This is a genomic window from Ekhidna sp. ABH4_415, assembly GCF_056161305.1.
The window spans coordinates 519042-576712 of the sequence record NZ_JBSWYW010000001.1 but is presented as its reverse complement, the minus strand read 5'-3'; the positions used below and the strand labels follow the sequence as shown (position 1 = coordinate 576712).

General features: G+C 40.2%; 52 protein-coding genes (2 of these 52 cut by a window edge). 24 read left to right on the top strand and 28 right to left on the bottom strand.

What is annotated here, in order from left to right; all coding sequences use genetic code 11:
- Window positions 1-66 carry the 3' portion of a bestrophin family protein gene (locus ACXAH9_RS02560; RefSeq protein ID WP_474893320.1) on the top strand. The gene continues 954 nt to the left of window position 1, outside the view, so the window shows 66 of its 1020 coding nt (coding positions 955-1020); its start codon lies beyond the left edge, outside the window; it ends in the stop codon at window positions 64-66.
- On the opposite strand, the gene ACXAH9_RS02555 is transcribed toward ACXAH9_RS02560, so the two are convergent.
- The 3 genes from ACXAH9_RS02555 to ACXAH9_RS02545 all read right to left on the bottom strand — a co-directional run bounded on the left by ACXAH9_RS02555 (window position 67) and on the right by ACXAH9_RS02545 (window position 3490).
- Window positions 67-1395: a TolC family protein gene (locus ACXAH9_RS02555; RefSeq protein WP_474893319.1), complete on the bottom strand. Its 1329-nt coding sequence runs from the start codon at window positions 1393-1395 to the stop codon at window positions 67-69.
- Between the two features lie 79 nt (window positions 1396-1474).
- Window positions 1475-2185, bottom strand: a complete 711-nt coding sequence (locus ACXAH9_RS02550) for an ABC transporter ATP-binding protein (RefSeq protein ID WP_474893318.1) — start codon at window positions 2183-2185, stop codon at window positions 1475-1477.
- 57 nt (window positions 2186-2242) lie between these two features.
- Window positions 2243-3490 (bottom strand): efflux RND transporter periplasmic adaptor subunit, encoded by a 1248-nt coding sequence (locus ACXAH9_RS02545; protein WP_474893317.1) that lies wholly within the window; start codon window positions 3488-3490, stop codon window positions 2243-2245.
- Between the two features lie 395 nt (window positions 3491-3885).
- Between ACXAH9_RS02545 and ACXAH9_RS02540 the strand changes: the two genes are divergently transcribed.
- The 9 genes from ACXAH9_RS02540 to ACXAH9_RS02500 all read left to right on the top strand — a co-directional run bounded on the left by ACXAH9_RS02540 (window position 3886) and on the right by ACXAH9_RS02500 (window position 15459).
- On the top strand, window positions 3886-4563 hold the full coding sequence (locus ACXAH9_RS02540) for a TetR/AcrR family transcriptional regulator (protein WP_474893316.1): 678 nt from the start codon (window positions 3886-3888) through the stop codon (window positions 4561-4563).
- A complete protein-coding gene (locus ACXAH9_RS02535; RefSeq protein WP_474893315.1) occupies window positions 4560-6722 on the top strand; it encodes a peptidase domain-containing ABC transporter in 2163 nt (720 codons plus the stop codon). Before ACXAH9_RS02540 ends, ACXAH9_RS02535 begins: the two co-directional genes overlap by 4 nt.
- Window positions 6722-8056, top strand: coding sequence for an HlyD family secretion protein (locus ACXAH9_RS02530; RefSeq protein WP_474893314.1), 1335 nt, complete (start codon window positions 6722-6724; stop codon window positions 8054-8056). Before ACXAH9_RS02535 ends, ACXAH9_RS02530 begins: the two co-directional genes overlap by 1 nt.
- On the top strand, window positions 8053-9513 hold the full coding sequence (locus ACXAH9_RS02525) for a TolC family protein (protein ID WP_474893313.1): 1461 nt from the start codon (window positions 8053-8055) through the stop codon (window positions 9511-9513). The genes ACXAH9_RS02530 and ACXAH9_RS02525 overlap by 4 nt, the downstream gene beginning before the upstream one ends.
- A 180-nt stretch (window positions 9514-9693) precedes the next feature.
- Window positions 9694-11007, top strand: a complete 1314-nt coding sequence (locus tag ACXAH9_RS02520; protein WP_474893357.1) for a sigma-54-dependent transcriptional regulator — start codon at window positions 9694-9696, stop codon at window positions 11005-11007.
- A gap of 49 nt (window positions 11008-11056) precedes the next feature.
- Complete coding sequence (locus ACXAH9_RS02515) at window positions 11057-12361, top strand: sensor histidine kinase (protein ID WP_474893312.1); 1305 nt, start codon at window positions 11057-11059, stop codon at window positions 12359-12361.
- A 13-nt stretch (window positions 12362-12374) separates the two neighbouring features.
- Window positions 12375-13448 (top strand): glycosyltransferase family protein, encoded by a 1074-nt coding sequence (locus tag ACXAH9_RS02510; RefSeq protein WP_474893311.1) that lies wholly within the window; start codon window positions 12375-12377, stop codon window positions 13446-13448.
- Window positions 13448-14407, top strand: coding sequence for a bestrophin family protein (locus ACXAH9_RS02505; protein WP_474893310.1), 960 nt, complete (start codon window positions 13448-13450; stop codon window positions 14405-14407). Before ACXAH9_RS02510 ends, ACXAH9_RS02505 begins: the two co-directional genes overlap by 1 nt.
- Before the next feature lie 8 nt (window positions 14408-14415).
- The gene (locus ACXAH9_RS02500; protein WP_474893309.1) at window positions 14416-15459 is read left to right on the top strand and encodes a hypothetical protein; all 1044 of its coding nucleotides are present in this window, start codon (window positions 14416-14418) and stop codon (window positions 15457-15459) included.
- A 226-nt stretch (window positions 15460-15685) separates the two neighbouring features.
- Here ACXAH9_RS02500 and ACXAH9_RS02495 read toward each other — a convergent pair whose 3' ends face one another.
- The 16 genes from ACXAH9_RS02495 to ACXAH9_RS02420 all read right to left on the bottom strand — a co-directional run bounded on the left by ACXAH9_RS02495 (window position 15686) and on the right by ACXAH9_RS02420 (window position 34081).
- The gene (locus ACXAH9_RS02495) at window positions 15686-16174 is read right to left on the bottom strand and encodes a phosphoribosyltransferase family protein (protein WP_474893308.1); all 489 of its coding nucleotides are present in this window, start codon (window positions 16172-16174) and stop codon (window positions 15686-15688) included.
- Complete coding sequence (locus ACXAH9_RS02490) at window positions 16167-16658, bottom strand: Lrp/AsnC family transcriptional regulator (RefSeq protein ID WP_474893307.1); 492 nt, start codon at window positions 16656-16658, stop codon at window positions 16167-16169. Before ACXAH9_RS02490 ends, ACXAH9_RS02495 begins: the two co-directional genes overlap by 8 nt.
- Before the next feature lie 116 nt (window positions 16659-16774).
- Window positions 16775-20320: a PKD domain-containing protein gene (locus tag ACXAH9_RS02485; protein WP_474893306.1), complete on the bottom strand. Its 3546-nt coding sequence runs from the start codon at window positions 20318-20320 to the stop codon at window positions 16775-16777.
- A complete protein-coding gene (locus ACXAH9_RS02480) occupies window positions 20320-21237 on the bottom strand; it encodes a sulfotransferase domain-containing protein (protein WP_474893305.1) in 918 nt (305 codons plus the stop codon). The genes ACXAH9_RS02485 and ACXAH9_RS02480 overlap by 1 nt, the downstream gene beginning before the upstream one ends.
- Window positions 21238-21348: 111 nt before the next feature.
- A complete protein-coding gene (locus tag ACXAH9_RS02475; RefSeq protein WP_474893304.1) occupies window positions 21349-22539 on the bottom strand; it encodes a glycosyltransferase in 1191 nt (396 codons plus the stop codon).
- Window positions 22536-23348, bottom strand: a complete 813-nt coding sequence (locus ACXAH9_RS02470; RefSeq protein ID WP_474893303.1) for a glycosyltransferase family 2 protein — start codon at window positions 23346-23348, stop codon at window positions 22536-22538. The genes ACXAH9_RS02475 and ACXAH9_RS02470 overlap by 4 nt, the downstream gene beginning before the upstream one ends.
- Window positions 23349-23577: 229 nt before the next feature.
- On the bottom strand, window positions 23578-24660 hold the full coding sequence (locus tag ACXAH9_RS02465; RefSeq protein WP_474893302.1) for a glycosyltransferase family protein: 1083 nt from the start codon (window positions 24658-24660) through the stop codon (window positions 23578-23580).
- Window positions 24661-24665: 5 nt separating this feature from the next.
- The gene (locus ACXAH9_RS02460) at window positions 24666-25892 is read right to left on the bottom strand and encodes a glycosyltransferase (RefSeq protein ID WP_474893301.1); all 1227 of its coding nucleotides are present in this window, start codon (window positions 25890-25892) and stop codon (window positions 24666-24668) included.
- On the bottom strand, window positions 25879-27093 hold the full coding sequence (locus ACXAH9_RS02455) for a glycosyltransferase family protein (protein ID WP_474893300.1): 1215 nt from the start codon (window positions 27091-27093) through the stop codon (window positions 25879-25881). The genes ACXAH9_RS02460 and ACXAH9_RS02455 overlap by 14 nt, the downstream gene beginning before the upstream one ends.
- A complete protein-coding gene (locus ACXAH9_RS02450) occupies window positions 27051-28181 on the bottom strand; it encodes an N-acetyl sugar amidotransferase (protein WP_474893299.1) in 1131 nt (376 codons plus the stop codon). Before ACXAH9_RS02450 ends, ACXAH9_RS02455 begins: the two co-directional genes overlap by 43 nt.
- 20 nt (window positions 28182-28201) lie before the next feature.
- Window positions 28202-28966, bottom strand: coding sequence for an AglZ/HisF2 family acetamidino modification protein (locus ACXAH9_RS02445; protein WP_474893298.1), 765 nt, complete (start codon window positions 28964-28966; stop codon window positions 28202-28204).
- A gap of 1 nt (window position 28967) precedes the next feature.
- The gene (gene hisH, locus ACXAH9_RS02440; RefSeq protein WP_474893297.1) at window positions 28968-29582 is read right to left on the bottom strand and encodes an imidazole glycerol phosphate synthase subunit HisH; all 615 of its coding nucleotides are present in this window, start codon (window positions 29580-29582) and stop codon (window positions 28968-28970) included.
- Window positions 29579-30859: an oligosaccharide flippase family protein gene (locus ACXAH9_RS02435; protein ID WP_474893296.1), complete on the bottom strand. Its 1281-nt coding sequence runs from the start codon at window positions 30857-30859 to the stop codon at window positions 29579-29581. Before ACXAH9_RS02435 ends, hisH begins: the two co-directional genes overlap by 4 nt.
- Before the next feature lie 5 nt (window positions 30860-30864).
- Window positions 30865-31956: a non-hydrolyzing UDP-N-acetylglucosamine 2-epimerase gene (gene wecB / locus ACXAH9_RS02430; protein ID WP_474893295.1), complete on the bottom strand. Its 1092-nt coding sequence runs from the start codon at window positions 31954-31956 to the stop codon at window positions 30865-30867.
- An 11-nt stretch (window positions 31957-31967) separates the two neighbouring features.
- Window positions 31968-33266 (bottom strand): hypothetical protein, encoded by a 1299-nt coding sequence (locus ACXAH9_RS02425; protein WP_474893294.1) that lies wholly within the window; start codon window positions 33264-33266, stop codon window positions 31968-31970.
- Window positions 33267-33268: 2 nt separating this feature from the next.
- The gene (locus ACXAH9_RS02420; protein ID WP_474893293.1) at window positions 33269-34081 is read right to left on the bottom strand and encodes a polysaccharide biosynthesis protein; all 813 of its coding nucleotides are present in this window, start codon (window positions 34079-34081) and stop codon (window positions 33269-33271) included.
- Window positions 34082-34152: 71 nt separating this feature from the next.
- Between ACXAH9_RS02420 and asnB the strand changes: the two genes are divergently transcribed.
- A complete protein-coding gene (gene asnB / locus ACXAH9_RS02415) occupies window positions 34153-36015 on the top strand; it encodes an asparagine synthase (glutamine-hydrolyzing) (protein ID WP_474893292.1) in 1863 nt (620 codons plus the stop codon).
- Window positions 36012-37076 (top strand): glycosyltransferase family 4 protein, encoded by a 1065-nt coding sequence (locus ACXAH9_RS02410; RefSeq protein WP_474893291.1) that lies wholly within the window; start codon window positions 36012-36014, stop codon window positions 37074-37076. Before asnB ends, ACXAH9_RS02410 begins: the two co-directional genes overlap by 4 nt.
- Window positions 37077-37871: 795 nt before the next feature.
- Here ACXAH9_RS02410 and ACXAH9_RS02405 read toward each other — a convergent pair.
- Window positions 37872-39059 carry a tol-pal system protein YbgF gene (locus ACXAH9_RS02405; protein ID WP_474893290.1) on the bottom strand — a complete coding sequence of 396 codons (1188 nt, stop codon included), beginning with the start codon at window positions 39057-39059 and terminating at the stop codon, window positions 37872-37874.
- 16 nt (window positions 39060-39075) lie between these two features.
- Between ACXAH9_RS02405 and ACXAH9_RS02400 the strand changes: the two genes are divergently transcribed.
- Together ACXAH9_RS02400 and ACXAH9_RS02395 are read left to right on the top strand one after the other, a co-directional pair.
- A complete protein-coding gene (locus tag ACXAH9_RS02400) occupies window positions 39076-39723 on the top strand; it encodes a hypothetical protein (protein WP_474893289.1) in 648 nt (215 codons plus the stop codon).
- 419 nt (window positions 39724-40142) lie between these two features.
- Window positions 40143-43103 carry a glycosyltransferase family 117 protein gene (locus ACXAH9_RS02395; protein ID WP_474893288.1) on the top strand — a complete coding sequence of 987 codons (2961 nt, stop codon included), beginning with the start codon at window positions 40143-40145 and terminating at the stop codon, window positions 43101-43103.
- A 75-nt stretch (window positions 43104-43178) separates the two neighbouring features.
- Here ACXAH9_RS02395 and ACXAH9_RS02390 read toward each other — a convergent pair whose 3' ends face one another.
- The 7 genes from ACXAH9_RS02390 to ACXAH9_RS02360 form a co-directional block, all read right to left on the bottom strand.
- The gene (locus ACXAH9_RS02390) at window positions 43179-43511 is read right to left on the bottom strand and encodes a T9SS type A sorting domain-containing protein (RefSeq protein WP_474893287.1); all 333 of its coding nucleotides are present in this window, start codon (window positions 43509-43511) and stop codon (window positions 43179-43181) included.
- A 172-nt stretch (window positions 43512-43683) separates the two neighbouring features.
- Complete coding sequence (locus ACXAH9_RS02385) at window positions 43684-45180, bottom strand: NAD(P)H-hydrate dehydratase (protein WP_474893286.1); 1497 nt, start codon at window positions 45178-45180, stop codon at window positions 43684-43686.
- Window positions 45181-45186: 6 nt separating this feature from the next.
- On the bottom strand, window positions 45187-46401 hold the full coding sequence (locus ACXAH9_RS02380; RefSeq protein ID WP_474893285.1) for an NADH-quinone oxidoreductase subunit D: 1215 nt from the start codon (window positions 46399-46401) through the stop codon (window positions 45187-45189).
- Between the two features lie 99 nt (window positions 46402-46500).
- Entirely contained in the window at window positions 46501-46983 is a 483-nt protein-coding gene (locus ACXAH9_RS02375) for an NADH-quinone oxidoreductase subunit C (RefSeq protein ID WP_474893284.1), read from the bottom strand.
- Window positions 46973-47512: an NADH-quinone oxidoreductase subunit B gene (locus tag ACXAH9_RS02370; RefSeq protein ID WP_474893283.1), complete on the bottom strand. Its 540-nt coding sequence runs from the start codon at window positions 47510-47512 to the stop codon at window positions 46973-46975. Before ACXAH9_RS02370 ends, ACXAH9_RS02375 begins: the two co-directional genes overlap by 11 nt.
- Window positions 47509-47967 (bottom strand): NADH-quinone oxidoreductase subunit A, encoded by a 459-nt coding sequence (locus tag ACXAH9_RS02365; protein ID WP_474893282.1) that lies wholly within the window; start codon window positions 47965-47967, stop codon window positions 47509-47511. The genes ACXAH9_RS02370 and ACXAH9_RS02365 overlap by 4 nt, the downstream gene beginning before the upstream one ends.
- Window positions 47968-48029: 62 nt before the next feature.
- On the bottom strand, window positions 48030-48659 hold the full coding sequence (locus ACXAH9_RS02360; RefSeq protein ID WP_474893281.1) for an LON peptidase substrate-binding domain-containing protein: 630 nt from the start codon (window positions 48657-48659) through the stop codon (window positions 48030-48032).
- Between the two features lie 50 nt (window positions 48660-48709).
- Here ACXAH9_RS02360 and ACXAH9_RS02355 point away from each other — a divergent pair, with 50 nt between their 5' ends.
- Window positions 48710-49186, top strand: coding sequence for a hypothetical protein (locus tag ACXAH9_RS02355; RefSeq protein WP_474893280.1), 477 nt, complete (start codon window positions 48710-48712; stop codon window positions 49184-49186).
- 42 nt (window positions 49187-49228) lie between these two features.
- Window positions 49229-50293, top strand: a complete 1065-nt coding sequence (gene paaE / locus ACXAH9_RS02350) for a 1,2-phenylacetyl-CoA epoxidase subunit PaaE (RefSeq protein ID WP_474893279.1) — start codon at window positions 49229-49231, stop codon at window positions 50291-50293.
- Here paaE and ACXAH9_RS02345 read toward each other — a convergent pair whose 3' ends face one another.
- The gene (locus ACXAH9_RS02345; protein ID WP_474893278.1) at window positions 50294-52048 is read right to left on the bottom strand and encodes a TlpA family protein disulfide reductase; all 1755 of its coding nucleotides are present in this window, start codon (window positions 52046-52048) and stop codon (window positions 50294-50296) included.
- 168 nt (window positions 52049-52216) lie between these two features.
- Between ACXAH9_RS02345 and paaA the strand changes: the two genes are divergently transcribed.
- The 8 genes from paaA to hisC form a co-directional block, all read left to right on the top strand.
- Window positions 52217-53161, top strand: coding sequence for a 1,2-phenylacetyl-CoA epoxidase subunit PaaA (gene paaA, locus ACXAH9_RS02340; protein WP_474893277.1), 945 nt, complete (start codon window positions 52217-52219; stop codon window positions 53159-53161).
- An 86-nt stretch (window positions 53162-53247) separates the two neighbouring features.
- Window positions 53248-53529: a 1,2-phenylacetyl-CoA epoxidase subunit PaaB gene (gene paaB, locus ACXAH9_RS02335; protein ID WP_370089205.1), complete on the top strand. Its 282-nt coding sequence runs from the start codon at window positions 53248-53250 to the stop codon at window positions 53527-53529.
- Window positions 53530-53615: 86 nt separating this feature from the next.
- On the top strand, window positions 53616-54371 hold the full coding sequence (gene paaC / locus ACXAH9_RS02330; RefSeq protein WP_474893276.1) for a 1,2-phenylacetyl-CoA epoxidase subunit PaaC: 756 nt from the start codon (window positions 53616-53618) through the stop codon (window positions 54369-54371).
- A gap of 39 nt (window positions 54372-54410) precedes the next feature.
- Window positions 54411-54899 (top strand): 1,2-phenylacetyl-CoA epoxidase subunit PaaD, encoded by a 489-nt coding sequence (gene paaD, locus ACXAH9_RS02325; protein WP_474893275.1) that lies wholly within the window; start codon window positions 54411-54413, stop codon window positions 54897-54899.
- A gap of 161 nt (window positions 54900-55060) precedes the next feature.
- Complete coding sequence (locus ACXAH9_RS02320; RefSeq protein ID WP_474893274.1) at window positions 55061-55840, top strand: enoyl-CoA hydratase-related protein; 780 nt, start codon at window positions 55061-55063, stop codon at window positions 55838-55840.
- On the top strand, window positions 55840-57018 hold the full coding sequence (locus ACXAH9_RS02315) for a 3-hydroxyacyl-CoA dehydrogenase NAD-binding domain-containing protein (protein WP_474893273.1): 1179 nt from the start codon (window positions 55840-55842) through the stop codon (window positions 57016-57018). Before ACXAH9_RS02320 ends, ACXAH9_RS02315 begins: the two co-directional genes overlap by 1 nt.
- A gap of 72 nt (window positions 57019-57090) precedes the next feature.
- Complete coding sequence (gene paaI / locus ACXAH9_RS02310) at window positions 57091-57504, top strand: hydroxyphenylacetyl-CoA thioesterase PaaI (RefSeq protein ID WP_474893272.1); 414 nt, start codon at window positions 57091-57093, stop codon at window positions 57502-57504.
- A 43-nt stretch (window positions 57505-57547) separates the two neighbouring features.
- Window positions 57548-57671 carry the beginning of a histidinol-phosphate transaminase gene (gene hisC / locus ACXAH9_RS02305; RefSeq protein WP_474893271.1) on the top strand. It continues 968 nt past the right edge of the window, so only the first 124 of its 1092 coding nucleotides appear in the window; its start codon is at window positions 57548-57550; the stop codon falls past the right edge of the window.

Genomic DNA, 57671 nt, shown 5'->3' with positions numbered 1-57671 from the left:
AAAGAAATGTTAGATGATGAAGATTTACCGGAAGTCACCCCTCCGGTAAATAATATTCTGATGTGATTACTTCCCCCTGTACAGGTCGAGGATTCGTTTTCTAAATACAATTGTGTACTTGGCATTAGCTAATTGAGCCTCAGCTGCATTTTTATTATTCAAGCTTTCTTGGTAGATATAAAAATCTGTATTACCTGTTTCAAATCGTTTTTTAATAAATTCAAAAGCGGATTTCTGTGCCTCATAATTCTCGAGTGCAGTTTCATATTGTGTTTGTGCTGAAATCAAATCGAGATAATCGCTTTGAGCTGAATTAGTAATGTTTTGCAAGGCCTGAGTGTAGTCTAATTCTGTATTAAGTAATGCCACTTTTGCCTGATCAATTCGATTCTGTGTGTTGTAACGATTAAAAATAGGAATGGTCAAAGAAGCACTAAGGGATAGACGTCTGGCATCTTGGATCTGATCAAGGTATTCAGATTGAAGCACAGATGAATACTGAGATCCAACGCCTGCATCTAGCTGAACGGATGGATACCTGCTACTTTTTGCTTGTTTGAGAAAATGACTTGAGGCGTCCTGGCTAGATTCTGCACTTTTTAAGCCATAAGAATAATTCAATATTTCATCAAGGATAACATTAAACTCTTCAACACTTGTTAGCTGCTCTAGCTCCTCTAATTCTAAATCCTGAATTTGAATCTCTCGAGTATTTGGTTCATCAAATTGTACCGACTGAAGTAAGGTCAGCAAATCTCTTCTATACGTATTTGCCAGATTTACATTATTAAGCTTTTCACTCGAAACTTGTGATTGCAAACTGTATACATTATCGAGTGCACCTACTCCAACAGACACACGTTTCTTTTCTCTATCCATTTGATTCTCCAACAAATCCAGCCGTTGAGTACTTATTTTCAGGTTTTCCTTGTCTAGCAATACGACTAGATAATTGCGAATCACAGTCGCCCTGATAGCGATTCTAGTATCTTCTAAATTATATTCTGCTGCGCTTCGTTCTGCTTTCCTTCTATTAAGCAAGTGGTGATTGGCAAAAGCATTAAAAATGACCATATTAGTACCTAAGCCCACACTTGAATTCTCAAAAGATGAGGTCAAAAAATTACCTGAATTAGTATCAAAGAAAGCTCCATCAATGAGATTAAAGTTTCCCGAAGCGTTTAGGTTTGGCAAAAAGTTAAGTTGAGCTTGTAGTCTATTTGACTGAGCACCCTTAAGGTTATTCTGTGCTCGTTTTATCGATAAGTTACGACCAAGCGCCATATCAATGCACTCTTCAAGGGTGAGTACTCTTATTGAGTCCTGGGCTGAAGTAACAAAACCTATTGCTAAAAAAATTCCGAAAATAAATTTTCGCATGGTATAAAAGATCATTTCTGGTTTTTAAGAATCACAGTGCACCCATCTACCCGATCGGATAGATGGGGAACTGTTTGTGTAAGTATGAAGAGAATTACACTAAAGCTTCTTTTGCATTGATGTTTTCGGATACGATCTGTCCATCAAATAAGTGTACCACTCGATGAGCATATTCCGCATCTACCGGAGAGTGAGTCACCATGATTACTGTAGTCCCAGCTTCATTCAGCTCAGTAAGTAGGTTCATCACTTCTTGTCCGTTTGCAGAGTCCAGGTTACCAGTCGGCTCATCCGCCAAGATCAGCTTAGGCTTAGCAACTACTGCTCTGGAAATCGCCACACGCTGCTGCTGACCTCCAGAAAGCTGCTGAGGAAAGTGATTTCTTCTGTGCATAATTTTCATATGCTCCATTACCTCCTCCACTCTTTTCTTTCTTTCCGCGGCAGAGTACTTCAAGTAGATCAATGGCAACTCAATGTTTTCAAAAACAGTAAGCTCATCGATCAGGTTAAAGCTCTGGAATACGAATCCAATGTTCGCTTTTCTCAGGTCAGCTCGCTGACGCTCCTTATATCCGGAAATTTCCAGATCAGTAAAATGAAACTCTCCTTCAGATGGGTTGTCCAATAGTCCTATTATGTTGAGTAGTGTCGACTTACCACAACCTGATGGTCCCATGATGGCTACAAATTCGCCTTCTTTGATCGTTAAATTCACACCTGCTAGTGCAGTTGTCTCGATCTCATCGGTGTAGTAAAATTTCTTTAAATCTTTCGTTTTAATTAAAGCTTTAGCGTTTTCCATGATTTTATTGAGTTTAGTCTTTGGGTTCTATTTAAATACTATTCGTTTTCTGTTTGGTTACTTTATGACAAGGATATCCTTATCCTCATATCCCCTGTAAGAAGAGACAACAACTTTCTCCCCAGGTTGCAATCCTTCCACCACTTCGTAATACCGCTGGTTTTGTCTACCCAATCTGATATCTCTCCTCACCGCCTCGGTTTCATCCTCATTCACTACAAAGATCCAGTTTCCGCCAGTGGTCTGATAGAAGCTTCCTCTCGGAATCTGTACAGCCGTAATATTTTCGCTGAGTTGTAATCTGATCTGAAGTGTCTGTCCTCTTCGAATTCCATTTGGAATGGTATCGAAAGCCATATCTACTTCAAACAAGCCGTTGTTGACCTCAGGATATACTTTTGTAATCTCCAGGTCAAAATCATTACCCGCAAATGTGAACGTTCCGTTCAGCCCCGCATATATCCTAGATATATAATGTTCGTCAATAGTTGCACGAACCTTAAATCCATTTAGATCATCTATCTGCCCGATGTTCTGTCCGGGAGCTATTGATTCCCCTACCTCTACATCAACAGTTGACAATCTTCCATCGATAGGAGCTTTGATATAGAGGTTGTTGAGATTTCGTTTGATCATCTCCAGATTTTCCCGTGTCCGTTGCAGTGTGGCCTCTGATTGCCTTATTTGAGTAACAGACGCGATGGAATCAAAACGATTAGATTGAACCTGAATGTCTCTATTAGCAACCAGCCTGTTATACTCTCTTTTCAAATTCAAAAACTCTTGCTCTGATATGATGCTATCTTCATAAAGCTTCTTCCCGCGTTCATAATTATCCTTTGCTGCATCTATTTGATAATCGAGCTGAAGCAGACTTCTTTTTAAATCAAATTGATTCCTTTGAAGTGCAAGCTTGGTGTTTTCTACTTCATTCATTAAACGGAAGGCTTGAGTCTCTTCCCTTACAAAATTTTGAAGTAATGCATTATTAGCGAGTTCTAAAATGGTATCCCCTTTATCAACAAGAATACCTCCGTCATAGTGTTTTTTAGAGACTACCCCTCCTTCGATCGCATCCAGGCGAATGGTTTTGATTGGCAACACATTCCCATCAACAGGGATAAATTCCTGAAAATCTCCCTCGATCACAGTAGCTATATTGATTTTGTTTCTTTCAACATTGAGCCGGGTTCCGCCACCAGATAGGAAAAAATTATATCCAATGAAAACTACGAGAAGTCCCGATGCGCAATAAATCGCAATTTTCTTAGGCGTCCACTTTTTCTTTTTAATCTTTCTGTCCATTGACAATTTGGTCGTTTTAGGTTTCGATCAGCCACAGTGCCAATAAGAATGCCATTAATTATAAATAGCTCTTTAACAGCCACTTACACGCTTTATTATAAACATGTCAGAGATTCGGCTGTACAAAATGGTACAGAAAAGTGTTCGTAATCGATCACTTAATTTGGAGAGTTAGAAAAATCTTGGATTGAATTGGAGGGGAAGCCTTTTGCAAAAGGCATAAAAAAAGGTTCAGGAGGACTAACACCTGAACCCAAAGGTCAAAAACTCAAAATAAAAAGGACTAATGACTTCAATATTAGTAAAAGTTCAATTGAAAAAAAAATGTTAAACCAATTAGAATTTCATTCGTTATGATAGCATTACTATTATATTTGATAGTGAAATACATTTAAATGATAGCAAAACTTCAAATTCAGTTAAATCAGGCCCTCTATTTAAGAGATCCACAAACCACTGAGTTGGGACAAAAAATAGTGAAGGAGAGCATTTTTCTCATTGATGAAATTGGCTTTGAAGCATTCACATTTAAGAAATTATCCATTAGGATTAATTCAACTGAAGCTTCCATTTATCGGTACTTTGAAAACAAACATCGATTACTTGTTTACCTGATAGCGTGGTATTGGAACTATATCGAATACAGAATCACTTTCGAAACGCACAACATATCCTCTCCTGAAGAAAAGCTAAGAATAGCCATTCGCTTTATCACGAGTAAACTTCAGGACGATGACAATTTCCCCGGCATTAGTGAAAGCGTGCTTCAGCATATTGTTATTAGTGAGTCAGATAAAACCTATCTGACAAAAAATGTGGATGAGATCAACAAAGAAGGTTTATTTATAGGTTACAAATCGCTCTGCATGACCATTGCTTCCTACATGAAAGAAATTAATCCCGATTTTGAGTATCCAAGATCTCTTACAAGCACATGCCTGGAAGCAGCGCATCAGCAGATATTTTTTGCCAAACACCTCCCAAGACTCTCTGATATTAAAAAAGACGAAGATATCTATGAGAGAAATTTTGAATTCCTATCAACACTTATTTTCAACTCACTGAAGAAATGAACAATCAGCAAATCATAAGATGCCTTCAAGAATGTGCGACTAAGCTTGATATTGATCTAAACATATCTAAGCTGGAAAGAGTGGATATCATTTCCAGATTTTACGAAGACGATGAACTGTCTGAGTTTCAAAGAGACCTGATAGAGGCTGGAAATGAAAGCGGAATTGTACTTTTTGAAAAGTATATGAAGCGTGATACGCTTTATGAGTTTATTTCAGATACAGCCTCACCCACCATCGTTTTTATTCAGCAGGATGGCTTTCACCCGGCATTTATTAGAAAGAAGAAAAATGATATCATACTGGAATTCATTACACCCGGAGGACAACTAAAAGAGCTACGAACACCTGATTTTCAACAAATAAACTTTTCGACCAACTCACAGGGTGAAATTTTTACTTTGACCAGTTTCGCCTATCAAAGTTTCACCGCAGAGGGTGATGCTTCACTTCTTACACCTGTCAAGCGACTATTTAACCTACTCTCAGCTGACAGGAAAGATATTTTTTATGTGTATGTCTATGCCGCACTAATCGGTTTAGTGAGTTTGACACTCCCGTTAGGAATTCAGGCAGCCGTGGAGTTAATCTCTGGTGGTGTTGTATTTAGTTCCGTTTACTTACTGATCACATTGATAATTCTTGGAGTCCTGGGAACGGGGGTCTTACAAGTACTTCAAATCACGGTAGTGGAATACCTCCAACGAAGAGTCTTCACCAAAGCAGCCTTCGAATTTGCTTTTAGAGTACCACGAATCAAAATGGAATCAGTTCTAAATCTCCATATGCCAGAGCTAATGAACCGATTTTTTGATGTTTTGACACTTCAAAAGGGATTACCTAAACTTCTTATCGACCTTTCCACAGGTGTGATTCAAATCCTTTTTGGGCTGTTATTGCTTTCATTCTATCACCCATTCTTTATCATTTTTGGTTTAGGATTGTTGGGACTGCTCTTTCTCATCTTTTACCTGACTGGTCCTAAAGGATTAAAAAGCTCCATTCAAGAGTCAAAATATAAATACAAAGTGGTTTATTGGCTCGAAGAGATGGCTCGCACACTCTATTCCTTCAAGTTGGCTGGAAATACCATTCTCCCGCTTAAGAAAACAGATTACTATGTAAATAATTACCTAAAAAATAGAAGTGCACACTTTAAGGTCTTAATCTCTCAATATTCTTTTATCCTACTCTTTAAAGCAATCGTAACGGGAGGTTTGTTGATACTAGGTACAATACTGGTTGTACAAAGAGAGATCACGTTGGGTCAATTTGTGGCTTCTGAAGTGATCATCATTCTGGTTTTGGGATCCGTGGAAAAAATCATCATGTATATGGATGTTGTATATGACATGCTTACCGCTGTTGATAAAATATCCCACGTGACTGACCTTCCACTTGAAAGACCTGGAGGTATAGATATCCCTCATTCTCAGATGGCTAATGGACTAGATGTCAAACTGGAGGATGTTTCATACACCTATCCTGAATCAAAAAAACCTTCTCTACGTCACTTAAATGTTGAAATCCCGAAAGGAGGAACCCTTTGCGTGAGCGGTGGAAGTGGTTCAGGCAAAACCACCTTTACCAACATAATAGCTGGTATTCATCAAAACTACGAAGGAATATTGACTTACAACGACCTATCCCTCAGGGACCTGGATTCAACTTACATACGAGATCGGATCGGTAAAAATGTGTCGCAAGAAGACATCTTCGAGGGCTCGGTTTTAGAAAACATACTTGTAGGTAAGCCCACCTCAGATGTCGATCATGCTATTGATGCAATTAAAGAAGTAGGTTTGATGAAAGAAATCAATGCGCTAGAGCATGGATTGCATACTCAAATGCTTAGTGCCGGCAAGGGTTTCTCTTCATCATTTGTAAATAAATTGATATTAGCCAGGTGTTTAGCCAAGAGACCTGCTATGCTCATCCTCAATGATTTTTTCAGCACTTTCACTAAAGCAGAGCGGTTGAAGTTGATCGAAATGCTGACCAGAGAAGACAAAAAATGGACATTGATTGTAGTCTCAAATGACCCATTGGTTATGGCAGCCTGTGATCGGGTACTGTACCTCGAGAATGGAGAAATGAAAGCGCTTGAAGCGTTTGATGAGTTAATCAAGAAAGAAGAAATCATAAAAGAGATCTACTAATGGACCACCTGGATAAACTTTCCGAAACCCACCTGTACTCGCTCAGGACATTAAAAACACCTGGTGTTGGTCGCACTGTAGCCAAGGTATTAATTGTTTTAACTGCTATACTGATTATTGTTTTGTTTTTGCCCTGGCAGCAAAACATTAGAGGTAAAGGAACATTAACTGCTCTAAGCCCTAAGAACAGGCCCCAGATGGTGCAGTCTGCCATTGCCGGTCGAATCACTGACTGGCATATCATCGAGGGTGATTTCGTCCATAAAGGAGATACACTTTTGAGTATTACGGAGATCAAAGACGAATTTTTTGACCCGGATTTGATCATGCGAATAGAAGAGCAACTGGATGCAAAGAAAAATTCGAGAGATGCGAAAACGAATAAGGTAAGGGCTTTAAGAAATCAAATAAGTGCTCTGGAAAATGCCTTGATTGCCAAAACCAGCCAGGCAAAAAATAAAGTACAGCAAGCAAAACTTAAGCTTCAGGCTGATAGTCTGGAGTTTGTCGCTGAACAGGTGAATTATGAAAATGCTACAAGCATTTTCGAGCGAAATGAAAATCTTTACGCCGCTGGCAACATCACATTAACCAAGTTTCAGGAAATAGAGTCTAAATATCAGATGAGTGCTGCTAAGGTTTTGAAAGCTGAAAATGAGTGGCTGCAGCGAAAAGCCGACCTGACCAATGCGGTATTGGAACTTACCTCGATAGAGGCTGATTACACGGATAAGATCAGTAAGGCTCAATCCAATCTTAACGAAACAATTTCCGGTCTCAATGAAACAATGGCTGAGATCTCGAAAATGGAAAATGAGCTTTCAAATGTCCGCATCCGGCAGCAGCAATATCAAATCATCGCACCTCAAAGCGGATACGTTGTAAAGGCTATCAAAGTAGGTATTGGCGAAACAATCAAAGAAGGTGATGCCGTAGCAACGATCCTCCCAGAGTCAGAAGATAAGGCTGTAGAAATGTATGTAAAGGCTATGGACATCCCTTTGATATCAACTGGCAAAAAAGTAAGAGTTCAATTCGATGGATGGCCCGCTTTGCAGTTTTCCGGATGGCCTAACGTATCAGTTGGAACCTTTGGAGGGGTGGTAGCTATTATTGATCGGGTACAGAGCAAAAACGGTATGTTTAGAATATTGGTAAAGCCTGACCCTGAAGACGAGCCATGGCCTGAACAACTACGCTTAGGATCAGGAATAAAAGGTTGGGTAATGCTCAACAATGTACCTATCTGGTATGAAATCTGGCGTCAAATGAATGGCTTCCCTCCAATGATATATGAAGAGGGTGAGGTACCTGAAAATGCAGAAAAGAAATGAAAAGGTTTTTAATCATTTTCATATTTTTTACTTATTTCAGCTTCGGACAGGATTCACTGGAAGTTTCTGATACCACCTATCTATCTCTGGAAGATATGATAAAAATGACCCTTTCGTATCATCCTGTGGTGAAACAAGCCAACCTGCTGGATGAAACAGCGGATGCGGTACTCCGTGAAGCAAGAGGTAATCTGGATCCAAAGATTGAGGCTGATTACGATCTAAAGGAGTTCAGGGAAAAAGAGTATTACAATCTTTTAAACACCTCTTTCAAAATCCCAACTTGGATAGGCGTAGATCCTAAAGTAGAGTTTAATAGAAATAGTGGAGAATTCTTGAACCCTGAAAATTACATTTCACCTCAAACTGATTATGAACAGATCGCTGTAGGCGTCTCCGTGCCCATAGGTAAAGGACTATTCTTTGATGAACGCAGAAATGCCATTCGAAAAGCCGATGCGTTTGCTCAAATTGCGGAAGCAGAACAAATTAAAGAGATCAATAAGATCCTCTTCACGATCATCAAGGATTATTGGAACTGGTACATGGCCAGCAAAAAGCAGGAACTAATGCGCCAGGCAATCGACCTGGCTCAAAATCTTTTTGATCGAACGCTTATTGATTATGAATTTGGAGAAGCTGCTGTAGTTGACACCTTGCAAGCTAAAATCAACTTTCAAAAACGAACGGTCGACTATCGCAAGGCTGTCTTAGAATACGAACTAGCTAAACTGAATCTGGCCAAACACCTCTGGTCTGAAAACCTGGTACCGCTTGAACTTCAGCCAAATGTATTACCAGACTCGTCTTCACTGTTTACAACCCCGCAAGATTCAGAGATCAAAGATGCAATCACTTTTGCAATGACGAGCAATCCAGAAATAGCCAAACTGGAAGGAAAAAGAAATCAGCTGGATGCCGATATGCGATGGGCAAAAGAAAGTCTCAAACCTCAAATTGATCTTTCATATTCGTTTATTGATGCTCCTATCAATCCGGAATTTGATGTAAAATCCCCCGAAATCGGTGATAATTATAAAATGGGTATCGATTTTTCTTTCCCAATTCTCCTGAGAAAAGAACGTGGAAAAATCCAGCAAACTCGACTAAAACTTCAGAGTAACCAATTTCAATTAGCTCAAAGTCAGGTTGAATTGAAAAACAAAGTACTTGGTGCTTATGCTCAGAGCGTTGCTTTTCAGGATCTGTTAACTCAATATCAGGGGGTTTCCAATAACTACCGCAGACTACTGGATGCTGAAATCATCAACCTTCAAAACGGAGAAACTGACCTTTTTAAACTGAACATTCAGCAGGATAAATTCATAGAGGCACAAACCGATTACTTTAAAGCCTTTACCAAGTGGGAGAAAAGTAAAGCTGAATTTTACCATGTGGTAGGCTATCCAATGCTTGGCCTATCTAATATGTTCGGTTTTGCAACAAATACCCAATAATAATGTTCGTTTTCGAACAGCCATTAACTAGCTTTAGCCCAAATTAAAGCCAGATTACTCTTTTTGGTCCTTGGCACAGTTGTAGCAATTCCTATTACAAAACCTGATAAAAAAGTGGAAGAAGAAATAAATAAAATACTCATAATCGATGATGATGAAGATGTGCTTTTGGCCGCTAAAATGTTGCTGAAGAAATACATTAAGGAAGTAGTGATTGAAAAAGATCCTCGTAAAATTCCTTTTCTTCTTAACAATGATAGCTTCGATGTAATCCTACTTGACATGAACTTCAGTCAGGATACCACCAGTGGTAAGGAAGGATTCTATTGGCTGGAACAAATCCTGGAGAAAGATCCTGAAGCTGTGGTGATTCTAATAACTGCATTTGGTGATGTGGAGATGGCCGTGAAAGCCTTGAAAGCCGGGGCAACTGATTTCGTTCTTAAACCATGGCAAAACGAGAAGCTTCTTGCCACCTTATCAAGCGCGGCAAAATTGAAGCATAGCCGGAAAGAGGTATCTAAGCTTAAGCAAACTAGTAAGACACTTCAGGCAGATAGCAGCAAAGCATTCAAAGATATCATTGGTGAAAGTGATGCCATCAAAAAGGTATTTAAGCTCATCGATAAAGTGGCCGCTACAGATGCGAACGTTTTAATCCTTGGAGAAAATGGTACTGGTAAAGAGATGATTGCTCGAGCAATCCATGAGAAATCTCAACGAAAAGACATGCCATTCATTGGTGTAGATATGGGTGCCATCACAGAGTCGCTATTTGAGAGCGAGCTTTTCGGACATAAAAAAGGCTCATTTACAGATGCCAAAGAGGATCGGGCTGGCCGCTTTGAAGTGGCCTCCGGAGGCACGCTTTTCCTGGATGAAATAGGGAACCTGAGTCAACCCTTACAATCAAAATTGCTGACTGCCATCCAAAACCGAAAAGTAACGCGAATCGGTAGCAACCAGGAGATCCCTGTCGATATACGTCTTATCAGTGCAACGAATATGCCTGTATACGAAATGGTGAATGAAAACACGTTCAGGCAGGATTTGCTGTATAGAATCAATACAGTAGAAATCAATTTGCCTCCATTAAGAGAGCGAATGGAGGATATGGAAATGCTAGCTAACCATTTCGTGAAAATGTACGCAGGCAAATACCGAAAGACCATAGATGGAGTGGCTCCCTCTACAGTTAATAAACTTCAGAAATACCCATGGCCAGGAAATATTCGCGAACTGCAACATGCCATTGAGCGAGCCATCATCATGAGTGACAACTCTCAGCTCATGCCAGAAGATTTTTTCTTCCTTTCTCAAAAGCCTGATAGCAACCTTTCGCTTGAACCCGACTCTTATAACCTGGAGGACATGGAAAAAATGACCATTCAAAAGGTGGTAAATAAGTATGAAGGAAATATCTCCAAAGCTGCGAAAGAACTGGGTTTGACTCGCGCGTCGTTGTACCGAAGACTGGAGAAGCATGGTTTATAAGTCATTTAGATTTCAGTTAATCGGCAGGTTGCTATTGCTCCTGTTCACCATGTTCCTGTTTACTCATCTCTATTATTCAGAGTCATATTTTTTCACCAAGTTTTTGGTGTTTTGCCTGGGGATTTTCCAAGCCTACTACCTTTATCATTTTCTGGAAAAGTCAAATCGTGAGATTACACACTTTCTGGAAAGCATCCATTACGATGATTTTACAAATACTTATCCAGAACGAAATACCGGATCAAGCAGAGATTCACTTTATCATGAGTTTAATGAAATTCTACGAAAGTTTAGAGAAATACGTGCGGATAAGGAAGCGCAGCACCAGTATCTACGGACCATCGTTCAGCACATTGGAATAGGCATCATCACATTCGATGCAGATGGTGAAGTCCAGATCATGAACAATGCTGCTAAAAAATTGCTGGGACTAAAAATGATCAAGAACATAAAGCAGGTTGGACGAGATCACCCTGAGCTAGAGACGACAATAAGAGAGTTGAGAACTGGAGGCAGAGACTTGGTGAAAATCACAAAAAATGAAGATGAGGTTCAACTCGCAGTTTACGCCATTGAGTTATCTCTAAGGGGAAAAGCTTTCAAGCTTATCTCTATTCAAAATATCCAATCGGAATTGGAAGAAAAGGAAATGGAAGCCTGGCAAAACCTTATCCGCGTACTTACGCACGAGATAATGAACTCCGTAACACCCATTTCATCCCTTGCTGCAACGGTGGAAGCTGACCTTGATGATTTCCTTAAAAATGGGTCTGATGTTAACCAAATTAAGGATGACACGATAGAAGATTTCTACTTGTCAGTAAAAACCATCCACAATCGCAGTGAGAGCTTGATCAAGTTTGTTTCCGATTTCAGAAACATGACCCGCATTAAGCACCCGAACCTTCAATGCCATGATGTGGAAGATATGATCAAACACACCCTGGTATTGCTGAAGCCAGATATAGAAGCGTCTGATATCAAGGTGAATTGCTCTGTAAAGCCAGGACTCACTGTTAACATTGATCGGGAGCAAATCGAGCAGGTAGTGATAAATGTGGTTAAAAACGCAGTACAGGCACTGGCTGCTAGTGATAAAGAAGACAAAATACTAACGATTACCGCCATGCCTGGCGAAGGTGGAGGGGCATTTATTTCTGTGGCAGACAATGGTACTGGAATTGAAGAAGAGGCATTGAAGAAAATTTTTATCCCATTCTTTACCACTAAGAAAAATGGTTCTGGTATCGGATTGAGCCTTTCTAAGCAAATCATGAGGAAGCATGGAGGTAACATAACGGCAAAATCCCAGATCGGTGAAGGCACTGAGTTTCTTCTTAAGTTTGCCAGCTAAATAGCTGAACCAATTGAAATACATTTTTATCGTTCAGGGAGAAGGCAGGGGCCATATGACACAGGCTCTTTCGCTTTATCACATTCTTACCTCTAATGGCCATGAAGTATCGCATGTGATTGTGGGTAAAAGCAAGCGAAGAGTCATTCCAAATTTTTTTCTTGAACAAATTAATAGTCCTGTTACGCGGCTGGAAAGTCCCAATTTTGTCACAGACAAAAACAATCGCTCAGTTAATGTATTCAAGACACTTACGGTTAATCTCAAAAAGTATCGCACCTTTATAGGTAGTGTGAATGAAATTGATCGGATTACTAAGGAGGAGCGACCAGGTGCAATTATCAATTTCTACGATTTTCTTGGAGGATTATACTTTTTACTCAAGCGACCAAAAATTCGACATATAGCACTTGCTCATCAGTTTCTACTCAATCACTCAAAGTTTGAATTTCCCAAAGGACGATTTTATGATAAAAGCTCATTGCTTTATGGAAACAGGCTTGCTGGTTATGGTGCAGAGAAAATCCTTGGGCTCTCCTTTCAGCCGATGAAAGATGAACCCAGAAAAAAACTATTTGTGGTGCCGCCCTTACTGAGAGAGGAAATCAAGAAACAAAAACCGATTACTGGCGACCATTTTCTGATATATATGGTCAACCATGGATACTCCAATGAAGTCAGAGCCTTTCACAAAAAGTATCCGGAAGTACCAATTCATTGCTTTTGGGACAAGAAAGATGAGCCCGAAGAGCTAAAAGTGGATGACAACTTAACTTTTCACCAGCTCGATGATAGAAAGTTTATTAATTACATGGCTACCTGCAAAGGGTATTTGACCACTGCTGGTTTTGAATCGGTTTGTGAAGCCATGTATTTAGGGAAGCCTGTCCTGATGGTGCCGGTAGAAGGTCATTATGAGCAAGCATGCAATGCGTTAGATGCAAAGAACGCAGGGGCAGGTGTATCCAGTGAAATTTTTGACTTAGAAATTTTGTTGGATTATCTTCCAAATCACAATGATGTAGGTGACAATTTTAGAAGGTGGTGCAATACTACCCCTGACGTTTTCTTAAAAATGCTGACCTGATGCTAATTAAATACTCTGATAATCCTTTCAAACAAGTTTTTGGGATCGCTTATTACAATAAGAGGAACATCTTTCTCTTCTCCTTTTTTTCAATTATTGCTGTTTTGCAATTCAAGTTTGGTGAGATTTTTCTTTGGAATCCGATCACCCTTCCTGTCGTTCCGGTCACCATTCTGGGCGGAGCATTAGCTATTTTTCTAGGCTTTAGAAATAACAGTGCGTACGACCGATGGTGGGAGGCTAGAAAGATCTGGGGTGGAATTGTGAATGCCAGCAGAACTTTCGGGGTGATGATCTGCACTTTTTCATCCTCTCATTTCTCTCAAGAAAAAATCAAGGGAAAGAAGATTTTGGCATGGAGAAAAGAGATGATCCACCGCCATATTGGATGGCTATACGCCCTTATCATGCACCTGAGAAAGCACAATCATTGGAGCGATCTGGAGCGCTACATTTCTGAGGATGAAATAGCAGAATTAAAAAAGCTCCACAATAAACCGACACAAATTCTCCACAAGCAAGCCGAAAAGCTTCAAGGTGCTTATGAAAGCAAAATGATTGAGGATTTCAGACACATGGAGCTGGCCAATGTGATCAAAGAATTTTACGACCTTCAGGGAAAAGCTGAGCGGATAAAAGGCACCATATTCCCCTACTATTACAATTATTTTACCGGTGTGTTTCTGTGGCTATTTGTGGTCTGCCTCCCTTTTGCTTTGGCGCCAGAAATGAGTTGGGGAGCTATTCCCATGTCAATTGCAATTTCTTTCGTCTTTACTATTTTAGAAAAATCGGGAGCTGTTACCGAAGATCCGTTTGAAGGCCGAGCAGCGGACACACCGATCAACACGATCACGAGAAACATCGAAATTGACCTGCTGGAAATGATTAAAAGTGAAACTGTTCCCGCTCCGGTAGAGCCAAAAACCGGACGCTTTGGAGTAAAATATCTTGATTAGGAGGGCGCATGGCAATCATCAGTAAGAAGAAAGAAATCTTCCCCATAAGCAAGGCATTGAGGGCATACATCAAGAAGTATGACAGGGAAATAGACCTGCCTATCTATTATGGTGATCTGATTCGATATGATAATTCGATTCCACTTTATGATAAGGCCGGTAACGACACCCTGTGGGAGACCGTCTTCTTCCCGCAAGGAGATATGCAGCACATCAATGCCTCATTGAAGAAGGTATATGCCATAATGAAAGCAGATGGAGACCTATCGGTGATGGATCACCTGATCATAGACCGTGTGGATCTGTGTGCTTATGGAAATACACAGCCGTTTCGAATACGTGTAGTGAATCAAATCAACGACAACTTCGACTATTTCTACATCAAACGCGCTGATGCTTCCCGAATCTATGGACTGGAATTGGAGCACCTTCTCTCTCCTAACAAGATTAGCTATGTGGTGAATAAAGAGACGCTAATCGAGGAGCATATTGTTGGCGTGCCAGCTGAGCTATTTATCAAAAAATATCTTGGAAGCAGTACGCTAAATGAGATTCGTCTGGCGAAGGAATTTGTCAAATTCAATGAAAGGTGTTTTGTACGTCTATTGGGTGATATGCATAGCAGCAACTTTGTGATTGATATCACGCCAGATTTTGAGGATGTGGAATATCGATTGCGCGCCATTGATTTTGATCAGCAATCGTATGAAGGTCGACGGGCTATCTATTTGCCTCAATATTATACACAGAACAACCCCATTATTAAGATTGGACTAAAACACATGACACCTGAGACGGTGAAGCAGTATCAACGCGAAGAACGATCCAATATAGCCAACCGACTAAAAGTGGAGCATAAACGTGTTGCTGATTTGTTGTCTGCTATGAAAAAAGACAAACTCTCAAAACCTGAAAATATTAAAAGGTTAAGAAAAGAGCTTGCTGATTTTTATGAAGATCAGGACTTTCTGGAATGTGAAAATATGGGTGAGCTGGTGGAAATGAGCCTGGAAATGCTTACTAGAAAACCGAATTTGTATAAGGATTATTAAATTAACCTGAGTTCGGTGTAAGAATAAAGGAAAATGCCTACAATCCCTCCTTGGAGGGGTAGCGACGGTGCGCCGCTGCGATGGGTTTTAGCAAAACAATTTTCCTTTTTACTCAAATTTTATTCAAAAAAGACGAATTTCTGACAGACCCACCTCTTCCTCCTCCCAAGAGGAGACTTAATGGGTCTTTTTAAATAAAATTTAGAATTCTTATATCTAACTCTGGTCAATTCAAAAACACCCCGTCTCCAGGTCGGACCTCCACATGCTCTTTGATCGTAGTAGAAAGCTCATAGCCTTTGTAATTGGCATAGATAGGGAATCGGCCATGAGCTCTCAGGATCAATACAGCTGTCTCTACTTTTTTCACATGAAGAGTCAGCAGTTTTGTTAAACTATAGGCCAATGTACGCCCACTATTGAGGACATCATCACATAATATCACGGTATTGTCCTTTAGATCAGAGACATCCCCATCTATGAGGATGTCTTTGTTCAAAGGATTTTCTTTGTCTAATGAGATGGTATGGCAAATCGATTTTTTGCCTGATATCTCTGCCAGGGTTTCATTGATCTGCTCCGCAAGCTTTCTACCCCCAGAATCAACTCCTACTAACACGATTTCTTCACTCATGTTATTCTCGTAGATCTGATAGGCGATCCTGCGGATGATTTGATCAACCTTCGGCTGAGATAAAATTTGATTGTTACTCATTTTCAGGCACAGGCATTACTTTGCTGTCCTTGAAAGTAGAGAGTATTATCATGGATTGCAAGCCATCCACCACTTCAATTTCTGACACTTTTTCCAGCATCAGTTTCTGGTAAGATTGGATATCACTTGAAATAATTTTCAAAATAAAATCGCCGGAACCAGTAATGTGGTGACACTCAATTACCTCAGGAATTCCATTGATTTCGTTGATGAATGCATCAATGTTTTTCTTGTTGTGCCCCTTTAAGGATACTTGGACAAATGTATGCACACCCAATCCCACTTTATCAGTATCCAGCTTCGCATGGTAGCTTTTGATAATTCCAGAGGTCTCCAGCTTTTTCACTCTTTCCAAGGTAGGAGCTGGTGACAGACCAATGTCTTTTGAAAGTTGGGCGTTGGTAATTTTGGCGTTTGATTGTAAGATATCCAGGATCTTACGGTCGATTTTGTCGAGTTTAATGCGCGATGATTGTATCTTCATAACAGAATTATATTCGTCACAAAATTAATACTATTAATAAAAATTCTGGTAGCCGTTTGAATAAACTACAAACCTTTAACAATTAATTGATACAAGACCCTAACGCGGAGAGAAGATTAAAGTTTGATGACTTTTCGTTTAAATGAACGCCCCATTACCTCTACCGTAACGTAGTAGATACCAGGATTCAACGTACTCATATCCACAAAAAAGTTGTTTAAACCCGCTGTGGCTTCAAAAAGATTCTCCTTATGAACTTTTCCGGTAGAATTAATCAAGCGTAAAGTTGCCGACCCCTCTGTAGGCAATATTACTTTTATTCGAAACTGATCTGTTACCGGATTTGGAAAGGGATCTTCCACTTGTACCGCTGGTTGGATCGTAAGGCACTTTTCATTGTTTACCGGATTAATGTCATCGTAGGAAGTGTACTGAGAAACGAGTTTCACACAGAAATAAGAAGGCTCAGAAACGGTCAGCGGTATTCCAACATCGAGACTTACCAGGCTCGACTCTCCTACTCCTATGAATGCTAAAATTTGTTCACTCACGCGAAATTTATTTTCGAGTACCAGCTGTGCCTCAGTCACCTCTATTGGCAGGTTGCTAAAGTTTTGTATTTCCATGAAAATCTTACCGGTATTATTTTCATTGACCAGTTCGAAACTGCCGATAGCAAGGTCCACTTCAGGAACGGCAATCAGGATCTCCTGGCTGGTAGTATCATAACAACCTAAACTATTCAATGCGACCAGGCTCACTGTGTAATTCCCCTCATTGGAAAAAGTAATGCTTTCGGAATCGCTATCGGTACTTCGAAGTGCTCCATCTAAAAGCCACTGATAGGAAATGCCTCCTGTTGAATTATTGGTGAAGGTGAGTTGATCACCCGGAATACCATAAGTTCTGGAACTTGTAAATGAAGACTCAGGCGCATCGTTTATCTCAAGTGTTTGTGTGGCACTCACCAGACATCCAAATTCAGTTTCCAACTCCAACTCGAGCTCATACGTACCATCTTCCATTTCATCCAGCAACAGCTCAGTACCATTCCCAACATTAGCTCCATCCAGCATCCATCGGCGAGAAACTAAAGGGTCAGATGACGAGGTTGACTGGTCAATGGCTCGAATAATTTGATTATCACATTCCCCATTCAGTTCAAAAATGACTTGAGGTAATTCCAAAATTTCGACTGTTTTGGTGATCGTCTCTGAGCAAAAGTTCTGACCGGTCACCTCTAAAGTCACATCAAAAGTTCCGGGATCTTCAAAAATGTGGTTAATATCCTGTGAACCATAATTGGCACCATCAACAGTCCATAGCCAGCTGACGATCGGATTTCCGGTGGATTCGGTCTCATCGGTGAACATTGTTTCCTCTCCTTGACAACCCAGGTTAATGGAGAAATCAGGTGTTGGAGCAGTTAATACTTCAATATCTTCAGTGCTGTACTGTTCACACCCGTTTGAACTAAGAACAGTTAAACCGATGGTCTTTATCCCGGTAGAATTAAAATTGATGAGGGGATTTTGCTGAGTAGAGACCTCTTCCCCATCTACCTCCCAAGACCAACCCACTATATCCGCACCGTCCACTGTAGTGAGATCAAAAAACTGCACCCCATCCGGCGAGGTACATGGAACGTCAAAGTCGATGTTGATTTCAGGGGAAGCAGCTATTGAAATTTCCTGAATGTACGTGTCTTCACACCCTTGTGCGTCAGTAGTTCTTAAGGAAACAAAATAGGACCCACTATTGTCATAAAGTTGCGCAGGAGGATTCGCTACATTAGAAGTAAATCCATTCTGAAAATCCCAAAAGTAGTCTTGTGAATCACCTGAGCTTGTATCAGTAAAGGAAATGACATCACCCTCACATGCGGAGGTAGTAGAAGGTGTGAATCCTGCAGTTGGGCCCGGTGAAATATCTATGTCCCACGTGGCTGAAACATTGCTGCAACCAGGAATTGTATCGTAGAGCACCACAGTCTTAGTTCCCGGAGTTGAGTAGGCATATGTAGGATTGGGATCCGTACTATCAATGGTGCCGTCGCTATCAAAATCCCACATATAGGAGATTACTCCAATATGCTGTGAATCGTCTGTGTCATTTGTGAATGTAATATCTGTATTTACGCACTCACTGGCTGTAACGCTGAATGCTGGCACTGGAGGGTCAGGGTAGATCGTTACCTCCTCCTCGTAGAAGTTGTCACATGTTCCATCAGAAACATCCACTCTTACAGTGTATGTACCAGGGCCGGGACCACCACCTGCTACTGAATAGTCGAAAGATGGGGTTGGATCCGTGCTATCTTCGATATTATCTCCATCAAAATCCCAGGAGTAAGATGACAGGCCAGAGTTTGAGGGGGTGAAAGTGATAGGATTAGACACACAGACTTCTTGGGAGGTGTGGGTGATTGACGGTGCGGTTTGGGGGAGGATAGTAAAACTTTGGCTAAATGAGGTTTTACCTGATGCATTTTGTGCTACAAGTTCAATTTCATAATTGCCTGACGTGGTGTATGTAAGAGCGGTATCTTTATTATAAACAACTGGTGGCGTAACTCCACAATTACTATCAAAATTATTAAAGTAGATGCCTTTGGTTGAATTATCAATATCTACAACGAAAAGCTTCATCAAATCTCCAGTGGCTATTCCAATACTATATCCGTTAGTTGTTAGTGATCCAAAATCATCTATTGTAAATGAGTTATCAATGGACTCTCCAAAGTTCAATCGAAAAGTATTTCCAGAATCATTTTGGAGAAAAACATAATATTTCCCTCTACTTTCGACGATGTTCAAAAATGTAGGTGCCGTTAATCCATCCGAACTATTGGCGATTTCTGTAATGGTTGGTGGTTGGTCTATGCCGGAATCAAAATCCAATAAGAATAATTGTTGATCAGGTGAAGATGTAACCAACCCTTTCCACCCATCGCATGTTTCAATGATTTCAATTTCTGTGATTTGACTGACAGAACCAACTGTGAAAGTGCTATGGGTAGGTGTTGCATTAATTGTGCTTCCAAAATCAAATACATTAATGGTATTACCACCATTGTCACCAGTGAAAAAGTATTTACTCGCGCCTGATTCTACATAGTCTGAACCTTTTAGAACAGTAACATTTCCAGTAGTAATGGAATAATTGGTGATATTAGTATTGACGAATCCGTCATTGAATTCCAAAACGGTGGGATTTATGCTCCCTTCGTTAGCAACAATGGCTTTCCAAATATCATCCTCATATAGAAAATTAATCGAGCGAGGAAAGCTAAAGGGATCACCTGTTCCACTAATCAGCAAAGAGTGAGTAATATTATCTAGGTTATCATTTAGCTCATTATACCACAGCTCCCCATTGTTCCTTATAGTCACAATTGCATTAATTGACTCTATATATTCAGAGGCATAACTAGCCCTAAAAGCATTAACTACTTGCGCTAAAACAATATCTGTTGATATGGAAGAACTTATCGTATCCTCGCAAAAATGCCAACTGTAGCTGTCTTCACCTGATAAATTACTGGTTAAGTTCACCAGCTCTTCTTGGCAGTATTGAGGGTCTAAAGAAAAGCTTGCCGTAGGACATTGCCCAAAGGCACCAACTATCAACAGTATGAATCCTATGGAAAGAAACCCTTTCATCAAGCACTTATTTTACTTCGGTATAAATCAATTTGAAAGTAGTTCATTATCTCGTCAAATCTTTCTATCTCGAATTTGCTGAACTCTTTTTCCCATTTTCTCAATTGACTCGCCTTATCTTCCAACCCAACTTTAGTCTTTGTGGTATAACTTTCCTGCCTCACTCTATCATAACAACCTTGTGGCACTTTCATATTCCAAGAATCAAATATGGATTTAAGTACTTTTTCTGGTTCAAGAAATAAGTCTTCATAATAGATCGTTTGCCAGGTACGTGTATTTTCGGGAACAGATAACGGTATTTGATTAGTCATACACCAGGTAGCAATGGTTGCCTCCCATTTTGTTTCAATCGTGTCTAAAAATTCCTTGTGTTTATGATAGATTTCATCATATCTACTATTCCCATATTCAAATCCATTAAACTCATAATTCCATCCACCATGTTTTTTCTGGGATGCAGCGATAGCGTATGGATGTCTTATGAAATGGATCGGCTTGTATCTAAATTGATAGTTACTTGTCAGCCATGGAATTAATCCATTCCCTCTACAAAATTTTACGATCAATTGTGACTGATTCTGGTAATTTGATGGGTCATTAAGCAATGCTAAATAGCTGTTAAGTCTTTTTCCAGAAAGAATCTTGTCAAACTCAGATTTTGCTTCATTCCAGGTGGCATCTATTGGAATATGCTGTCTCCAAGAAAACCCGAGTCTCTTTACAGATTGATTGTAATCCAAATGAAGTGGCTCCCAAACAATTGCTGATTTGGGTATTGCCGATAAAATTTGTGCCAGCCAGGTGCTACCTCCACGAGGATCACTAAAAATGACGATTGCGTCTTCCGGCTTCCGCTTGCTTTGAGATGCAATCCATTTTAATTGTAAGTCCTTCCATATTCTAGATATTCCCATCTTGCCAAATTCTACTTAACAAACCTACGTATCATATTGATACCCTGAGTGTAACATTCGATTAAACCATTAAAAAAAACGGCTTGAAGCATGATTTGAATGACATTATGATCATTTAAGTGTGTAAATATCAATCAGTTGTCTATAGGCCACTTGAGAATTACTAAAACTTCTAAAATTCCTGGCTAATTCTACCACTTGATCCTTATCTGAGCTGGCGATGAGTTTCATAAGCTCTTTATAGCCGTTTTTAGGTACTTCTCCATTCCTCAACACAATTCCACAACCGCTGTTTTCTATTATCTCCGAATCATCTCCGATTCCTTCTGAAATTACACTGGGAAGACCACAAGCCCAATATTCTCCATTTTTGATCGGGGATACGAATTTCATAGAATCACTTGGGAAATGTAATGAAAATGCAAAATCTGATGCAGAGAGATATGACGAGACCTGATCGTGCGTAACACAGTCGATTTTAATCTTATCTGTTGGAATTCCAACACGCCTTGCCTCATCAAGTATTGGGGTAGAATCTTCAGGGGTCAATAGAATGAGGTAAAATTGATCTATGTTTTTATAAAACTCTCTAAACAATTTAAAAGCTCTTTGTAATGAAAAATAAATGCCTCCGAATTTACCCACGTAAATACCTGTAATTGCATTGAGAGGTATATGTAAACGATCCCTTAGTTCACTCCTCGCATTTTTATCAAAACAAAATTTATTTAGATCAACAGCGCAAGGAAGTGTGGTGATTTTACTAGGTTTTACTCCCTCTTCAATAAGCTTCATTTTGTAGTTGTTGGATACTGGATAAATGTGAAGGGCATTTTTTTTCTGTATCCTCTCCATTCTTTTTTGATATAGGTAGCTTAGCCCCCACCTCTTCCATATGCCAAGTTCCAACATGTAGTCAGCATGTGGTTCAAATGATTCAACTACAAAAGGAATTCCTGATTTCTTATGAATATAAGAAGCAAAATTGCCTGCAAGACTGGAGCGAGCGATGACAAGATCAACGTCATACAACTTTGCGATATCCCTTAGTTGCCTTGAATGCTGTATTTGCTCGAGAATTTTATTGAAAAGGCGAATCCGATAGTTGTCAGATTTAAGCGGAATATGATCCAGTTTTATAGAACTGGGGACATTAAAAAAGTCACTCTTATTTCTTTCAAGGCTCACATAAATCACTTTTTCGACCTCCTTGAAATCTAAAAGGATTTCTAAATGTGGGTTAATAGTCGCTTGACTTAAACCCTCATTAGCACCCCAATAACCGATGAATAAAATATTCATTTTAGCATTCGTAAGACATTAAGAATCTGCAAATTGCCCAGGTATGATTTAAACATGATACTCTTATATTTTTTCCTGAAAGTAGAAGATAAACTCTCAGAAACCTCAGGCCACCTCTTAATAGTATTGTAAATACTGCTGTATCCTTCTTCCAAGTCTCTGAGACTACTTCTCATTGCAGATTCGGAGTGTACACGGTAATGCAACACCCTTTCCTCTGTAAAGTCATATTCAGCATCTTGATTTCTAGCTAGCTGCATAAAGAATAGCAAATCCTCCCCATGTGTCAAATTTGGGTCAAAACGATAATTCGATATCGGCTCTCTTTTTATCAGCCATGTCAATGCAAAAAATGAAAACCCACTCAAGCGAATTAAATCCCTTAAAGGATTTCCCTTAAAAGCTGGGTGCCATGTATGAGTATTAAGAGAAAAATCATGATTAAACTTTTCGCATACTCCATCCACAAATGTGATGCTTTTAGACTTTTTGAAAACCTCTAATCTTGACTCAATACTTTTAGAAGGTAACATATCATCTGCATCTAAAAAACAGAAATAATCTCCCTTCATATGATGCAAGCCAACATTTCTCGCATTGCTAACACCCTGATTGTTTACCAGTTTGAATAATTTAATCCGATTATCCACAAATGAATCTATGATAGAAACAGTGTTGTCCTTACTACCATCATCAATGATTAATAATTCGATTTTAGAGTAGCTTTGATTGAGTGCAGACTCAATCGCTTCCCGAATATATTTTTCACCATTGAAAACAGCTATAATTATGCTAACGAGCGGTTCCAAGCTTCAATTAAAGTATTCAAAATCAATGCAATATTAATTTTATCTCACACTCAACCAAGAAGAATATTTCTCGACAATAAACTCATTCATTTCAAAAGAGGTCTTCAAAAGCATTTATCTATGTGAGATGCATTAATTATGATCCATGATAATCACACAGGAAATCATCACAAACCCCTTATTATTAGAAACTTAACAAATATTGAAGTGACGGTGAGATATCCAATCTCTAAATTAGCTTCTCTATTCTCTGAATTTGCTTTTCATATGTATTTTCTAAAGCAAACTCTTTTCTTCTATTAACATCGTCTTTAGTATTGAAAGCTTTCAAATCAGCTACTATGTCTCCTAGAGAATATACCATGCTTTCATTCTTTTTACCCATATAAAGCAAATCCAAACCTTCGTATGCTGAGGAATAAGAAGCTAAAACTGGTTTTCCTGAATAAAGATATTCCAGTATTTTATGAGCATTTGCTTGATATGAATGGTATTTTTCTTGATAACAAATAATCAGTACATCACCAGCGTTCAGATAAGATTGGATTTCCTCACTTTTGATTGGCTTAAGGAAATAAACATTAGTGCAAGAGGAACACAACTTTTTAAATTGATGAGTTTCATTTGTTGTCAAATCACAATCATCGGCATTAGGACCTATAAAAATGAAATCTGACTCAGGATACATTTTTATTGATAAATACAAAGTGTGCCAATCTAAATATTTCATGGCAAGGTTACCAACATACAAAACCTTGGTTTTATTATCTCCCGGTAAGTCAACAGGAATATCTCGTGTATTTGCAACGTTCAATCCATGATTGATAAAGTGACTATTTGGATTATAATATTTTAACCTTTTTACGATTTCTCTTGTAACTCCAAAACAAACATCAGCGGATTTAGCGGCATTTTTTGTCTGGAAATCCTGATTAAGATCAACAATGTGGGATATCTTGAATATGGGCTGAGGTAACGCGTCAAAATCAAAAAAAACCGAATTATCGAAAGACCAAATAATATCAAATTTCAACTTACTAATTCTCTCAATAGCTGATAATACTTTTCTTTGGTTAATTGCCCTAATAGTCTTTGGGTACAATCTCAAACCCTTCCAAAACCCTTTATAATCGCAAACTTTTAAATTTTGATACTCAGTTTCTTTAATTGAAAATTTTTCTGATGGTGGATTGAGGAAAACAATATTATTTCCTCTTAAAGCCAAGTGTGTTGCGTAGTGATGTTTAGAAACGAAGATATGCTCCCATGGCTCAGGCGAAACAATTAAGATATTTTTTCTTTTTAACTCCATATGAATCACCATTTAAGGTTTTCGCAAAAACTCCTGTAATTACTTTCCCTATCGAATAATTCCTTAGCTCTTTTACCAATAGCATCTCTATCGAAACGGTGAAGGCTTTCTAGATAACCTGCGAAGTTTTCAGCTAAATCCGATAATTCAATTTTTGGATCAATACAAAAGCCCGTTTCTTCACTAACAATTTCAGGAACCCCATTGACACATAAAGCCAGGATAGGTATTCCGTACATCTGAGCTTCCATCATTGAGATTGGAAGGCCCTCTGATTTGCTTAATGAAATAAACAAATCAACTTGGTTGTTTCTATAAAAGTCTAGAATAGTAGCGTTTGGAACGTCTCCATAAAGTGTTGTTTCAATGTTACTGTTCAGTGCCGGTATTTTTAGCTTAACTTCTTGCAATAAGGGACCATCACCAAAGTGAATCCATTTAACTTTACAAGCCACTTTTTTAAGAATTTCTGGCATCTTATGGATGTTCTTAAAGTCTATCACCCTACCGCACGTAACGATTGTTATTTTATCATCATCAGAATTTTTCGCATTAACTGTTCCGGTCTTCACTCCCATATAGCTAAGCAAGACCTTGAAATGATATTCAGAATCTATCTTAGACTTAAGATATTCTTGGCCGTGTTTGCTGATGCAATAAACCCGATCAATCCATTTAATCTTAAATGATCGAAATGGAATAGCCCCCTCAAGGTGTCTATCGTCATATAAATCAAACCCATGTGCCCGCGTTACAAGTTTATTAATATGGTTCTGCTTTCTCAGGTAGGCAAGACTCACAGCAGAGTTTAAAAACCAATAATCATAAAAGATCATGTTATGATCCGATTTTTTTGACACCCATCTTTTCAACCTGGAGTATTTGTCCAGATCTTGGCATAGGTAATCAAGCATACTTTTCCAATAGGTGATATAGGATTGTGAATCGCTTCCTAGAAGTTCTACTAAAAAGCATTTAATTACCTTGAATGGATGCTTTATCAAAACCCTCAAAATGTGTCTCTTACCACTTCTAATTCGGCATAGATCATTTTGAACATAAACATTTTGAGGAACTGGTCGCTTATTAGAATCGCTTTCAGAGGGAAAAACAAATACTTTTGAGAAGCTTTTAGCCAGGACTTCTATTTCATTCTCAATAAATGGCTCAGAATTGCCATAAGGATATTTGAGTGTAAAAAGGGCCAGCTGTCTTTGCTCATTTTTTTGCATAATCTGAAAGTAATCTCGCCATTTCCTTCATTTTAACTTCTACGCTCATATACTTTTCGCAAAGCTCCCTTAAAATCCTTACATCTTTCTGGTTGTAGACTTTTTCAGTAAAATCAATCATTTCCTCAATATCTACAGCTGATTCATTTGCCGGTATTTGGTAGAAAAATGACTTGAATTTTTCATTATTAACTGTGTCCACATCAGTATGACTAAGCACAAAGGGGAGGCTCATAGCACAGTACTCACGTACCTTTAATGTACAAGCTTCAGATAGTGGTATTCTGTGAAGTCCCAAACTACCAATTCCTAAGTGACATTGGCTGGAAAGTTGAAAGGCTTGAGATGATTCTATTAAACCCAGACATTCAATACTTTTATTACGAGAAGCATTTATTTGATCAATCAGTTTTTGATTCTCATTCAAATAAAGCCCTACGATATAAAGTTTTATTTCCCGATTTCCCTCGTAGTTGTTTATTCCATTAAGCAGCCGATCAATGCCGTGCCAATCATTCGCACTACCACTAGAAAAGAATAATATGAGGGGGCTGGTCGAAACAAAAACAGGTATTTCTCTTAAAGGTACTTTTGAAACATCTATTCCATTAGCAATGACTTGAATCTCATAATTTTTACACCGAGATCTTTCATAACTAGCAATCTCATCGGTCACTCCAATGCCTCCTTTTGCCAAGGCAAGACATTTAGACCCAATTTTTTTTTCATGGTACAGCTGAATCCATCCCTTGATTATTGTCCACTTCCAATGTGTCAACTGATAGAGATAGTCCTTAATGGAAAACGACTTGAGATAAAACAGTTTTTCCTTCTCTTCAATTGAGTTATGCTCAAAAATGACTTTTTTAGGAAATGTTTTTAAAAACTTCAAAAGCCCTCTGGAAGCACCGGGGTAACGCATGATGACCAAATCATATGACTCAATATCAATAAGATTCTGAATAGCTATAAAACTATTCCCTTTGGTTTGCTCACATCGTATATTTATTGGTATCCCTGAAGGTAAATCCCTAAGCTCATCAAAGAGCAATAGCCCATCAATATCATAATAGGTGCTAAGAAACTGAATTTTGGAAATGACTTTTTTAATAACACCTCTTGCGCTACTTCTTCTGATCATCCCAACGTAAACAACCTTCATAAAGTCTGACGAGGTAATAAACCCAACAATCTTCCACATCGGATGGGTAAATAGGTCAATAGCCTGAAGAGAATGAACTTCATTTGATAGCCGAAATTCTTATCAGTTTTAAAATCTCTATGATCCCTCGGTGGTAAGTCCATGTATTTAGTAAACTCTGCCTCACTCAAACCCCATTTCTTCGCAACATACTCATTATCTTCAAGTTGAAGGGAGGGGTCATATGTTGGATTTTTGAGCTCCTCCAGTGCCTCTTCCTTGGTTATTTCACCATTTAAGATCATATTGGATAAATGGGCCTTTCGCTTGTCTATAGAAAATTTTGTTGGCAGGTATACTCCTTGGTACCATCGAGTGAATATTGATTCGTAGTGCTTGCCCCCATAATCCTTCCACCCTAGTTTGTCAGAAATTATTTTTTTTACTTCCAGCTTCTTATAAGGTACCAAGTTCAACAATTTCACATCTTTGATCTGCAGAGCCACTTCATACCAGTGGCGTTGTATTGGACCTAATTTAGGAAGCTTTCTTAATCTATCCTTCCCATACTTTGCATGAATGCTTTTTAGATTAGTTATATCAAACTTATCATACCTCCAATCAAATGGTAAGACAAACTCCGTTGCAAGGTTATTCCCACTTAGAATGGTTCGAATACCGTTTTCTTTGGCTATTTTATAAAGAGCTGCAAAAATAAATTGGTCAGTGGGCACCTCCAGGTCTAAAACAGATGCTTTAAAATACGAGAGCTGAATATCTTTAAATTCGTCCCAATCCATCACAAAAGTATGCAGATCAAAACCCAATTTATTTACAATATTATGAATGTTTTGTACTGCAATCTCGGAGTTCCACCCATTATCAAAATGCACACAAAGAGGTCGAAGGCCAAGCTCAGAAGTTAAATATGCCAGATAGGTGCTATCAACCCCACCACTTAAGCCAAGAATGCAATCATATTCCTGATTTCTCCCAATTTTCTTTACAGCTTCGACGGCTCGAGCTAATTCCTCACTCTTAATCTCTTCTGCTCTATGAATGGTCTTCTCAGCAATCTCATTAAAAGACCTACAATAATTACAGACTCCTTTCTCATCAAATGTTATTTGAGAGGTAGTGGTATCCATCACACAGTTTGAGCATTGAGTCATTTTAACTTTTCGTATAGTTTTATCTTTAGTTCATCATTAGGATAGTTAATCAATACCCCTTTTCTTTTTCCAGAATATACAAATAAACTACCTGCAGCCACTGCAGAAGCTCCTGAATCGATAGCTGCTTTAAAATCTTCGATTGAACCAGCCCCACCAAGTGCTACCAAAGGAATACTTACAGATTCACTCACTTTTTTAATCAACTGACAATCATACCCCAAATACGTTCCTTCTCTCTGAATTGAATGTAGAATAATTTCTCCAATACCTAATTGTTCGCACTGCTTTGCAAATTGAATTGGATCCGAGCTTATTTTCTTCTTTCCATTATTTATATAAAATCCACTTGCTCCCAATAGATTCGTATTGATATCCAGGGAAGCTACAATACTTTGACTTCCAAAAGCAGCCACTGCATCTTGGATTAATTTTTCATTTATCAACGAGGTGTTGAGGATAATTTTTTCAACCCCCAAATTTAAAATTTCACCTATCTGCTCAAGTGTTCTAACACCTCCACCATAAGCAATTGGCATGAACGCCTCGCTGACTATATCCTTAATAAGATGGTAATTAATTGATTGTTTGTGTCGGTTGTTCGAAATATTTAACAAGACCAATTCATCAGCTTCTTTATCATTAAAAATTCTAACGGCATTGATTGGATCTCCGAGGTAATCATGCTTTTTAAACTTTAGCGATTTTACAAGTTTACCATCCCTAATAAGAAGTGTTGGAATTACTCTTACTCTTCGCATATCAATAATTTCGAGCGTAATTGGATAAGAGGCCCATACCAAATTTATGGCTCTTCTCCGGGTGAAATTGTACTCCTAAAATATTTCCCATTTCTGCACCACATACAAACTGATATCCATAATTACAGGTCAAAGTTGAATATGTACTGGGCACATTGTCAACGTGGTAGGAATGAACAAAATAGAATCTTGGCGTAATCAACCCCTCTATAAGTGAAAAATTTTGGTCCGAGATAACTTCATTCCATCCCATATGAGGAATCTTTAGTTCACTAGATAATTTTGAAGAATCGAACTTTACTACCTCACCTTTTAGCCACCCTAAACCAGGTTCTTTGCCTTCCTCACTACTTTCGAATAGTAATTGAAATCCCAAACAAATGCCTAAAACAGGTTTTTTATCAACAATTACGCTTTTAGTGAATCGATCATAAAATTCAGATTCTCTTAGTCTCTTAATTCCATTATCAAAAGACCCTACCCCAGGAAGGATAAATTTGTCAGCGTTTTCAATACCCTCAGAAGTTGATACAATTTCCGCTTTTTGGCCAACTTTCTTAAGCATGTTTTTGATGGAACCCAGGTTCCCTACTCCGTAATCTAAAATTGCGATCATTTTACTGTTCCTTTAGCAAATTGATATGAGCGAATCAACTGAATAATATAAATACCAGAGTAGGATAACGCATACAATAAAACCATTGTAAATACATCTTTAAAGTAAAAGTATCCGACCGCAAGGGCACTAAGATTGAATACAACCAAACAAATTTGTGTAATCAAATCTTCTTTGGTCCTCCTGACAACATAATACATATAACTGAGAGGACTTGCTACCATTTTAAAAAAATACAAAATACTAAGTGCTTGGGTGATGCGTCCTGCTCCATACCATTTATCTCCAAACACGAATTCGAATATTTCAGGAGCAAAGAACATCAATGTTAAAGTTGGCACCAGACTCAGTAGCGATAACATTGAAAAAGTCTTTTTAAATATTGAAATGCAATTACCGTAACTATTGTAATCATCAATTGCTTTTTTTCTGAAAACTTCCAGTACTGCAGTTCCTACAAAGTTGATTGGTAGACCAAGTATTCTCTGAGAAAACTGATAATTTCCAAGGCTTACTTTTCCTCCAAGGAATTCGATGATGAATAGTGGTAATAGGTTTATGTATTTATTAATTAAATCTCCAGGGAAAATATAGATAGCATATCTGATCTCTCTGATCACTAGTTTCCTAATCCAATTAGATGAAACTAGTTTTAGATATTTTGAATCATTCCTCAAAAAAGAAGCGATATTGATCGAGGAACTAATCAATGGGCCGGTAATGATAGCGATAAATAATCCATAAGGACCATCAATTAATATTCCAATCCCTATTACTACTACAATGCTGAAAACAGCATCAAAAATCTTAATGGAGGCCATTAACTTATACTTCCCCATTTTATTATTCCAGATCCCCAGGACTGATCCAAACCCGTTTAGAAAAACAGAAATGGGAAGGAAATACAAAAAGAAAAAATAGTTGTCATCTAATATTCCTGTTAGGAATGGTTTTGGAATGCTTAACACTAAAATTGTTAGTATTGCTGTCACAATTACAGCAATGAGCAGTGTAAGAATGAAGATGTTAACAATATCCTTCATCCGCTTAGAAAGCATAATGAAATGTACATAATGCGAAGAAATAAATAAGGTGAATAGTCCTACAATTGCAGCATACATTGCTGTATATCCATAATCCTGAGGATCATAAATTCTGGTAGTAATAGGTGCTGTGAAAAAAGGTAGTATTTGAACAAAGGCAGTTCCTGAGAATAGAGTCAAGAAATTTTTAATGTATTCATCTCGACGAATTAAGGTTTTTATTTTTTTAATCAAAACCACTACCGTTTCATGTAATTGATAATCCCTTTCTTTATTTCATTTGCGGCATGACCATCACCATAGATCCCTTTTTTGAACTGCATATTTTTTGATAAATATTCATCTGCAACTGTAGCTATTAGCTCTTCAGAAGCTCCGCAAATTCGGTTATATCCAAACTCCACTAATTCTCTCCATTCTGTTTCATCTCTTAACGTCAGACAAGGTTTTTCAAAAAAATAAGCCTCTTTTTGTAAGCCTCCACTATCCGTCATCACGAATCGACAATTTTTTAACAACATCAACATATCGAGATATCCAACCGGATCAGTTGTTTTAACCTTTAATTCTATTTTATATTCCTGAAGCTTTTTCCTGGTTCTAGGATGAATAGGTAAAACCACTGGAAATTTTTTATTTAAATCATTAAGAGACTTCACTATTGACCTTAACCTTTCCTCGGAATCTGTATTTTCCGCTCGATGCAACGTACTCAAAACAAAATTCTGAGGCTCCAAGCTTAAATCATCTAAAATTCTTGATACTCTTTCAGCCTTGGCCGAAAAAGCTAATGACGCATCGAACATTACATCACCACATTTTACCAGTTTTTGCCCATCGAAAGGAAATCCTTCATTTTCTAAGTTTTCTCTAGCAGCCTCTGTTGGGAAAAAAAGTATACTTGAGACCCTATCTGTTATAATCCTGTTAACCTCTTCAGGCATATCGTCATTGAAGCTTCTCAGCCCAGCTTCAACATGTATGACCTTTATTTTGAGTTTTTTTGCTGCAAGTGCCCCTGCAAGAGTAGAATTCGTATCGCCATATACTAAGACAAAATTCGGTTTCTCGACTAGAAGGATCTCTTCAATTTTTTCCATCATCCTACCTGTCATATAACCATGGTGCCCACCTTGAATCTCAAGGTTATATTTCGGCTTGGGGATTCCCATCTGCTGAAAAAATACCTCAGACATATTGGGATCAAAATGCTGACCTGTATGAATCAGAATTTCTTCAATATCATCATCCTTTGTAAACAAGTGGCTTACCACTGACGCTTTGATAAATTGAGGTCTTGCGCCTACTATTGTTACAATTTTGATGTTCATGATAAATGAAGTTAGGCTTTCTTTTGATTCGCGATTAACAATAAAGCGAAATAAGGAAGAAACGGTATTTTGTATCTCATCAACGTTCCAAAGTTGAAGGTGCTGATTCCAATAGCAAATGCAAACAACAGGGAAAAACCAAGACAAAAAATAAAGAAAGGGTCATTAAAAATTGAAACTATTTTTCTCTTAATGACCAGCCTTACAAAAAGGAATAAAAACACTGTTGATTCCAAAGCAGCCAATAACATCAATGGATTCCTAACTTCCCAAAAATAAGGTCTGAATAAGCTTACATTTATAGCTGCGGGTGATAGATTGATCATTCCTTGCCAAGTACCATCTGGTAATCCTATATCGTACCCTCCTTCACCACCTGATCTGGCACCCCATCCGTATCGAATGTCATAGGCAGTTATACGAGCTCGTTCGGCTAAACTTTCCAATTCGTATTTGTCGCCCTCGTTGGCAATTTGTTGTAGTGAATAGAAGCCAGAAACACCAAATAAAATGAGCAGAAATGGGATAATTAACACTTTAAAAGCAACATTTTTAATTCGTTTTAGATTCTTCAAGAACAACCAAACGGCAACCATCGGAATAAAGCAGATGAGAATATATTTTTTGATGGAAAAAATCAGAATAAAAGCAACAATAAATACCAGAACTTCTTTTATGGATTTATTTTTCAATTCGATCCACCTAACCATTGCCCATGTCATCCATCCAAGGGCACCAAGAGTCACTGTATCTTTTAGAACTCCAGAACCCCAAAAAATCACTGAGGGTATGAACAAAATTGCAATGGCTAATCGATTGGCGTTTGCGGGATATTTCTCTTGCAAAGTAGAATACATAGCCCATAATCCTGAAAAACTGAATACAGCAAAAAAAAGTGCAGTCGCCGAGTACGTATGAAAAGTGAACAAGTCAGATAGAGCTGTAAACCTCACAACCATGTAAGAAGCAGGATCTCGATAATACCATATTCTAGTTGAGTAAGCGTATGTTTCATCCAAGGCTCTACTTCCACCATTGTCCAGCAATAGTTTGATTCCTATAGTAATATCTTCTTGAAACGCATCATATATCCACTTACTCCCATGCTCCCAATAATTGAACGTATCACCCCCATCATAATAAAATTGGTATAACACTCCCAACAATATTGCTCCTGCAAAACGGACCCAAAGAGCAGGTAAGAAGTATTTCTTGGTTTGAGCATTGGTTACATATGGCCTGATGAAATAGGCAATCACCGAAAACAGGATGAGGTAAATGGGCGTAATAATGAAATCCTTAAGCCCCATATTTATGAAATTAAAATGGATGAAGAGCTGACTCCTCCAACTTCTTCATGAAGCTTATCGCCAGGACGTAATCCAACGATTTCGATTTCACACTCCGGTGCTATTTTTCTTGCAAGATCCATCACACGAAAAGCACTCATATCTGGTGTGAGTATTGAATCCGTCTCTGTTGAAATAGCATTCATGATGAAATGAGCCGCCTCCTCCTGCGCAATGCAAAACCTGGTAGCATCGGGATGAGTCACTTTGATAACTCCATTCTCTCGCTGCTTCTCAAATGCTTCAAAAACTGAGCCTCTGGCTCCTATGATATTTCCTAAACGTACCACTTTGAACCGCTCAGAAGATGTTTCGTTTGCTGCCAACCAATCTCTTTCAGCTTCCAGTTTGGATTTTCCATACACGCCAATTGGGTTCACCGCTTTATCCGTAGAGATAAGAATTGCCCTGGAGACATCATTCACCTGGCACGCGTCTATAACATTCTGAGTGCCTATCACATTTGTCTTATGGCATTCCCCGGGATTTTTCTCGGCCATTACCACATGCTTGATGGCCGCTGCATGAATAACGTAATCCATTCCTTCCAGAACTTCTGTGAGACGCGGCAGATCACGAACATCACCCAATTTATAGTCTAACATTGGGAATTTCTCAGAAGGAAATGCTTCCATCATCTCCAATTGCTTGATTTCATCACGAGAAAAAACAAGTATGCGGTGCACTCCTGTGTCGGCAAGTTCCCTCACCAGAGCTCTTCCCAAAGTACCCGAGCCCCCTAAAATGGCGATATTTTTCCCAACGAAATCTGACATTTGCGTTATTCTTCATAGCAAATAAACAAATTGATGCTAACATAGCAGTCAGAATTTCGATCTACGACCGAATGTGTGGCATAACCGGATATATACATCACTCAAATAAGGCTCCAGACCTCAGGAAACATTTGGAGTCAGCCACCCAATCCCTAAAATTCAGAGGGCCTGACAATCAAGCCACCTTTCATCATCAATCGGTTGGACTAGGACACACACGCCTTTCCATCATTGATACGTCCGAAAAGGCCAATCAGCCGATGACGGATCAAACCGGAAGGTACACACTAGCATATAATGGCGAAATCTATAACTACAGAGAACTAGCAAAAGAGCTGACAATAGATTTTTCATCTACATCAGACACGGAGGTCTTATTATATCTCCTGATTAAGGAAGGAAAGCAATGCCTTCCAAAGCTGAATGGTTTTTTTGCCTTTGCGTTTTATGACTCCAAAGAAGGATCACTACTCATTGCACGGGACCGAATGGGAATCAAGCCCCTTCATTACTATCAAAATGAAGACTTCTTGGCATTTGGGTCAGAAATGAAGGCGCTGTTTCAATTTCCTATCCCAAGGCAAATTGACCAGTCGTCGCTCTATTGGTACCTAAGACTGACCTATCTGCCTGCTGACATGAGTATGATTGCTGGTGTAAAAAAGGTAAAACCAGGTCATTTTATTCACATCGCCAATTCTAAAGTAGAAATTAACTCCTATTGGGATTTTGAGTCGCAAACCCTTTTCAATGGTCATTACTCCGATGCAAAAGACCAGACGGTTAAACTTCTGGAGCAATCCGTGCAAAGGCGAATGGTTGCCGATGTTCCTTTGGGATCCTTTTTAAGCGGGGGTACAGACTCTTCTGCAGTTGTGGCCATGGCTTCTAAATTTGATACAGACCTACACACCTTCTCCATTGGTTACCGGGATCATGACTTTTTCGATGAAACCAACTTTGCAGAACTGGTTGCCACAAAATTTAATACCAATCATACCACCTTCTCACTGACAAACGAAGATCTACTGAACAGCCTAAATGGTGTACTGGAGTATATCGATGAGCCGTTTGCCGACTCGTCTGCCATTCCCACATTCATTTTATCCCAGCATGTGAGTAAGCATATTAAAGTGGCTTTATCTGGGGATGGAGCAGATGAATTATTTGGCGGTTATTACAAACACCTGGCTTTTCAGCGATCAGGAGAAAAAAACCTACCAAATTATATCATTAAATGGCTGGCCCCTCTGCTAAGTACTTTACCATCATCTCGTTCTTCAAAGTCAGGGAATTTGGCCCGAAGAGCAGCTAAATATGCCCAACTGATGCAAATGGATTCATTTGATAAGTACTGGCACCTTGCATCTTTTAACCCCTCTGCGGAAGAGTTAATGATTAACCCACCTGTAAATGAAGTAATACGCTCATTTGCGGAATCATATCAATTTAATGATGAAAAGTTTGATCTTAATAATTTTCTAGATCTGGATCTTAAGATTGTATTGCCTGGAGACATGCTCACCAAAGTGGACTTAATGTCCATGGCTAACAGCCTGGAGGTCCGTGTCCCATTCCTCGATAAAGACTTGGTCTCTTTTGTCAGATCGCTTCCCCCGCACTTTAAGGTCGACAAAAATCGTAGGAAGACTGTGCTTCAAGATGCTTTTGAACATATTCTCCCCAAAGAACTTCATCACCGCTCAAAGAAAGGATTTGAGGTACCTATGTTAAGTTGGATGAAGAATGAATTAAATGCATCCATCAATGAAGTGGTTTTTGATCAGGCATTTCTTGAAGAACAGAGGATATTTACTCCCTCACAAGTAATGGGACTAAAAGAAAAACTTTTCTCACAGAATCCCGGAGATGTTCACTCTACAATATGGACGATTTATGTTTTTCAGAGATGGTATAAAAAGTGGATATCATGAAAAATTTGTTTCTGGTACTTCATAGAAAAGATCGTTCGCCCGGCCAACGCTACAGACACGAACAATACCTTGAATATCTTTCTGAAAATGGTATTAACTACACGATTAGCCCACTTCTAAAGACAGAGAAAGAAGATATGACTTTTTATGGAAGTCAAACAATTCCAAAAGTTTGGGTTGGTGTAAAAGCGCTTTTTAGAAGATTTTTCAGTGTGCTCTCCGCCGGAAAGTATGATGTTGTATATATCTATAGAGATGCATTCTTCTTCGGAACATTTTTTGAAGATTGGCTCAAACGAAAGAAGGTGAAAATCATCTACGACTTTGATGATGCCATTTGGCTGATGGATGAAAATCCAAATCAGGGAGTTTTTAATAAACTCAAGAATCCGGAAAAGACAGCTGAAATCTGTCGCATTGCCGATCTAGTCATCGTCGGGAATGAATACCTCAAAAAATATGCTTCTCAATACAATGCAAACATTCAAATTATTCCAAGCACGATAGATCTTGAAAAGTACCATACAGAGAAAGTGCATTCAGAGAAGATTTGCATTGGTTGGACGGGGAGTTTTTCTACTATCAAACATTTTGAAACGGTCCTACCTGCTTTAGAAAAGATCAAAGATTTATTTAGCGAAATGGTCTATTTCAAGGTAATTGGAGATCCAACATATGCATTTCAACCACTCGATATTACAGGGGTAAAGTGGAACAGTGAAACAGAAGCCGAAGATCTTGCTGAACTGGATATTGGGCTGATGCCACTACCTGACAATGAGTGGACAAAAGGAAAGTGCGCCATGAAAGGCCTACAATACATGGCATTGGAAATACCAACAATCATGTCACCTGTAGGTGTGAACTCAGATATTATACAAGATGGTGAAAATGGCTTCCTTGCTTCTACCACAGAAGAGTGGGTAGAAAAACTATCAATTCTGATTGAGGATGCTGAATTGAGAAGGAAGATTGGAAAGGAAGGAAGAAAAACGGTTGAGAAGGATTTTAGTGTAGAAGCGAATAAGGATAAGTGGCTGAGTGCTTTTCAGTTTGATTGATCTGATATCTGGTTTTAAAGAGGGTTTCTGACCTTAAGCCGGTCGGGCTCTTCATTTTTGGCTTAGCCCAAAAACGAATCGCAGCGGCGAACCGCCAAAAAACCCAAGGCTATGAATAAATTCCTAAAATTCAGACTGTTAGGTAGATGAAATCCAAACTCGATACACTCAAACAGTGGATTTCAATCTCGATTATCTTTGTCTGAATTTCTTAACGGAATTTCTTCAAAGGCCACCTCAAAACCCCAAAATCAAAGAATTTCTCCCAATTTTGAGTTTTGACCTCAATCACTCGATGGAATAAGTGCTATTCAAAGTAAATATCTCTCCCCTTGGTCGAGATGACAAAATTGGTAGGGGTTCACTAATTACATATCCTTTAATCGCCCCCGAGCCTTTTCGTGCACCGGATGTTTTCTTTTTGCAGCTTTTTTTACCTGTTCATAAGTAACCTGAGTTCGATGTGAGAAATATAAAAAACACCATAAATCCCCTCCTTGGAGGGGTGGGGATGGGTTTTTACACAAATGTTTTTCTTTTTAAGCCAATTTTGATTCAAAAATGACAGCTTTATGAATTACCCACCTCTTCCTCAGAAACGTCTGACCGCTCCCAAGAGGAGACTTTAGAGTCATTTTTGAAACAAAATTGACTTTCTTACATCGAGATGACGTTACGTAAATCTCCGCCAGATTTTCGTTACCTTTTGACCTCAATTACTTGATGGAGTAAGTGCTATTCAAAGTAAATACCTCTCCTTCCTGTCGAGATGACAAATTGGTAGAGGTTCTCTATTTACATTTCTTTCAGTCGTCCCCTCGCCTTTTCATGAGCGGGATGTTTCCTTTTTGCTGCTTTTTTCACCTGCCTGTAATAGTTTTCAGCGAGATCTTCGTCACCTTCTGCTTCAGCAATTCTACCTAGATGATAGAGGGAGTAGAAATAATAACCCATCTCAGTTGCCTGTGCTTCTTCAGCATATTTCATTCCTCTCTTATAATAGTCTTTTGCTACTGCATAGTTTCTCCTCATCTCATTTACGTGACCCAAAAAAAAGCATGCATATCTTCCACTATTTGCCTCATACCCCGTCTGTCCACTATCCAGCCGTTGGAGTATTTCTGAAGCAACTCGCTCCGTCTGAGAATACCTTCCGGCTTGATACAGTAATCGGGCGTAGTAGCGATGAAAATAGGCATTGGCCGGAAACTGATTGTTGAGGTACTGGCTAACCTGAAGAGCTCCTGCAATATCATTTTCTTCGGTGGATAGAATACGCATAAGATAGTACTGAGCTTCTGTACGGGAATAAAATGCATTCCTTGCTACCTCCTTCAGCTGTTTAATCCCCTTTTCCTTGTCTCCTTTTGGGAAAAACATCATGATCGGTCTTAGCAGTGGATACTCTTCCCTAATCCACTCAGCGTAGTAGTTGAAAAGGGCATCACCAAAGAGTAACTCCGGGCTATATTCTTCATGTCCCTTGCACTCGCCCAGGTACTTTAGGGATCGGCTTCCAGCTAGTGCCGCCTTTCTATACTCCCTACGCTCTGAATATAAGCGACCTTCGAACGCATAAGCAGCAGCCAGGAAAAATGCACCTTCTATCTCGTTGTAATTATCACGAACATTTTCTGCCAAAATTTTCGTGGTGTCCATATAGGCCAGAAATTCCTTGTCCCAGGTGGTGTTATTGTAATCAGGAACGATTCGCCACCAGTAGTTGAGTCCCTTTAACAAATAGGGAAGCGGATGCCAGGGATACTCATTTTGCAGATAGCTAAAGTGATTGTGTGCCTTTTTGAACTCAAAATTGTACATTGAATTGATGGCTGCTGTACTCTCAATTTGAATGAACGGATTGACTAATAAACTGTAACGCGCACTGTCTCCATCCGCCGATCCGTTTGACCGCTGAGCCTGAACACTCACCGAGAATAGGATAAGGCCTGACAGGATGATATTTTTGACGTTCAATTGCATTCAATCGCAAATCTAAATGACTGACCGATTAACTACGTATCGAAAACAGTTTCTTGAAAATTGGTTCGATTTTAACGGCGCAGGTATGTTTTTCATTATCTGTTTGACGTACATCGCGCTGCTTTTCGTGAAACGTATCTTCATCATTGACTCCATCGCAGCGTTTGAAGTGCTAAACGAACGTGGGGACATTTGGGTATTTGACATCCTATACGGCATCCAGTATTTAAGTGTTCCTATCTTTTTGGCCTGGAAATGGACATGGACAACACTTACGCTGTGGATCGGTTGCTTCATGTTTGGCTATCGTGTTCATTTCAATCAGCTCTGGAAAATGGTCATGCTGGCTGAGATCGTTTTCTTTTTGCCAGAAATAGCCAAAGTACTTTGGTTCACCTTATTCTATACCGACCCGGACTACAACGATTACATGGCCTTTTATCCATTCTCGCTCATCAACCTGGTTGATTACACACAAATCGCACCAAAATGGCACTATCCGCTAAAATCAATTAATATTTTCGAAGTGCTCTACTGGCCTGTGCTCGTGTTGGGAGTCTACTTTTTGAGCGGGAAAAAGTTGAAATATTCAGCTTACATTGTTTTAAGTACATATGTCCTTTTCTTCTTTGTATGGCTGGCGTTCTATCTGGCGGTGTATTAGGATTGTGTTAGTTAGTATAACATACTCCCCTCCTGGGAAGGGGATGGGGTGGGTAAAGTCACCAAATAATATAAACGATCATTTCGTATTACCCACCTCTCACTCCGATACGTCGAACCGCTCCAGGGAGGAGACTATAGGCTCGTTTATATTATTTAATGACTTATTAATCACAGTCAGGATCTCAGTGGCCCACCCGCCCAGCGCCGGTGTGGCCGCAAGGATTGTGCGGTGGGGCGTTCCAAATAATTCTAAAAGATGTTAAAAAACTCATCCGATTGCTGATGTCTCCGTACAATCACTATCAAAACGGACATATTTCAATACCTTGCAAAACCATTTGTTATTCAAATCCAATCGTGCAATTTCCTTAAAACTTCAGGTTAATTGCTATTTTCGCCCTTCACATTAATTCAACTATGGGATACCAAAAGATCAACATCATCACTGGCTGGATTGCCTTTCTTGTGGCACTCGTCACTTATTGCCTAACAGTAGAACCTACTGCGAGTTTTTGGGATGCAGGAGAGTTCATTGCATGCTCTTACAAGCTTGAGGTGCCACACCCACCGGGAGCTCCATTCTTCCTGCTGACTGGTAGAATGTTTTCACTGCTAGCAGGTGGTGACGTAACGCAGGTGGCGTATTGGGTAAATATGCTGAGTGTGGTGAGTAGTGCATTCTTTGTGCTCTTCATATTCTGGTCGATTACGCACCTGGCTAAAAGAGCACTGAAAGTTAAAAAGGGAGAAGAGACCACTACCGATACCATCCTGATCATGGGGACTGGTTTAGTTGGTGCGCTGGCCTGTACCTTCTCCGATTCGTTTTGGTTCTCGGCAGTAGAGGCTGAAGTGTATGGTATGTCTGCCTTTTTCACCTCGTTTGTATTTTGGGCGATTCTGAAATGGGAGAATATGGCCAAAGAGCAGGACCGTGCCAGATGGCTGATCCTGATCGCTTATATGATGGGACTTTCTATAGGGGTTCACCTGTTGAACCTGGTTGCGATCCCGGTTTTAGGCCTGATCGTCTATTTCAAATATTATGAGAAAGTCACCAGAAAAGGCATTATCTATACGATGCTTATCTCGGCTGCCATTGTACTTATTGTACTTGAGGGAGTCATTCCGGGACTACCTTCCATGGCTGGAAAAATCGAAATATTCTTCGTAAATGGTCTTGGGCTTCCATTTGGATCAGGCGTGATCTTCTTTGGCCTGTTAGTAGTTGGAGGATTGGTTTACGGAATTCATTATTCCATTAAGAAAAACAAGTATGTCCTAAATACTTCACTATTAGCATTGGCATTTATCCTGATCGGATACTCTTCTTATGCCATTGCTGTAATCAGAAGTAACTATAACCCGCCGATTGACGAGAACAATCCGGAAGAAATCATCTCTTTCGTATCCTATCTTAAAAGAGAGCAGTACGGAAGTCGTCCTTTATTTAAGGGACCTTACTACACTGCTGATCTGATTGAAAACAAAAAGGGAGCACCTGTTTACATGCGAGGAGAGGATGAGTATGTCATTAAAGACTACAAGGTAACGCAGGTATATGATCCTGCTCATACGACCATTCTTCCAAGAATGTACAGCTCGGATCCAAATCATATTAGAAAATACCGACAAGTGACTGGCCTGCGTGAAGGAGAAAAACCAAGCTGGGGAGATAACTTCTACTATCTCATCGTTCACCAGCTCGGACATCAGTATTTCCGATACTTCATGTGGAATTTCTCCGGCCGTGAAAGCGACATCCAGGGAGCAGGGTGGGTCGGATTAGCAGGAGCATTTGACAAGCTTCCAGAAGTATTAGCGAATAATAACGGTAGGAACATCTACTATGGGCTGCCGCTACTGCTGGGACTTTTCGGCATGTTCATCCAGTACAAAAAGGACGTCAAAATGTTCTCCGCAACAGCGTTGCTGTTCTTTATGACCGGTATTGCTATTGTGCTTTACCTGAATACTCCTCCGATTGAACCACGTGAACGAGACTACATCTATGCCGGCTCCTTCTACATCTTCACGATCTGGATTGGTTTTGGTGTGATGGCGCTTTACGATATACTAAAAAATCTTTCGAAGCAGAAAAAGATTGCGGCAGTGCTTGCTTCAGTGATCGGACTCTCGATACCAGCATTGCTGGCCAGCGAAAACTGGGATGATCACGATCGGTCAGACCGATATTTTTCTGTGGATGCGGCGAAAAACTACCTTTCTTCGGTAGCTCCTCAAGGTGTATTGTATACGGGTGGCGACAATGACACATTCCCATTGTGGTATGCACAGGAGGTAGAGGGCTTCCGGACGGATACCCGTGTGCTTGTATTGAGTTACTACAACACAGACTGGTACATTCAGCAATCTGCAAGACAAGCGTATGAATCCGATCCGCTTCCTTATGGCTTACCTGTTGGTCATTATCAGCAGGGAGGATTGAATGATTATCTACCTGTTTATGAGCGGGAGGAATTGAAAGGCAATGCTATCAATGCGAAGCTATTGCTGAAGTTTATTAAGGATGAGAATCCGGGACTTCAGATACCAACAGCTATCAGCGCCTATAATTCGGTACCAGCACGAACGCTATTCCTGGAGGTAGACACGATGAAAGCAAAGCAAATTGTGCCTGAAGACATGCACGACATGATCGTAGACAAGATGGTGCTAAGAATTAAGGGTCGTGCACTAGAGAAGAAGGACCTGGCCTTCTTGGATTTTTTGGTAAATGCTAATTGGGAGCGACCGATTTACTTGAATAACACTTCAATTTCTCAACTAAACATCGACATGCGTCCGCATGTAGTGCAGGAAGGAATGGCATATCGCGTGCTTCCGATCAGAAACTCTGGAGACGCGCGATCAGGCTATCCAGTAAATACAGAGGTCATGTATGACAATGTGATGAATAAATTCTCTTGGACCAACCTGGACGATCCAAGTGTTTACTACACACAAGATTACCTTGGGTTTGTACTAAACTCCAGATCAACATTCAACACATTAGCTGAGAACCTGATAGAAGAGGGTGATTATACCAGAGCTGCTGAAGTGCTAAAGAAATGCCTGGCGGTGATGCCTGATGAGTCTGTACCATATGACTTTTTCAGCGTTCAGCAGGTAGATATGCTTCTTAAGGTAGGCGAGCCTGAATTGGCCGATCATATTGCTGAGCGTACCTCGATGTATGCTTCGCAATGGCTGGACTTTTACTTCTCTACTGACAGCTCGGAAACGAATGAACTGCAAAAGCAGCTATTATCGTTGAATGAAATAGCCAGAGCCTACCGGGCAAATGGAGAACGAGAGAAAGCAGCAGCGTACGAAGAGCTATTTAATAAATACTACACTCAGCTACAGGGTAGCTAGAAGAGACTGACACAAAAAAAGAAAAACCTCCACATGGAGGTTTTTTTATGTCTTAGATCCTGATGGATATTTGAATCAGTGTTTCAAAAATTTATACGCTTTTTTGAATCGCTTGTCTTCATCCTTTACAATGAGGAAGTAGTAGCCTGTGGCGAGATCCTTCACAGGAATTTTGTATTTGTTAATCGCTACCTCCTCTGGTTTGATTTGAAGTTTATTCCCAATCATGGAGTTTAGTTCAAATTCCGCGTTGGAAAAATCACTATCCAGTTGAACGATGATATGCTCAACGGCCGGGTTGGGATAAATACTGATTCTAGATTCTTGCGCCAGGTCTGATCCCCCTTGGGCAAGGGTGGCTCCACTAAAAAGGAGAGCGAACGATATGATGATCAGTTTATTGCGCATAGTCTTATATACAAATTACGCATTTTTTTTCATATTGTTCCTAATGGTCAGAAAATAATAACCGTTAATTAACGTTTATTAGGGCATTTTCCATTGGATTTTTCAATGAAAGAATTGATTTTAACCAATTGAGGCCGTTTTTAATTTTAATCGATTTTTTAAGTGGCTTTGTCTAATGACACCTGTTCATCACCGATCCTATCGCATTAGGTAAAAATCCAATGATGTCTGAAGCTTGTATCCATGGCATTTCTAATTGCCTGATGGCCTGGTCTCCAGCTAACCCATGGAGGTAAACCCCCAGCTGCAATGCATGGAATGGATTCAGACCCTGAGCCAATAATGCTCCGATCATTCCGGTCAGTACATCACCACTTCCAGCGGTTGCAAGGGCAGGATTCCCCGTGGGATTGAAATAAATTTCTCCCTCTGTAGTACAAACCGCCGAATAAGCTCCTTTCAGAACAACATTCAGCCTGTGCTTTCGACAAAAGCCTCTGAGCTTTTCTAGCTTATCAAAATCGTTCTCCCATTTTCCTACTAGCCGCTGAAACTCTCCGGGGTGAGGGGTCAGAATAGAATCTTTCGGTAATTGCTTAATGAAGCTCTTCTTTTTAGCTAACAGATTTATACCATCTGCATCTATGACCATTGGCTGGCTGGTTGACTTTAAAAATTTCTCAAAAGCATCCTGAGTTTTTTTGCTTGTACCCAATCCGGGTCCTAAGATTACCGAATCTTCCGTATTGGGAATGGACTGAATTTCATTCGTCCCTTTGCCATCTATGACCATCGCTTCAGGAATGGAAATCTGCAGGATGTCAATCCCGCATTTGGGTACACACACATTTATAAGGCCGGCACCCGCTCTGAAAGCAGCCTCAGCACAAAGCACAGCTGCACCCATTTTTCCTTTACTGCCAGCTACTATCATAAGGCGACCCACCTCGTTTTTATGAGTGAATTTTGATCTAGATGGAAATAGTGGTGCTACTCCCTCTAATTCTGTTTGATAAAAGTGCGTCTCTTGCTTTGCAATAAATGACTCATCCAGACCAATATCAATCAACTGCCACTCTCCTACGTACGGATAGCAATCAGGAAGAAAGAACGCCAATTTGGGCACCTGAAAGGAGAAGGTATAATCCGGCTGAAATGCTACCGCCTCTTTTAGGAGTGGCTGATCAGCATATAAGCCCGATGCTATATCAATCGCGAATTTCAGACAAGATTGCTTGTTTAGGTATTCAACTACTTCCTTATAAAATCCCTCAAGTGGACGGGAAAGACCTGAACCAAAAAGACCATCAATGATGATATCACCTTCATCTATATTGGGTAGATCTTTTGCTTCATTAATGACAGCATAAAGCTCAGATCGTTCTAGGTTGGCTTTAAAGTCTTCAGACCCTTCTCGTGTATTACCAACCACATACAAGTAAACTTCCCAACCCTTTTCTTTTAGCAGACGACCAATTGCCAATCCATCCCCGCCATTGTTTCCAACTCCGCAGAAGATTTTCACGGATCTTTTGTCGCGATTGACCTCCATGAATTTTAGCACAAAAGATTCACTTGCTCTCTCCATCAGTTCGAGCGATGAAATCGGCTCATTCTGAATCGTGAATTGATCGGCTTCTCTTATTTGCTGTGCAGAAAGTACTTTCATTGTAGTCTAGCGGTCTACTTCGCCCATATTTAAATCCATAGAACCTAAAATAGCAAATAAATCGGCTAGCATACAGCCTTTGCTGATTTCTGACAGCACTGAAAGATTACTTAGACTTGGCGCTCTGGCCTTGCACCTCAGCGGCTGATCAGATCGTCCGTCTGCTCGGAAAAAGTACCCAAGCTCGCCTTTCGGATTTTCCGCACGAATGTAGAAATCTTGAGCCTTCGGTCTTATTTTCTTTGGAACCATTGCTCGGGGGTCAAATTCTTTGGTCCGCTGATGATCACTTAAAAGCTTCTCGACACACTGTTCTATAATCTTGATCGATTCCCAGCATTCCTGATATCGAACCCAGTTTCGATCCCAGCAATCTCCCACCGTTCCCATTTTTCCTTTGCCAATAGGAACTTCAAAATCCAGCTCAGGATAGACACTGTATCCGTCGACTTTTCTTAAATCATATCGTAAACCTGAACCTCTAAGCATAGGTCCGGTCACTCCGTAATTGATGGCTAGATCTTTAGGAAGCACACCGACATTTGCGGTTCGTTCGATGAATATCTTATTATTGATTAGTAACGTTTCTGAATCCTTCAACTTAGGCTTCAGATAATCTAGAAACTGTTTAGCTCTTTCTTCAAAACCAACTGGTAGATCATAAAAAAGTCCACCAACCCAAATGTAATTGTAGAGCATTCGTGCACCACTGGCCCATTCCAGCATACGCAGAATATGCTCCCGATCGCGCATCATCCAGAGGAAGGGAGTCACAGCTCCAATATCCATCCCATAGGTTCCGATCGCTATAAAATGGGAAGCTATTCGATTTAGCTCAGAGACGAGCACTCGGATATATTCTACTCGTTTCGGTATTTCCTTATCAATGCCCAGCATCTTTTCCACTCCCATCACGAATGCCCATTCGTTGTTCATAGCAGCCACATAATCCATGCGATCGGTGTAGGGGATGGATTGATTGTAAGCCAAAGACTCGGCATGTTTTTCAAAACACCGATGCAGGTATCCCATGTGCGGAATAACATCTACAACGATTTCCCCGTCAGTGACAACCTCCAACCTCAAAACACCATGAGTTGACGGATGCTGAGGACCGAGATTTACGATCATCTCCTCCGTTTTGAGGTCGGATTCTCTATACTTTAAAGGTTCCGACCTATTCAATGGAGAATTAACAATCGAGAATTGAGAATTTTCCATCACTTCAATTTTGAAGATTTAATAATTGAAACAATGAGTCTTATAAGCTCTTCTGACCTTTCAATCAATTCATTCTCCATTATCCATCATCAATTTCAATTAATATTTCACTTTTACTTCATGGTACTTCTCCTGCTCGACATAGTCCTTGCGAAGTGGGTGTCCCTCCCAATCATCGGGAAGCAAAATTCTTCTTAAGTCTGGGTGACCTTTGAATTTTATTCCTAGCAAATCATAAGCTTCTCGTTCGTGCCAGTCGGCTGTTTTCCAGATTTTCGTAACGGAATCAATCACCGGATTTGACCGATTTAACTCGACTTTGAGTGCCAGGCGTAAATCATAAGGAATACTATAGAGATTATAGATCACCTCCATCGCATTTTTTTCTTCGCCTTTGTCCAGACCTGTCAGGCAGGATAATGAATCAAAGTAAGTTTTTTCATAGGAATGAAGAAGGCTACATACATCAATGATATGATCTTTTTGAATCAATAAAGCGCGTGGGCTTGATGCTTCATCTTCGCCATGTACTGCACCAGGTAATTCTGTTTCAATCAAAGATCTTATTTCCTCAAACTGCATCTTTCTCCATTAATTTTTCCAGAGCCTTGGGTCGAATAACTGATTCAGTTCGTATCTTTTCCTGCAATTTCAAAAAGCCGCCAATCAACGCTTCCGGCCTGGGTGGGCACCCGGGTACATATACATCGACCGGAATTACCCGATCTACTCCTTTAAGAACATGGTACCCGTGCTCCCAATATGGCCCTCCACAATTGGCACAGGAGCCCATAGAAATAACGTATTTCGGATCAGCCATTTGCTCATAAAGCCTTTTCACACGATCAGCCATCTTGAATGTAACTGTCCCGGAAACGATCATCACATCTGCCTGTCGCGGTGAGTTTCGTGGGATAACTCCAAAACGATCCAGATCGTAAGCAGAGGCAGAGGTAGACATGAACTCAATTGCGCAGCATGCCAATCCAAACCCGACTGGCCATAAACTACTCAGTCTCGCCCAGTTCAAAAGGTCGTCTAGCTTCGAGACGATAATTCCTCCTTCACCTGACTTTAAAGCTCCAATATTTATTTCTTTTGATTCGCTCATTTGAATTTGTCATATGCGCTTTCCGGAATCTTAGATTGGAAGCTCGAGGTTTTTGGCTTTGGTCTAACCCACTCTAACATGCCCTTTGCCCATACATACGCTAAGCCAACCAAAAGAATTCCAATGAAAATGAATGTCTCAATCATAGAGAACTTACCCCAAAGCCCGTTTGTCTGCTGTATCAATTCTTCTTTCCCAAAAACAGTAGCCCATGGAAAAAGGAAAATCAGCTCTGCTTCAAAAAGAAGAAAAATGAGTGCGACTATGTAAAAACGCACATTGAATTGCCCCCAAGCTGTGCCTGACGGTTCCTCGCCGGATTCATACGTTGTTTGCTTCTCTGGTGTAGGCCTGACGGGACGTAGCATTTTTCCCACCAACATCGTTATCATAAGGAAAGCAATTCCCCCAATGAGAAATAAAAGCACGACCCCAAAACCACTGATTTCGATCATAATGGGAAATTACAGGGAATCAATGAGATATTAAATGAAAAATGGTGCTTAAAACAATTCTACTAAAATTTCAATGGATCCAGGTGCTTGAAGTGACCGTTTTGCTTGATCCGCTCCTGCGCATTTTGTGCCCTTTCCAAAGCAGGAAGTAAATGCTCAAGATGTGCAATTGCGAATTTTAATCGCTCATTCTCATCACTCATGGTCAGAAGTTTATATTCTTCTTCGGGCTTTAGCCCTATTTTATGGCCAATGTCGAACACTGAATTAATCGTTGAGATATCTGGCACATCCAATTCTCCAAGCCAGCCAAAAAGACGAGCAGTCATTTCTTTAAACTGATAAAGCAAGCTTGGGGCAGCCGTATCATCACCAGGAAGCATATAATCAATTTTTCCTCCTGCATACTCTTTATCTCCCCAGGGATTCCAGAAATCCAGTACCTGAAAGGCCTGCTTTGCCTTGGTTTTTATATCCATTCGGCCATCGTCGTATTTTTTTGTTACCTCTACAATCTCCACCTCTGTGCCCAACTCGATCTTATTAAGAACGTAGGAAGGAATGCCAAATGGACTGTTCGATTCCAGGCAATCATGGATTAAAGCTTTGTAGCGGGGCTCGAAGATGTGAAGGTTAATTGCCTCTCCGGGAAACGCCACAAGGTTCAAAGGAAAAAGCGCAATTTCTTTCATAGCGTTGAAAACTCGATAGTGCGAAAATAGTTTGCTACTTTAGACTATAAATGAAGATTGTTCGAATAAATAAAGGAAAAGTAGTGAATCTACCCATCAGATTGATCTCTGCAATAATCATGGTTGTCATTACTATTTCTCTGATGGATGCCCTTCCTGAACCCTGGTCGATTTTTATTGCTATGGCGATAGCTTCTGTCCTTCCCGGAATTTGGTTCGCCTCATATGTCATCATCATCAATGAAGAAAAGAAAACCATATTTGATGGGATTTGGACCATGGGACACAAGTTTGGAAAACCGATAAAATATGAATCGATAGAAAAGATTTTTATTAATCGCGTTAAGACAAAGCAAACGATGTATTCTTTGTCAAACAGACAGAACATAGTAACTAACCATGAATATCGGGCCTATCTAAAACTGGATAATGGAGAAAAGTTTTACCTTCTCAGTCACCCCATTGAGGAAAAGATCGAAGAGAAGGTGACAAAAATCAGAGAGAAGCTTGGTGTGAAACAATCTTAAAAACTCTTTGATGTTTAGTTTTGCCTCACTCAAAAATTCAACATGGCAAAATTTCACACCCTTAAAGTCGCAGCGCTTACCAGACCCACTGAAGATTCAGTAGCGGTGACTTTTGAAATCCCCGAAGATTTAAGAGAGGAGTTTACATTTACGCAAGGCCAACATCTTACTCTGAAAAAAGAAATTGATGGAGAAGATACCAGAAGGTCATACTCCATTTGCTCATGCCCAATTGATGAAAGACTAACGGTAGCAATCAAAAAATTAGCCGGTGGGAAATTTTCTACCTGGGCTAATGAGATGTTAAAGGTCGGAGATGAAATAGAAGTAAACCCTCCACACGGTCACTTCTATGTAACATTGGATCCTGCAAACGCTAATTCGTATGTGGCCTTTGCAAGTGGTAGTGGTATAACCCCGATCATGTCGATCATTGAAACAACCTTGCGGACAGAGCCTGAGAGTGAGTTCACGCTTTTCTATGGAAACAGAAGAACGGGCTCTATTATCTTTCAGGAAGAACTGGAGGCACTGAAGAATCGATACATGGGTCGGTTTAGCCTATATCACGTATTGAGTAAAGAGCGACAAGAATCTGACCTGTTCAATGGAAGAATCGATGCTGAAAAAATCCAATCATACGCCCGACTTTTCTTTGACCCTGAGGCGGTAGATCACTACTTCACATGTGGCCCTGAAGAAATGATGTTGAGCGTGCAGAGTGAGCTCAAAAACTTGGGTGTCCCTGAGGATCGCATCCACCTGGAGCTCTTCACTTCACCTGTTGGTAAACTGGGCGGAAAAGAAAAAGAAATAAAGCACGAGAAGGCTCATGCTGAAATTACAGTAGTACTTGATGGCAACAGTCTAACCTTTCCATACGATTCAGATAAGTCCATTTTGGATGTAGCCTTTGATAATGGCGCTGACCTGCCTTATGCATGCAAAGGAGGGGTTTGCTCTACTTGTGTATGTAAAGTAGAAGAGGGCGAGGTGGAAATGGATGTCAACTATGCACTTGAACCTGATGAACTTGAAAGAGGACTTGTTTTAAGCTGCCAATCATACCCTAAGACGGACAAGGTGAAATTGAATTTTGATGTTTGATCAATAGGCCAGAACAGCATCAATTGATGGAATTAAATCTTCGTGACGTTTTTTAGATCCTCCTGAAAGCACAGATCTTACATTTCCTTTTTTATCAAGAATGACATGGGTGGGGTAACCTGATACCTCAAACATGTTTGCGATTTCACGAGAAGAGGCAATTATATTGTATTTAAATTCCTTCGTTACCAAAAACCTCTCTAGACTCGCTTGGCTATCAAGTGCAAATGCTAAGAATACGACATCTCTACCTTCATACATCTCAACAAGCTCATTTAAACCGGGCATTTCAACAATGCAAGGGGCACATCCAATAAACCAAAAGTTTATAACAACTGCCTTACCTTTTAAACCAGCTAGGGAATACTTATTCCCATAAATATCTTCCGCCGAAAACTCCGGGGCAGGATCAACATCTGCCTCATAAAACATGCGACGTTTCGTCTCCTCTCTGAATGATTCATAATCATCATCCTTATTTAAATAGCTAAAAATAGCCTTGGCCGAATCACTAGCAAATTCAGCACCCTTAGACTCTGCCTCTAAATACGACTCAAAAGCACTTTGATAATCATGTAATGATTGATATGCTTGTCCTTTCATTTCGTGAATTTTGGCTCCTATCTTAGTTGTGTTTGCCTCAAGCAAGGCTGCTAACGCTAGTACCTCTACATAGCTTTCAGCCTCAACAAAACCTTCCATAATTCGAGGCAAATGACGAGGAATTGCATGTTTCCAGGAGTAGTAGTGCGTAACACTTAAATCTTCATCAAAAAGTTTATTTAAGGCTTTACTCAAATATTTTCTTTTCTGATCCTTATCATCCAAAGACTTAGCATGCATGAAATAATGTATTACCTCGTTGGGTTCTTTTTCCATCCAATACTTCGTTGACTTGCGTATAATTTCCTTGCTCTCTTCACTATCATCCAATTGCCATATCACTCGTTTTCCAATCGCAGAGGTCGGGTGATCCCTGAGAAACTCCTTTGATCTTTGCTCAAAACGAGGATCTTCCTGAGAGTATGAGAAAAGATAATAGCTAAATAGTGTATGGGCTTCTTCTATCAAATTTGATTGTGGGTGTTTCTTCAGCAAAAGATCGAAATATTTAAATGCCTCGTCAAAATCTTTTAGAATTACATTCCCCATGACAAGCGCATAAATCCCAGACTCATCGCTTAAATTGATATTAGTATTTTCAGAAAAAAACTTAATCTTTTCTTGAATCAAATTGATCTCACCACGAATTACTTGTTGCACAGAATCTTGATTCTTATGACGTGCAAGGCTTCTCCACCTGGGAACGTCTACTGCGTAATTGTATGGAAATAGTTTGCGCTCCTTTTCCGCGGCTTTAGAATCCGAATAAGCTACACCCATGAAGGAGTTTTTAAATACACGCCCACGATTATCTTTTGGAATAACGTCAAGGCCTACCTTCCTGTCATACCTATCCGGATTAAAAAAACTAATAGAATAATAAGATGCGAGTGAATCAATAATCAAACGATACTCAAACCCGTCGGCAACTTTCACCATCCTTTTTCTTAGGTATTCCTTACTAAAATCCTCTTTGTACAGAGATGCCTGAATGTATAACTCATCCGATAAATCAAAGAAACTCGAGGTATCCGGTACATATTTGATGATTATTTCTTCTCCACGTTTGGGGTAATCATTGGAGACTTGAGCTACCTGGGAATAGGTAATTACAGAATATATAAATGGAAGAACAAAAATCACGGTTCGCATAAATAAAGGGTTAGGTGAAAAATATTATACAACGATAACCAATTGAGTTAAGAACTATTGTTGAAACAATAATTGCTCCAATGAGATAATACGGGTGAACTAAATCACACAACAGAAGTTGTTTTTATAAGATGTGAATTTGGTAACTTTGAAACAAAGGATTAGAAGATGGATATAAAGAGTTTAGAAGATCGGTTTAACGAGAAGATTGACAAAGACATCCGAATTGAGCCAAAAGATTGGATGCCGGAGAATTATCGAAAGACATTGATCCGTCAGATTTCTCAGCACGCACACTCTGAAATTGTAGGCATGCTACCTGAAGCCAATTGGATAACCAGGGCTCCTACCTTGAGAAGGAAAGCAGCTGCATTAGCCAAAGTACAGGATGAGGCCGGGCATGGTCTTTATTTATACAGCGCTTGCGAAACACTTGGTGTGGAAAGAGATCAGCTGCTTCAGGATCTTCACTCAGGAAAAGCAAAATATTCATCCATCTTCAATTACCCAACACTTACATGGGCAGACATGGGTGCGATTGGCTGGCTGGTTGACGGTGCAGCAATTATGAACCAGGTACCGCTTTGCAGAGCTTCTTATGGTCCATACGCACGCGCTATGGTGAGAGTATGTAAAGAAGAGTCTTTCCACCAGCGTCAGGGATTTGAAATCATGCTCACTCTCTGCAGAGGCTCTGAAGAACAAAAGAAAATGGCCCAAGATGCGCTGAACAGATGGTGGTGGCCGGCATTGATGATGTTTGGTCCTCAGGATAAAGACTCAACCCACACAGAACAATCGATGCGATGGGGCATCAAGCGATTTACCAATGATGAGTTGCGTCAGAAGTTTGTTGACGTATCTAAACCTCAGGCAGATTTATTGGGCATTACGATTCCAGATCCTGATTTGAAATGGAACGAAGAAAGAGGCCACTATGATTTTGGTGAGATTGATTGGGAAGAATTTTTCAATGTCATTAAAGGAAATGGGCCATGCAACAAGCAGCGTGTTGATGCCCGAAGAAATGCCTACGATAACGGCGCATGGGTACGAGAAGCTGCTGCGGCACACGCAGAAAAGAAGGTAAAAAGAAAACAAGCGGCTGCTTAATACAGTGTCATGCTGAATTTATTTCAGCATCTACTATGAAGTTATGAAAGATCCTGAACCAAGTTCAGTATTACAAATAAAGAAATATGAAAAACTGGCCCCTTTGGGAAATATTTATTAGAAGCAAGGCTGGACTTAACCACAAACATGTAGGTAGTCTCCACGCTGCAGATGAGGAAATGGCAATTCAGAATGCCAGAGATGTGTATACTCGGCGAAATGAAGGAGTAAGTATTTGGGTCGTGAAATCCGAGCACATCACTGCCTCTGACCCAGATGATTCAGATCCATTATACGAACCGGCAAAGGATAAGGTGTATAGGCATCCAACATTTTATGACTTGCCAGACGAAGTAAAGCATATGTAAATTTTTGGTCAACAGTTACTTAGAACACAGAGCTAGCTTAGCTGAAATTCTGTTGACTGTTGACTGTTGACTTTGGACTCAAAAGAATGAAAGACCAAAACTTGTTCAATTATACCCTGCAGCATGCAGACAACTGCCTCATCCTTGGTCAGCGTTTAGCGGAATGGTGCGGTCATGGCCCCATTCTGGAGCAGGACATTGCGATGACCAACATCAGTCTTGATCTGATTGGACAATGTCGCATGTGGTATCAATACGCAGCTGAAATCCAGGGTGAAGGAAAGTCTGAAGATGAGATTGTCGCATTTCGTGATGCATGGGATTATCGAAACGTCCTTCTTGTAGAACAACCGAATGGAGATTTTGCGCAGACCATCTTTCGCCAGTTTCTGTATGACACATTCAGTGTTCATTTCTACGAAATGTTGATGGATAGTAATGATGAGCAGCTTGCTGCCATTGCTGCAAAATCACATAAAGAGGCCCTGTATCACGTCAAGTGGAGTAGCGACTGGGTGATCCGACTGGGGGACGGCACAGAAGAGAGCCACAAACGAATGACAGCTGCTATTGAGGAGCTGTGGTCCTACTCCGGAGAGCTTACGTTACCTAATGAGACCGAACAAAAGGCACTAGAAGATGGATATGGCATTGATTTAGCTGTATTGAAAGAAAAAAGAGATGCTCAAATCCGCGAAGTACTTACTGAAGCTACTTTGGATGTTCCTGAAAGTACATACACTCATAAAGGCGGTAAAGACGGCACACATACCGAACACCTGGGATACATTCTTTCGGATTTACAGTTTTTGCAAAGAGCCTATCCGGGGCAGGAGTGGTAACATGAAAACTAGTTGATTGGTTAAATAGTTAATTAGGTAATGATCCCAGAAAGAAAAGATACCAATCAAACAATTAACGAGTCGACGATTTATCACATCCTCGAAAAGGTAACCGACCCGGAGATTCCGGTGATTTCGGTGCGTGACCTTGGCATCATCCGTGAGGTACTCATCACAAATGATTTTGTTGAAGTGATCATCACTCCCACTTATTCCGGCTGTCCTGCCATGCTGGAAATCGAAAAAAACATCCACAATGCCCTGAAAAAAGAAGGTATCGATCATTTCAAGATCACAACCGTCCTCTCCCCTGCCTGGACCACCGAGTGGATGACCGAAGAAGGCAAGAAAAAGCTTAAAGAATACGGTATTGCTCCTCCGAATCCCACTAATCCGGAAGATATTGAGTGTCCACAATGTGGCTCTAAAAACACCGAGCTCGTCAGTGAATTCGGATCCACCGCCTGCAAGTCCCTATTCAAATGCAAAGATTGCCTCGAGCCGTTTGATTATTTTAAGTGTCACTGATTTATTCAAAATGAAACGACAAATCTCCTCTTGGGAGGAGTATGAGGTGGGTCTATTAAAACCTCATTTTGAATAAATCACTTCAAAACCCACCCCTGGCCCCTCCTAGGAGGGGAATAGATCCGTAAATATTTTAACTTCGCAATCCAAACATTAACCACATGTCAGACACCCTAGAAATAACTAAAAAGGATAAACTCGGTATCCTGACCTTCAACCGACCGGATGTCTTCAACAGCTTCAATAAAGAGCTTGCATTAGCAGTACAAAAAGCGCTAGATGATTTCGCTAAGGATGATTCCGTACGAGCCATAATGCTCACCGGAAACGGCAAAGCTTTTTGTGCCGGGCAAGACCTGCAGGAAGCCATTGCAGACAATGGACTGGAGATTGAGCAGATCGTGGATGAGCACTACAACCCAATCATCCGACAGATAAGAAGCATTGAAAAGCCAATCATCGCTGCAGTAAATGGAGTCGCAGCTGGAGCAGGAGCCAATATCGCTTTGGCTTGTGATGTGTGCGTGGCTACTGAATCTTCCGCATTTATTCAGGCATTCAGCAAAATAGGATTGGTACCGGACAGTGGTGGGACATTCACGCTTCCAAGAATCATTGGATTCGGAAAAGCATCCGCTTTGATGATGTTAGGTGATAAAGTGTCCGCAACAGAAGCAGAGCAGATGGGCATGATCTACAAAGTATTCAGTGATGGTTCTTTCGCTGAAGAAGCTGAGAAGATCTCTCAGAAACTAGCCAATATGCCAACCAAAGGGCTGGCATACACCAAGCATTTGCTGAATCAATCGTTTACCAACAACCTGAATCAGCAGCTTGAAATGGAAAAAGAGTGGCAGTTTAAAGCCACCGAAACACATGATTACAAAGAAGGCGTTCAGGCCTTCATCGAGAAACGCAAACCAGAATTTAAAGGAGAGTAATGCCAAAATTAAGTGTGATAGGAGCCGGAACCATGGGAACCGGCATAGCGCAGGTAGCCGCCACCGCCGGATGGGATGTGGTGATCAATGACACCAACAGTGACATCCTCGAGAAATCATCTGCCAGCCTCGTGAAGGTGATGAACCGACTGGTGAAAAAAGAAAAGATCAATCAGGAAACGGCTGACAAGATCCTCGGAAGGATCGACTTCACCGAAGACCAGCAGTACTTCGAAAACTCGGATTTGGTGATTGAGGCGATCGTGGAGAACCTGGAGATCAAGCAAAAGGTATTTAAAGTCGTGGAAGAGATTGTACGAGAAGACACCATCATTGCTTCCAACACTTCTTCCCTTTCACTGGCTTCTATTGGTGCGTCATTGAAAGATCCTTCCCGATTTGTTGGCATACACTTCTTCAACCCTGCCCCATTGATGCCATTGGTGGAGATTATTCCTGCGGTTCAGACCGCAGAAGAAACCACCAAGCAAGCCAAAGACTGGATCGATAGCTGGAAGAAATTAACAGTACTAGCTAAAGATACACCAGGCTTTATTGTAAATCGGGTGGCTCGACCGTTCTACGGCGAAGCACTTCGAATGTATGAAGAAGGTTTTACAGACCTGCCTGCCGGACAGGCAGGTTTTGCTACTATCGACTGGGCGATGAAAGAGCTGGGCGGCTTCCGAATGGGGCCGTTTGAGTTGATGGATTTCATCGGAAACGATATCAACTATACGGTGACGGAAACGGTTTTTGCATCGTTCTTCTACGATCCGCGATACAAGCCATCCTTTACGCAGAAACGCATGTCTGAAGCCGGCTTTCTTGGCAGAAAGTCCGGTAGAGGCTATTACGATTATTCCGAAGACACTGAGAAACCGGAACCGAACAAAGACAAGAAACTAGGCCAGCAGATCCTTGACCGCACCCTTGCAATGCTCATCAATGAAGCAGCAGACGCTTTGTTCCTGAATATCGCAAGCCGGGAAGACATTGATACGGCCATGACTAAAGGGGTGAACTATCCAAAAGGATTACTCAAATGGGCCGATGAAAAAGGCATAAACTGGTGTGTAGAAAAGATGGATGCCTTGTACGATGAGTATCGGGAAGATCGGTATAGATGCAGCCCGTTGTTGAGAAGAATGAAAAAGGAAGGAAAAACGTTTTATTGACCCCCTCGATAAACTCAGGGTGACAACTACAAAACGTTTGTCATACTGAGCCTGTCGATGTATATACAAGCAATGACAACCGCAGAAAAAATAGTCGCCGAGATGATGGCCAATGACTCCTTCAGTCAGTGGCTGGGGGTAGACGTGCTCGAGGTAAGGGAAGGCTATGCCAAAATCAAAATGACGGTGCGGGAAGAAATGCTCAATGGTCACCGCGTCGCGCACGGAGGCATCTCTTTTTCGCTAGCTGATTCAGCTTTTGCATTTGCGTCGAACTCCCACGGACAAAAAGCCGTTTCCATTGAAACATCGATCAACCACATCAAACCCATTATCGAGGGAGATGAACTGATCGCCACTGCTGAAAAAGAAAGCATTTCTAAAAGTCTGGGACAGTATATTGTGCGTGTTACCCGAGGGGATGAATTGGTAGGGCTTTTCAAAGGCGTTGTTTACCGCAAGCAAGAAGCGTGGGACGTGGGTTGAAAAAACTGTGGACTATCGACTAACGACTAGATACTAGAAAAACATGAACATCCTAATACCTGATCACATAGCCGCTATCAAAAGCTACCAGCCCGGGAAAACCATCCCACAGCTCAGGGAAGAATACGGCTGGGACAGAGTCGCTATCCTGTGGAACAATGAAAACA

What these genes read in the sequence shown, in the direction of transcription:
- ACXAH9_RS02400 (WP_474893289.1), top strand. Translation starts at nt 39,076, where the DNA reads ATGACTGACCGATTAACTACGTATCGAAAACAGTTTCTTGAAAATTGG.
- ACXAH9_RS02410 (WP_474893291.1), top strand. Translation starts at nt 36,012, where the DNA reads ATGAAAAATTTGTTTCTGGTACTTCATAGAAAAGATCGTTCGCCCGGC.
- ACXAH9_RS02505 (WP_474893310.1), top strand. Translation starts at nt 13,448, where the DNA reads ATGCTAATTAAATACTCTGATAATCCTTTCAAACAAGTTTTTGGGATC.
- ACXAH9_RS02360 (WP_474893281.1), bottom strand. Translation starts at nt 48,659, where the DNA reads ATGAAAGAAATTGCGCTTTTTCCTTTGAACCTTGTGGCGTTTCCCGGA.
- ACXAH9_RS02530 (WP_474893314.1), top strand. Translation starts at nt 6,722, where the DNA reads ATGGACCACCTGGATAAACTTTCCGAAACCCACCTGTACTCGCTCAGG.
- ACXAH9_RS02465 (WP_474893302.1), bottom strand. Translation starts at nt 24,660, where the DNA reads ATGGAGTTAAAAAGAAAAAATATCTTAATTGTTTCGCCTGAGCCATGG.
- ACXAH9_RS02525 (WP_474893313.1), top strand. Translation starts at nt 8,053, where the DNA reads ATGAAAAGGTTTTTAATCATTTTCATATTTTTTACTTATTTCAGCTTC.
- ACXAH9_RS02450 (WP_474893299.1), bottom strand. Translation starts at nt 28,181, where the DNA reads ATGGATACCACTACCTCTCAAATAACATTTGATGAGAAAGGAGTCTGT.
- ACXAH9_RS02475 (WP_474893304.1), bottom strand. Translation starts at nt 22,539, where the DNA reads ATGAATATTTTATTCATCGGTTATTGGGGTGCTAATGAGGGTTTAAGT.
- ACXAH9_RS02425 (WP_474893294.1), bottom strand. Translation starts at nt 33,266, where the DNA reads ATGGGGCTTAAGGATTTCATTATTACGCCCATTTACCTCATCCTGTTT.
- ACXAH9_RS02490 (WP_474893307.1), bottom strand. Translation starts at nt 16,658, where the DNA reads ATGAAGATACAATCATCGCGCATTAAACTCGACAAAATCGACCGTAAG.
- paaA (WP_474893277.1), top strand. Translation starts at nt 52,217, where the DNA reads ATGGATATAAAGAGTTTAGAAGATCGGTTTAACGAGAAGATTGACAAA.
- ACXAH9_RS02395 (WP_474893288.1), top strand. Translation starts at nt 40,143, where the DNA reads ATGGGATACCAAAAGATCAACATCATCACTGGCTGGATTGCCTTTCTT.
- ACXAH9_RS02345 (WP_474893278.1), bottom strand. Translation starts at nt 52,048, where the DNA reads ATGCGAACCGTGATTTTTGTTCTTCCATTTATATATTCTGTAATTACC.
- ACXAH9_RS02320 (WP_474893274.1), top strand. Translation starts at nt 55,061, where the DNA reads ATGTCAGACACCCTAGAAATAACTAAAAAGGATAAACTCGGTATCCTG.
- ACXAH9_RS02405 (WP_474893290.1), bottom strand. Translation starts at nt 39,059, where the DNA reads ATGCAATTGAACGTCAAAAATATCATCCTGTCAGGCCTTATCCTATTC.
- ACXAH9_RS02520 (WP_474893357.1), top strand. Translation starts at nt 9,694, where the DNA reads ATGTTGCTGAAGAAATACATTAAGGAAGTAGTGATTGAAAAAGATCCT.
- ACXAH9_RS02495 (WP_474893308.1), bottom strand. Translation starts at nt 16,174, where the DNA reads ATGAGTAACAATCAAATTTTATCTCAGCCGAAGGTTGATCAAATCATC.
- ACXAH9_RS02385 (WP_474893286.1), bottom strand. Translation starts at nt 45,180, where the DNA reads ATGAAAGTACTTTCTGCACAGCAAATAAGAGAAGCCGATCAATTCACG.
- ACXAH9_RS02540 (WP_474893316.1), top strand. Translation starts at nt 3,886, where the DNA reads ATGATAGCAAAACTTCAAATTCAGTTAAATCAGGCCCTCTATTTAAGA.
- ACXAH9_RS02380 (WP_474893285.1), bottom strand. Translation starts at nt 46,401, where the DNA reads ATGGAAAATTCTCAATTCTCGATTGTTAATTCTCCATTGAATAGGTCG.
- ACXAH9_RS02455 (WP_474893300.1), bottom strand. Translation starts at nt 27,093, where the DNA reads ATGTGGAAGATTGTTGGGTTTATTACCTCGTCAGACTTTATGAAGGTT.
- ACXAH9_RS02390 (WP_474893287.1), bottom strand. Translation starts at nt 43,511, where the DNA reads ATGCGCAATAAACTGATCATCATATCGTTCGCTCTCCTTTTTAGTGGA.
- paaD (WP_474893275.1), top strand. Translation starts at nt 54,411, where the DNA reads ATGATCCCAGAAAGAAAAGATACCAATCAAACAATTAACGAGTCGACG.
- ACXAH9_RS02480 (WP_474893305.1), bottom strand. Translation starts at nt 21,237, where the DNA reads ATGGGAATATCTAGAATATGGAAGGACTTACAATTAAAATGGATTGCA.
- ACXAH9_RS02500 (WP_474893309.1), top strand. Translation starts at nt 14,416, where the DNA reads ATGGCAATCATCAGTAAGAAGAAAGAAATCTTCCCCATAAGCAAGGCA.
- paaE (WP_474893279.1), top strand. Translation starts at nt 49,229, where the DNA reads ATGGCAAAATTTCACACCCTTAAAGTCGCAGCGCTTACCAGACCCACT.
- ACXAH9_RS02485 (WP_474893306.1), bottom strand. Translation starts at nt 20,320, where the DNA reads ATGAAAGGGTTTCTTTCCATAGGATTCATACTGTTGATAGTTGGTGCC.
- ACXAH9_RS02420 (WP_474893293.1), bottom strand. Translation starts at nt 34,081, where the DNA reads ATGTCAGATTTCGTTGGGAAAAATATCGCCATTTTAGGGGGCTCGGGT.
- ACXAH9_RS02555 (WP_474893319.1), bottom strand. Translation starts at nt 1,395, where the DNA reads ATGATCTTTTATACCATGCGAAAATTTATTTTCGGAATTTTTTTAGCA.
- paaI (WP_474893272.1), top strand. Translation starts at nt 57,091, where the DNA reads ATGACAACCGCAGAAAAAATAGTCGCCGAGATGATGGCCAATGACTCC.
- ACXAH9_RS02355 (WP_474893280.1), top strand. Translation starts at nt 48,710, where the DNA reads ATGAAGATTGTTCGAATAAATAAAGGAAAAGTAGTGAATCTACCCATC.
- ACXAH9_RS02370 (WP_474893283.1), bottom strand. Translation starts at nt 47,512, where the DNA reads ATGAGCGAATCAAAAGAAATAAATATTGGAGCTTTAAAGTCAGGTGAA.
- paaB (WP_370089205.1), top strand. Translation starts at nt 53,248, where the DNA reads ATGAAAAACTGGCCCCTTTGGGAAATATTTATTAGAAGCAAGGCTGGA.
- ACXAH9_RS02315 (WP_474893273.1), top strand. Translation starts at nt 55,840, where the DNA reads ATGCCAAAATTAAGTGTGATAGGAGCCGGAACCATGGGAACCGGCATA.
- wecB (WP_474893295.1), bottom strand. Translation starts at nt 31,956, where the DNA reads ATGAACATCAAAATTGTAACAATAGTAGGCGCAAGACCTCAATTTATC.
- ACXAH9_RS02365 (WP_474893282.1), bottom strand. Translation starts at nt 47,967, where the DNA reads ATGATCGAAATCAGTGGTTTTGGGGTCGTGCTTTTATTTCTCATTGGG.
- hisH (WP_474893297.1), bottom strand. Translation starts at nt 29,582, where the DNA reads ATGATCGCAATTTTAGATTACGGAGTAGGGAACCTGGGTTCCATCAAA.
- ACXAH9_RS02375 (WP_474893284.1), bottom strand. Translation starts at nt 46,983, where the DNA reads ATGCAGTTTGAGGAAATAAGATCTTTGATTGAAACAGAATTACCTGGT.
- ACXAH9_RS02545 (WP_474893317.1), bottom strand. Translation starts at nt 3,490, where the DNA reads ATGGACAGAAAGATTAAAAAGAAAAAGTGGACGCCTAAGAAAATTGCG.
- asnB (WP_474893292.1), top strand. Translation starts at nt 34,153, where the DNA reads ATGTGTGGCATAACCGGATATATACATCACTCAAATAAGGCTCCAGAC.
- ACXAH9_RS02515 (WP_474893312.1), top strand. Translation starts at nt 11,057, where the DNA reads ATGTTCCTGTTTACTCATCTCTATTATTCAGAGTCATATTTTTTCACC.
- ACXAH9_RS02550 (WP_474893318.1), bottom strand. Translation starts at nt 2,185, where the DNA reads ATGGAAAACGCTAAAGCTTTAATTAAAACGAAAGATTTAAAGAAATTT.
- ACXAH9_RS02445 (WP_474893298.1), bottom strand. Translation starts at nt 28,966, where the DNA reads ATGCGAAGAGTAAGAGTAATTCCAACACTTCTTATTAGGGATGGTAAA.
- ACXAH9_RS02535 (WP_474893315.1), top strand. Translation starts at nt 4,560, where the DNA reads ATGAACAATCAGCAAATCATAAGATGCCTTCAAGAATGTGCGACTAAG.
- ACXAH9_RS02460 (WP_474893301.1), bottom strand. Translation starts at nt 25,892, where the DNA reads ATGCAAAAAAATGAGCAAAGACAGCTGGCCCTTTTTACACTCAAATAT.
- paaC (WP_474893276.1), top strand. Translation starts at nt 53,616, where the DNA reads ATGAAAGACCAAAACTTGTTCAATTATACCCTGCAGCATGCAGACAAC.